Origin of the sequence: Terrabacter aerolatus, from assembly GCF_007991735.1 — a bacterium.
GTDB lineage: Bacteria > Actinomycetota > Actinomycetes > Actinomycetales > Dermatophilaceae > Terrabacter > Terrabacter aerolatus.
Genome location: NZ_BJYX01000009.1, coordinates 111,653 through 155,463, shown reverse-complemented (window position 1 = coordinate 155,463; position 43,811 = coordinate 111,653). Strand labels below are relative to the sequence as shown.

At 71.1% G+C, this 43,811-nt stretch carries 38 protein-coding genes (1 of these 38 cut by a window edge); 9 read left to right on the top strand and 29 right to left on the bottom strand.

What is annotated here, in order from left to right:
- Nucleotides 1-180: 180 nt before the first annotated feature.
- The 3 genes from glpX to TAE01_RS10640 all read left to right on the top strand — a co-directional run bounded on the left by glpX (nucleotide 181) and on the right by TAE01_RS10640 (nucleotide 3,977).
- Nucleotides 181-1,173 carry a class II fructose-bisphosphatase gene (gene glpX / locus TAE01_RS10650; protein ID WP_147066185.1) on the top strand — a complete coding sequence of 331 codons (993 nt, stop codon included), beginning with the start codon at nucleotides 181-183 and terminating at the stop codon, nucleotides 1,171-1,173.
- A 10-nt stretch (nucleotides 1,174-1,183) separates the two neighbouring features.
- Nucleotides 1,184-2,125 (top strand): carbohydrate kinase family protein, encoded by a 942-nt coding sequence (locus TAE01_RS10645; protein ID WP_147066183.1) that lies wholly within the window; start codon nucleotides 1,184-1,186, stop codon nucleotides 2,123-2,125.
- Nucleotides 2,126-2,249: 124 nt separating this feature from the next.
- Complete coding sequence (locus tag TAE01_RS10640) at nucleotides 2,250-3,977, top strand: substrate-binding and VWA domain-containing protein (RefSeq protein ID WP_147066181.1); 1,728 nt, start codon at nucleotides 2,250-2,252, stop codon at nucleotides 3,975-3,977.
- A gap of 100 nt (nucleotides 3,978-4,077) precedes the next feature.
- Here TAE01_RS10640 and TAE01_RS10635 read toward each other — a convergent pair whose 3' ends face one another.
- The 3 genes from TAE01_RS10635 to TAE01_RS10625 all read right to left on the bottom strand — a co-directional run bounded on the left by TAE01_RS10635 (nucleotide 4,078) and on the right by TAE01_RS10625 (nucleotide 7,394).
- The gene (locus TAE01_RS10635; RefSeq protein ID WP_246111260.1) at nucleotides 4,078-5,007 is read right to left on the bottom strand and encodes a carbohydrate ABC transporter permease; all 930 of its coding nucleotides are present in this window, start codon (nucleotides 5,005-5,007) and stop codon (nucleotides 4,078-4,080) included.
- A complete protein-coding gene (locus tag TAE01_RS10630; RefSeq protein ID WP_147066179.1) occupies nucleotides 5,004-5,987 on the bottom strand; it encodes a carbohydrate ABC transporter permease in 984 nt (327 codons plus the stop codon). The genes TAE01_RS10635 and TAE01_RS10630 overlap by 4 nt, the downstream gene beginning before the upstream one ends.
- A 78-nt stretch (nucleotides 5,988-6,065) precedes the next feature.
- The gene (locus tag TAE01_RS10625) at nucleotides 6,066-7,394 is read right to left on the bottom strand and encodes an ABC transporter substrate-binding protein (RefSeq protein ID WP_186815148.1); all 1,329 of its coding nucleotides are present in this window, start codon (nucleotides 7,392-7,394) and stop codon (nucleotides 6,066-6,068) included.
- Nucleotides 7,395-7,771: 377 nt separating this feature from the next.
- On the opposite strand from TAE01_RS10625, the gene TAE01_RS10620 reads away from it, so the two are divergent.
- Nucleotides 7,772-9,484 (top strand): fumarate hydratase, encoded by a 1,713-nt coding sequence (locus TAE01_RS10620; RefSeq protein ID WP_147066174.1) that lies wholly within the window; start codon nucleotides 7,772-7,774, stop codon nucleotides 9,482-9,484.
- Nucleotides 9,485-9,498: 14 nt separating this feature from the next.
- Complete coding sequence (locus TAE01_RS10615; protein WP_147066172.1) at nucleotides 9,499-10,014, top strand: beta-class carbonic anhydrase; 516 nt, start codon at nucleotides 9,499-9,501, stop codon at nucleotides 10,012-10,014.
- 70 nt (nucleotides 10,015-10,084) lie between these two features.
- On the opposite strand, the gene TAE01_RS10610 is transcribed toward TAE01_RS10615, so the two are convergent.
- The 5 genes from TAE01_RS10610 to rplM all read right to left on the bottom strand — a co-directional run bounded on the left by TAE01_RS10610 (nucleotide 10,085) and on the right by rplM (nucleotide 16,543).
- The gene (locus TAE01_RS10610; RefSeq protein WP_222594110.1) at nucleotides 10,085-11,284 is read right to left on the bottom strand and encodes a low temperature requirement protein A; all 1,200 of its coding nucleotides are present in this window, start codon (nucleotides 11,282-11,284) and stop codon (nucleotides 10,085-10,087) included.
- A gap of 96 nt (nucleotides 11,285-11,380) precedes the next feature.
- Nucleotides 11,381-12,727 carry a phosphoglucosamine mutase gene (gene glmM / locus TAE01_RS10605; RefSeq protein WP_147066169.1) on the bottom strand — a complete coding sequence of 449 codons (1,347 nt, stop codon included), beginning with the start codon at nucleotides 12,725-12,727 and terminating at the stop codon, nucleotides 11,381-11,383.
- 192 nt (nucleotides 12,728-12,919) lie between these two features.
- Nucleotides 12,920-15,337: a hypothetical protein gene (locus TAE01_RS10600; RefSeq protein ID WP_147066167.1), complete on the bottom strand. Its 2,418-nt coding sequence runs from the start codon at nucleotides 15,335-15,337 to the stop codon at nucleotides 12,920-12,922.
- Nucleotides 15,338-15,557: 220 nt separating this feature from the next.
- A complete protein-coding gene (gene rpsI, locus TAE01_RS10595; RefSeq protein WP_147066165.1) occupies nucleotides 15,558-16,064 on the bottom strand; it encodes a 30S ribosomal protein S9 in 507 nt (168 codons plus the stop codon).
- Between the two features lie 35 nt (nucleotides 16,065-16,099).
- A complete protein-coding gene (rplM, locus tag TAE01_RS10590) occupies nucleotides 16,100-16,543 on the bottom strand; it encodes a 50S ribosomal protein L13 (RefSeq protein ID WP_147066163.1) in 444 nt (147 codons plus the stop codon).
- A 260-nt stretch (nucleotides 16,544-16,803) separates the two neighbouring features.
- Here rplM and TAE01_RS10585 point away from each other — a divergent pair, with 260 nt between their 5' ends.
- Complete coding sequence (locus tag TAE01_RS10585) at nucleotides 16,804-17,457, top strand: winged helix-turn-helix domain-containing protein (protein WP_147066161.1); 654 nt, start codon at nucleotides 16,804-16,806, stop codon at nucleotides 17,455-17,457.
- Nucleotides 17,454-18,767 (top strand): MFS transporter, encoded by a 1,314-nt coding sequence (locus tag TAE01_RS10580; RefSeq protein WP_147066159.1) that lies wholly within the window; start codon nucleotides 17,454-17,456, stop codon nucleotides 18,765-18,767. Before TAE01_RS10585 ends, TAE01_RS10580 begins: the two co-directional genes overlap by 4 nt.
- Nucleotides 18,768-18,828: 61 nt before the next feature.
- On the opposite strand, the gene TAE01_RS10575 is transcribed toward TAE01_RS10580, so the two are convergent.
- The 3 genes from TAE01_RS10575 to TAE01_RS10565 all read right to left on the bottom strand — a co-directional run bounded on the left by TAE01_RS10575 (nucleotide 18,829) and on the right by TAE01_RS10565 (nucleotide 26,943).
- Nucleotides 18,829-19,770, bottom strand: a complete 942-nt coding sequence (locus tag TAE01_RS10575) for an aldo/keto reductase (RefSeq protein ID WP_147066215.1) — start codon at nucleotides 19,768-19,770, stop codon at nucleotides 18,829-18,831.
- 171 nt (nucleotides 19,771-19,941) lie between these two features.
- Nucleotides 19,942-25,752: a pullulanase-type alpha-1,6-glucosidase gene (pulA, locus tag TAE01_RS10570; RefSeq protein ID WP_147066157.1), complete on the bottom strand. Its 5,811-nt coding sequence runs from the start codon at nucleotides 25,750-25,752 to the stop codon at nucleotides 19,942-19,944.
- 144 nt (nucleotides 25,753-25,896) lie between these two features.
- Nucleotides 25,897-26,943: a MerR family transcriptional regulator gene (locus TAE01_RS10565; RefSeq protein ID WP_186815147.1), complete on the bottom strand. Its 1,047-nt coding sequence runs from the start codon at nucleotides 26,941-26,943 to the stop codon at nucleotides 25,897-25,899.
- A 198-nt stretch (nucleotides 26,944-27,141) separates the two neighbouring features.
- Here TAE01_RS10565 and TAE01_RS10560 point away from each other — a divergent pair, with 198 nt between their 5' ends.
- Nucleotides 27,142-27,423, top strand: coding sequence for a WhiB family transcriptional regulator (locus TAE01_RS10560; protein ID WP_147066153.1), 282 nt, complete (start codon nucleotides 27,142-27,144; stop codon nucleotides 27,421-27,423).
- A 56-nt stretch (nucleotides 27,424-27,479) separates the two neighbouring features.
- Here TAE01_RS10560 and TAE01_RS10555 read toward each other — a convergent pair whose 3' ends face one another.
- The 13 genes from TAE01_RS10555 to infA all read right to left on the bottom strand — a co-directional run bounded on the left by TAE01_RS10555 (nucleotide 27,480) and on the right by infA (nucleotide 37,429).
- A complete protein-coding gene (locus tag TAE01_RS10555; RefSeq protein ID WP_147066151.1) occupies nucleotides 27,480-28,010 on the bottom strand; it encodes a YbaK/EbsC family protein in 531 nt (176 codons plus the stop codon).
- 286 nt (nucleotides 28,011-28,296) lie between these two features.
- Nucleotides 28,297-29,346 carry a nitronate monooxygenase gene (locus TAE01_RS10550; RefSeq protein ID WP_147066150.1) on the bottom strand — a complete coding sequence of 350 codons (1,050 nt, stop codon included), beginning with the start codon at nucleotides 29,344-29,346 and terminating at the stop codon, nucleotides 28,297-28,299.
- A gap of 61 nt (nucleotides 29,347-29,407) precedes the next feature.
- On the bottom strand, nucleotides 29,408-31,090 hold the full coding sequence (locus TAE01_RS10545; protein ID WP_147066148.1) for an ABC-F family ATP-binding cassette domain-containing protein: 1,683 nt from the start codon (nucleotides 31,088-31,090) through the stop codon (nucleotides 29,408-29,410).
- Nucleotides 31,091-31,151: 61 nt separating this feature from the next.
- A complete protein-coding gene (locus tag TAE01_RS10540) occupies nucleotides 31,152-31,790 on the bottom strand; it encodes a hypothetical protein (RefSeq protein WP_147066146.1) in 639 nt (212 codons plus the stop codon).
- A 4-nt stretch (nucleotides 31,791-31,794) separates the two neighbouring features.
- Complete coding sequence (locus TAE01_RS10535) at nucleotides 31,795-32,145, bottom strand: hypothetical protein (protein WP_147066145.1); 351 nt, start codon at nucleotides 32,143-32,145, stop codon at nucleotides 31,795-31,797.
- 123 nt (nucleotides 32,146-32,268) lie between these two features.
- Nucleotides 32,269-33,102 carry a tRNA pseudouridine(38-40) synthase TruA gene (truA, locus tag TAE01_RS10530; RefSeq protein ID WP_147066213.1) on the bottom strand — a complete coding sequence of 278 codons (834 nt, stop codon included), beginning with the start codon at nucleotides 33,100-33,102 and terminating at the stop codon, nucleotides 32,269-32,271.
- Between the two features lie 184 nt (nucleotides 33,103-33,286).
- Complete coding sequence (gene rplQ, locus TAE01_RS10525) at nucleotides 33,287-33,985, bottom strand: 50S ribosomal protein L17, sunset domain variant (RefSeq protein ID WP_147066142.1); 699 nt, start codon at nucleotides 33,983-33,985, stop codon at nucleotides 33,287-33,289.
- A 72-nt stretch (nucleotides 33,986-34,057) separates the two neighbouring features.
- Nucleotides 34,058-35,089: a DNA-directed RNA polymerase subunit alpha gene (locus TAE01_RS10520; RefSeq protein WP_030194272.1), complete on the bottom strand. Its 1,032-nt coding sequence runs from the start codon at nucleotides 35,087-35,089 to the stop codon at nucleotides 34,058-34,060.
- Nucleotides 35,090-35,244: 155 nt separating this feature from the next.
- Nucleotides 35,245-35,853: a 30S ribosomal protein S4 gene (rpsD, locus tag TAE01_RS10515; protein WP_020143207.1), complete on the bottom strand. Its 609-nt coding sequence runs from the start codon at nucleotides 35,851-35,853 to the stop codon at nucleotides 35,245-35,247.
- A gap of 32 nt (nucleotides 35,854-35,885) precedes the next feature.
- Nucleotides 35,886-36,281: a 30S ribosomal protein S11 gene (gene rpsK, locus TAE01_RS10510; protein ID WP_020143208.1), complete on the bottom strand. Its 396-nt coding sequence runs from the start codon at nucleotides 36,279-36,281 to the stop codon at nucleotides 35,886-35,888.
- A gap of 57 nt (nucleotides 36,282-36,338) precedes the next feature.
- Nucleotides 36,339-36,713 carry a 30S ribosomal protein S13 gene (gene rpsM / locus TAE01_RS10505; protein WP_030194267.1) on the bottom strand — a complete coding sequence of 125 codons (375 nt, stop codon included), beginning with the start codon at nucleotides 36,711-36,713 and terminating at the stop codon, nucleotides 36,339-36,341.
- A gap of 225 nt (nucleotides 36,714-36,938) precedes the next feature.
- Complete coding sequence (gene rpmJ / locus TAE01_RS10500) at nucleotides 36,939-37,052, bottom strand: 50S ribosomal protein L36 (protein WP_006592630.1); 114 nt, start codon at nucleotides 37,050-37,052, stop codon at nucleotides 36,939-36,941.
- A 155-nt stretch (nucleotides 37,053-37,207) separates the two neighbouring features.
- Entirely contained in the window at nucleotides 37,208-37,429 is a 222-nt protein-coding gene (gene infA / locus TAE01_RS10495) for a translation initiation factor IF-1 (RefSeq protein WP_013493543.1), read from the bottom strand.
- 328 nt (nucleotides 37,430-37,757) lie between these two features.
- Here infA and TAE01_RS10490 point away from each other — a divergent pair, with 328 nt between their 5' ends.
- Entirely contained in the window at nucleotides 37,758-38,468 is a 711-nt protein-coding gene (locus TAE01_RS10490; RefSeq protein ID WP_147066140.1) for a hypothetical protein, read from the top strand.
- Between the two features lie 28 nt (nucleotides 38,469-38,496).
- Here TAE01_RS10490 and TAE01_RS10485 read toward each other — a convergent pair whose 3' ends face one another.
- From TAE01_RS10485 to secY, 5 genes are all read right to left on the bottom strand, one after another.
- Complete coding sequence (locus tag TAE01_RS10485) at nucleotides 38,497-39,912, bottom strand: DHA2 family efflux MFS transporter permease subunit (RefSeq protein ID WP_246111264.1); 1,416 nt, start codon at nucleotides 39,910-39,912, stop codon at nucleotides 38,497-38,499.
- A 292-nt stretch (nucleotides 39,913-40,204) separates the two neighbouring features.
- A complete protein-coding gene (locus tag TAE01_RS10480) occupies nucleotides 40,205-41,647 on the bottom strand; it encodes a serine hydrolase domain-containing protein (protein WP_147066136.1) in 1,443 nt (480 codons plus the stop codon).
- Between the two features lie 45 nt (nucleotides 41,648-41,692).
- Nucleotides 41,693-42,547, bottom strand: a complete 855-nt coding sequence (map, locus tag TAE01_RS10475) for a type I methionyl aminopeptidase (RefSeq protein ID WP_147066134.1) — start codon at nucleotides 42,545-42,547, stop codon at nucleotides 41,693-41,695.
- Nucleotides 42,548-42,586: 39 nt separating this feature from the next.
- Complete coding sequence (locus TAE01_RS10470; RefSeq protein ID WP_147066132.1) at nucleotides 42,587-43,156, bottom strand: adenylate kinase; 570 nt, start codon at nucleotides 43,154-43,156, stop codon at nucleotides 42,587-42,589.
- Nucleotides 43,157-43,811: the 3' end of a preprotein translocase subunit SecY gene (gene secY, locus TAE01_RS10465; protein ID WP_147066130.1), read on the bottom strand. 668 nt of this gene lie beyond the right edge of the window; 655 of the gene's 1,323 nt are visible here — the last part of the coding sequence; the start codon falls outside the window, past its right edge; its stop codon occupies nucleotides 43,157-43,159. It abuts the gene before it with no gap.

The following is a 43,811-nucleotide window of genomic DNA, read 5'->3' as shown; positions in this document are numbered from 1 at the left end:
CGCCGGCTCGCCGGCCGCCGGCTCGGTGGCCGGCGTCGGGATGCTCTCTGCCGAGGGTGACGACGGGGTCGTCGGGGTGCTCATGCCCCCATCGTCCCCGACGCCCGGACACGCTCCAAACCCGGGCGGCCTCACCGCTAGGCTGGCGCCGACTCGTTCTGCGCCGACGGAGGACCTTTGATGAAGCACAGCCAGCCGGATCGCAACCTCGCTCTCGAGCTGGTCCGGGTGACCGAGGCAGCAGCCATGGCCGGAGGCCGGTGGGTCGGACGCGGCGAGAAGAACAAGGCCGACGGCGCCGCGGTCGAGGCGATGCGGGCGATGATCTCGACCGTCAGCATGCGTGGCGTCGTCGTCATCGGTGAGGGCGAGAAGGACAACGCGCCGATGCTCTTCAACGGCGAGCAGGTCGGCGACGGCACGGGTCCCGAGGTCGACGTCGCCGTCGACCCCATCGACGGCACGACGCTGACGGCCAAGGGCATGAACAACGCCGTCGCCGTCATGGCGGTCGCCAACCGTGGCGCGATGTACGACCCCTCCGCCGTCTTCTACATGGACAAGATCGCCACCGGCCCCGACGCGGCGGACGTCGTCGACATCCGCCTCCCCGTCGCCGAGAACATCCGGCGCATCGCCAAGGCCAAGCGTGAGACGCCGGCCGACGTCACCGTCGTCATGCTCGACCGCCCGCGCCACGAGGGCCTCGCCGAGCAGATCCGCGCCACCGGCGCCCGCATCCGCTACATCGTCGACGGCGACGTCGCCGGCGCGGTGATGGCCGCGCGACCCGACACCGGCGTCGACCTGCTGCTCGGCATCGGCGGCACGCCCGAGGGCATCATCGCCGCGTGCGCCATCAAGTGCACGGGCGGGGTCATCCAGGGCCGCCTCTGGCCCAAGGACGACGACGAGCGCCAGAAGGCCCTCGATGCCGGGCACGACCTCGACCGGGTGCTGTCCACCGACGACCTCGTCGTCGGCGAGTGCTTCTTCGTCGCCACCGGCATCACCGACGGTGAGCTGCTTCGCGGAGTTCGCTACGGCGCCAAGTCCGCCCGCACCAACTCCCTCGTCATGCGCTCCCGCAGCGGCACCATCCGCACCATCGAGAGCGAGCACCGCTTCGACCGCCCGGGCTGGTTCGGCAGCACCGAGATGATCGAAGCCTGAGGCGCACGACGTGAGCACCCCGAGCGTCCCGGTTCGCACCCTCGTCGTCGGCGAGGCCCTCGTCGATGCCGTCACCACCCCCGCCGGCGACACCGAGGAGCACGTCGGCGGCAGCCCGGCCAACGTCGCCTTCGGCCTGGCGGCGCTCGACCACCCCGTCGACCTCGCCACGTGGATCGCGACCGACGTGCGCGGTCGGCGCATCGAGCAGGTGTGCCGCGAACGGGGCGTCGCCCTCACGGCCGGCTCCCAGGGCGCACCCTTCACCTCCGTCGCCCACGCGACGCTCGACGAGACGGGGGCCGCGAGCTACGTCTTCGACCTCGAGTGGCAGGTGGCCGCGGTCCCCGGCCTGACGGCATACGGCCACGTCCACACGGGGAGCATCGCGGCCGTGCTCGAGCCGGGAGGCAGCCAGGTGCGCGCGATCCTCGTGGCTGCCCGCGAGCTCGGCGCCACCGTCTCCTACGACCCCAACGCCCGGCCGTCGCTCATGGGCCGACCCGAGCTGGCGCGCGAGACCATCGAGGCCTCCATCGCCCTCGCCGACGTCGTGAAGCTGAGCGACGAGGACGTCGAGTGGCTCTGCCCCGGCGAGTCCCTCGACGCGGTCCTGCAGAAGTGGGGAGAGCTCGGTCCCGCCGTCGTCGTCGTGACCCGCGGGGGTGACGGCGCCGTCGTGCGCGTCACGCGGACGGGCGAGCAGCTGGCGCTGCCGGCCCCGACGGTCGACGTGGTCGACACCGTGGGCGCCGGTGACTCGTTCATGGCCGGCCTGGTGTCGGGACTCCTCGACGCCGCACTCCTCGGCGGACCCGAGGCGAGGACCCGGCTGCACGCCGCGGAGCTGTCCGACATCGTGCCCGCGGTGGAGCGCGCACTGCGCGCCGGAGCCCTCACGGTGGAGCGGGCCGGAGCGCACGCGCCGACGCGAAACGCCCTCTCCCACTGACAAATCGGACATTAGACAAGTCGAGACGGGGTCGGGCACCATTCTGCGCGAACCGCGGGTAGTTTTGGCCGGTGGTTCACCCCTGACGCCCCGGTGCTGGGGCGTCCTCATGTGAGGAAACCTCGTGTCCGACCCCACCCCTCCACAGCGCCCGATCGGTCCGTACGAACAGAGTCTTCTCGAGAGCCGCGCCAACCGGAAGGCCCTCGAAGCCCGCATCGCCGCGGCCCGTCGCAACAAGGTCATCGCGACCGTGCTCGGCGTCGTCCTGCTCGCCGGGGCCGGTGTCGGGGGCACGCTCTGGTGGACGAACAGGGACGCAGCCCCCGTGGCCGCGCTCACGTCCACGCCCGGCAAGTCCTGCCCCGACCGCACCCCCGTGTCGCTCTGGGTCTCCGAGGCGGCCCAACCGGCCGTGCTCGCGCTCGCGAAGGAGTACCAGGCCGACCCCAGCTCGCCCTGCGTCGACTACGTCGTCAAGGGCAAGGCGCCCATCGAGGCCATGATCGGACTCGGCCAGGGCCAGCCCGACCGGCCCGACGGCTGGATCCCCGACTCCCCGCGCTGGGTCGAGCGGGTCAACGAGACGGCCAAGCTCAACGCGAAGCCGGCGAGCGCCTTCGCCAAGAGCCCGCTCGTCATCGCCATGGACCCGTCCCAGGCCGCCAAGCTCGAGGGCCAGCCCAAGTGGCTCGACCTCGTCGCCTCCGACAGCCCCATCCGGATGACCGACCCGCGCTCGACGACGGCCGGAATGCTCACCCTCGCCTCCGCGCTGCCCGAGCTGTCCAAGGAGCAGGGGCGCGTCGTCATCCCCAAGCTCGCCAAGGGAGCTGCCGCCTCGGTCGACGACCTCTTCAGCGCCTACGACGCCGATCCCTCGCAGGCCTCGGCGTTCCCGGTCTCGGAGGCCGACCTCATCGACCACAACCGGCTCTACCCCGACCACCGCATGGTCTCCGTGACGCCCAGCGAGGGCACCCCTGCCTTCGAGTTCTCGCTCGTCAACGTCGCCACCGACCCGGTGCGCGACCAGGCCGTCGAGATGCTCCGCGCCTACCTCATGTCGCCCGACGCGGCCAAGGTCTTCGCCCAGTACGGCATCCGCTCGACGGCCGTCCCGGTCACGATGCCCACCCCGCAGGGGAGCGTCGGCGACGTCAGGATCGGCCCGACCCCCGATGCCGACACGGTCACCGCGGCGACCAACGTGTGGCAGTCGGCGACGACCGACTTCTCGCTCCTGTCCGTCTTCGACGTGTCCGGCTCGATGAACGACAAGGTCGGTGACACGACCCGCGTCGCCATCACGCAGGAGGCCGCCGGCATCGCCCTCGCCGCCCTGCCGAAGACGACGAAGCTCGGTCTCTGGATCTTCTCCATCGACAAGGGCGGCAAGGGCCAGGACTGGCGTGAGCTCGCCCCCATCGGGCGACTCGACGACGACTCCCACCGGGCCCTCGTCGCCACGGCGGCAAGCACGCTCGCCAAGAACGTCGGCGGCGGCACGGGTCTCTACGACACGATCTGGGCGGCATACCAGAAGGTCCAGCGCGAGTACGACCCCAACCGCGTCAACGCCGTCGTCATCCTCACGGACGGCCGCAACGACGACCCCCAGGGCATCTCGCTCGAGCAGCTCAAGGCCAACCTCCGGGCCGCGAGCGACCCGAACAAGCCGATCGCCATCACGACGATCGGCATCGGCCCCGACGTCGACCCCATGGCGCTCTCCGAGATCTCGAAGATGACGTACTCCGACTTCTACGCCGCGCCCACCCCGGCCGACATGACGACCGTCCTGGCACGGGCCCTCTTCGACCACGAGTGCAAGAACGGGCGCTGCGTCTGAGACGCACCACGACGACGGAAGGCGGTGACCTCGTCGAGGTCACCGCCTTCCGTCTCCGGCGCCACCCCGGCCACGGCCGTGGGTGGCGCCGTCCTGCTGCTCAGCCCTTGACGGCACCCGAGGTCATGCCCCTGATGAAGTAGCGCTGGAGCGCGAGGAACACGATGATCGGGACGATGATCGTGATGTAGCCCGCCGCAGGGATGAGCTCCCTGCCGGCGCCGGTTTGGCCCTGAAGGCCCTGCAGCGCCACGGTCGCGACGGTGTTGTCGCCGCGGCCGAGGAAGATCAGCGCGACGAGCAGGTCGTTCCAGACCCAGAGGAACTGGAAGATGGCGAAGGACGCGAGCGCCGGCGTCGACATCGGCATGATGAGTCGCCAGAACGTCGTGAAGTGGCTCGCGCCGTCGATCTTGGCCGACTCGATGACCGCCGTCGGCAGTCCGGACATGTAGCTGCGCAGGATGTAGACGGCGAGCGGCATGCCGAAGCCGATGTGGGCCAGCCAGACCGCGATGAACGTGCCGTTGAGACCCAGGCCGGAGTACAGCTTGACGAGGGGCACGAACGCGACCTGGTTGGGCACGACGAGCAGGCCCACGATGATGACGAAGACGACGTCCCGGCCCTTCCACTGCATGAACGTGAAGGAGTACGCCGCGAAGGCGGCGATGAGGATCGGGATGACGGTCGCCGGCAGCGCCACGATGAGGCTGTTGATGAACGCCTGCGACATGGGGATGCCGGCCGAGTCGGACGTCAGTACGGTCGTGTAGTTCGAGATCGTCCACGACGACCCGAACGGGTTGAAGAACGCCGTCCACCACCCGGAGGCGAACTGCTCGTCGCGTGGACGGAACGAGTTGACGAGCATCCCGAGCGCCGGGATCATCCACGCGACGCAGAGGACCAGGAGCCCGACCCGGACCGGCCACGTGGCCGACCCCGCACCGGTGCCCATCTTGCTCTGCTTGAGGATCTGCGGCTCTTCCGCGGGGGTACCGGTCCCCGGCTGGATCGTCGTTGTCATCGTGCTGCCTCCTCGGCCCGGAAGTGACGGACCTGGTAGATCAGGATCGGGATGACGGCGATCAGCAGGATGACGACGATCGCGGCCGCGTAGCCGTTGTTGCCCTGCGTGTAGAGCTCGTCGTAGAAGCGCCGTGCGATGACGTCGGTGTTGTAGGCGCCGTTCGTCGTCACGTAGACGACGTCGAACACCTTCATGACCCCGATGAGCACCGTGATGAAGACGGTGATCACCGTCGGCCAGATCTGCGGGATGATGATGCTGAAGAAGATCCGTCGCTCACCGGCGCCGTCGATGCGTCCGGCCTCGACCGTGTCCTCGGGGACACCCTTGATCGCCGCCGACAGCAGGACCATCGAGTACCCGACCTGCGTCCAGATCAGGATGATCATGAGCAGCAGGCTGTTGAGGTGCAGGGTGTCGGTGCCGTACCAGTAGACCGGGTCCTTGTTGAAGAGCCCGAGGAAGGCGTTGAGCACGCCGGTCTGTGGGGTCCCCTGGGGCTGGTAGTCGTAGATGGTGCGCCAGATCGTCGCCGCGCCGACCATGCTGATGGCCATGGGCAGGAAGATGAAGGTCTTCGCGGTCTTCTCACCGCGCGGCCGGAGGCGGTCGGCGAGCACCGCGACCCCGAGGCCGAGGACCACGGTGAGGGCCGGAACGATGACGATCCACAGGACGTTGTTGAAGAGCACCTGCAGGAACGTCTTGTCGGTCAGGACGTCCACGTAGTTCTTGAAGCCGACGTATGCCGTCGAGTCCTCGTTGGCGAAGCTGTACTGGATCGTGACGATGGCCGGGTAGATGAGGTAGACGGCGATCGCGAGGATCGCCGGCCCGGCGAACATCCAGGGTTTGACCCGGTCCTCCCAGCGGCCCTTGAGCGACTCGGCCAGCTTGTTGAGGATCCAGAAGATGATGATGGCGCCGCCGATGCCCCCCAGGATCGCGATCACTGCGTTGAGGATCTTGATTGCCATGGCACTTCCTCTCTTGTTGGGAGAACGCGCTGTCGACCGCGGGGGCGACCGACTGGTCACCCCCGCGGTCAGGCGGCGTCAGCTACCGGTCTTCGGGAAGCTGGCGTCGATGTTGTCGAGCGTGGTGTTGAGGTCCTGCTGGCCGGAGAGCCACTTCACCGGCTCGGTCCAGAAGGTCCCCGCGCCGACCTTGGCGGGCATGGCGTCGGATCCGTCGAAGCGGGCCGCCGTCGCCTTGTAGAGCACGTCGGCCGCGATCGTCTGGAGCGTCTTGTTCGGCAGGAGCGAGACGTCAGCGGTCTTGTGCGGCGAGAAGGCGCCGTTCTTGGCCTGCTGGGTGCCGTTCTCCTTGCTGGCGATGAAGTTGCGCAGCTTGAGGGTGTTCGGGTCGTTGTTGAACGCGGCCGCGATGTCACCACCGACGAGAACCGGGTTGTCGCTCGCGGTCTTGGACGGGAAGGCGATCGGTGCCGTCTCGGTGTCGAGCTTGGAGATCACCGAGTCGGGGAAGCCGCCCTTGTTGGCCACGAACGTCGCCTGCTTGAACAGGTAGCAGCCGGGGGGCTGGGTGAACAGCGCGTTGCCACCGGTCTGGAAGTTCGTCGCGACGATCGACTTCGTGCCGCCACGGACGTAGCCGTCGCCGAAGGCGATCTTCTGGAAGTACTCCCACGCGGGCTTGATCTCCGGGCTGTTGAACTTCAGCTGCCCCTTGACCCACTTGTCGTAGTTGTCGGCACCGGCGAAGCGCAGGACGAGGTCCTCGATCCAGTCGGTGATCGGCCAACCGGTGGCGGCGCCGGACTCGGCGGCGATGCACCACGGGGTCTTGCCGTCGGCCTTGATCTTCGCCGTGAGCGTCAGGAGGTCGTCGAGCGTCTTGGGGGCCTGGTAGCCGGCGGCCTTGAACGCCGGGGCGTCGGTCCACAGGATGCTCTTGACGCTGACCTCGTTGGGCAGGCCGTAGACCTTGCCGTCGGCGCACGTGCCGGCCTCGACGAAGCCGGGGACGAGCGTCTCCTTGTCGGTCGCGACCGTCGCGTCGTCGTAGGGGATGAGCTTCTTCTGCTTCGCGAGGTCGCACATGAGACCGGGCTGCGGGAAGAGGCCCACGTCAGGAGCGTTGCCGCCCTGGACGCGCGTGCGGATCTCGGTGTCCCACGACGCGGCCTTCGTGAACTTGATGGTGAGCTTGTTCTGCGCCGCCCACGCCGAGACGTCGGCCTTGAAACCGGGCTCGGTGTCGGCCCCGAGGCCGTACATGACCTCGATGGTCGTCTTGCCCGGGCCGCCGGCAGCGGACCCGTTGCTGGTGCTGCCACCCGAGTTCGACGACAGACACCCGGCGGCGAGACCGGCGACGCCGATCCCCACGAGCGCTGTGACGGTTGACCTGCGGTTGATCATGCTTGCTCCTCCTCGGAGGGTTGGGGGCATCGTTGGCCCCGAAGCTGACCGGTCACGCCAGATGCCGGTTTCAACAGGTGCTCGACGTCGCCGTCGGGCCGTGCTGACGAGTCGCTGCTCGTCGTGTCCGTCACTCACACCCAACACCACAAGAGTGACGTGCGCCACAGGTCTGAAAACTTTTGCAGAGTTGTTACACCGTGTGCACCGTCGCGCCCCTCCGTTGCGCCGGCCAGGTGGGGCGCGACCGCTGCGCCGACCGCCTGCCGGGGTCTCCGGCGGACCGATTAGGCTCACAGACGGCGTCGCACCACGGCGGCGCAACCCGGGCGGCACACGCCTTGGGCCCGAGCCCACCAGAGCGCAAGGAGCGTGTCGTGGCCGACTTCGCCTACGAGGACCTGCTGCCGATCGGCGCCGACGAGACGCCCTACCGGCTGCTGACCACCGACGGGGTCCGCGCCGTGGAGGGACCCGGAGGGCGCACCTTCCTCGAGGTCGACCCGGAGGCGCTGCGCGTGCTGACCGAGACGGCGATGCACGACATCGCGCACTACCTGCGCCCCGCCCACCTCCAGCAGCTGCGCAACATCCTCGAGGACGACGAGGCGAGCAACAACGACAAGTTCGTCGCCCTCGACCTGCTCAAGAACGCCAACATCGCCGCCGGTGGCGTGCTGCCGATGTGCCAGGACACGGGCACGGCGATCGTCATGGGCAAGCGCGGCCAGCACGTGCTGACCGGGGGCACCGACGAGAAGGCGATCAGCGAGGGCGTCTTCGACGCCTACACGCGACTCAACCTGCGCTACTCCCAGATGGCGCCGATCACGACGTGGGAGGAGAAGAACACCGGCTCCAACCTGCCGGCCCAGGTCGAGATCTACGCCGACACCCTTCCCGGCCACGAGGCGCAGTACAAGTTCCTCTTCATGGCCAAGGGAGGCGGCTCGGCCAACAAGAGCTACCTCTACCAGGAGACCAAGGCGATCCTCAACGAGGAGGCCATGATGCGCTTCCTCGACGAGAAGCTCCGCTCGCTCGGCACCGCCGCGTGCCCGCCCTACCACCTGGCCATCGTCATCGGCGGCACGAGCGCCGAGTTCGCCCTGAAGACAGCGAAGTACGCGTCGGCGAAGTACCTCGACACGTTGCCCAAGTCGGGCTCCCCGACGGCCCACGGCTTCCGCGACACCCAGCTCGAGGACAAGGTCCTCGAGCTGACCCGCCAGTTCGGCATCGGCGCCCAGTTCGGTGGCAAGTACTTCTGCCACGACGTCAGGGTCGTCCGGCTCCCCCGGCACGGCGCGAGCCTCCCGGTCGCCATCGCCGTCTCCTGCTCGGCCGACCGCCAGGTGCTCGGCAAGATCACCGCCGACGGCGTCTTCATCGAACAGCTCGAGACCGACCCGGCGCGCTTCCTGCCCGACGCCGGCTCGGTCGACCTCGGCGAGCACGAGGACGAGGCCGTCGGCGTCAGCTCGACGAGCCGCAACGTCGTCGTCAAGGTCGACCTCAACCAGCCGATGGACGACATCCTCGCCGAGCTGAGCAGGCACCCGGTCAAGACCCGGCTCTCGCTCACCGGCCCGCTCGTCGTGGCCCGCGACATCGCCCACGCCAAGATCAAGGAACGTCTCGACGCCGGCGAGGAGATGCCGCAGTACCTCAAGGACCACCCGGTCTACTACGCCGGCCCCGCCAAGACGCCCGAGGGTATGCCGTCCGGCTCGTTCGGACCGACCACCGCGGGTCGCATGGACTCCTACGTCGACCAGTTCCAAGCGGCCGGCGGGTCGAAGGTCATGCTGGCCAAGGGCAACCGCAGCAAGCAGGTGACCGACGCCTGCCATGACCACGGGGGCTTCTACCTCGGCTCCATCGGCGGACCCGCGGCGCGGCTCGCCCAGGACTGCATCAAGCACGTCGAGGTCCTCGAGTACGAGGAGCTCGGCATGGAGGCGGTGTGGAAGATCGACGTCGAGGACTTCCCGGCCTTCATCGTCGTCGACGACAAGGGCAACGACTTCTTCGCCGAGGTGAGCAAGCCGATGGCCTTCACCATCTCCAAGCGACCCGGGCTCCAGTGAACGAAGGGAATGTGATGAGCGAGAACGCTTCTGCTGACAAGGGATTCGACGACCTGCTCGCGGCCAACCGTGCCTACGCCGACCGGTTCGACATGGCCGGCTTCGACGGCATCGCCCAGGCCGGCGTGGCGATCGTCACGTGCATGGACTCCCGCATCGACCCGCTGGGCCTCGTCGGCCTCAAGCCGGGCGACGCCAAGATCTTCCGCAACCCGGGTGGCCGAGTCGGCTCCGACGCCCTCGAGGCGCTCGTCCTCGCCACCCACCTGCTCAACGTCGACCGCATCCTCGTGGTGCCCCACACCCGGTGCGCCATGGCGTCCAACAGCGAGGCGGAGCTGCGCGAGCGCGTCGGTGCGAGCGCCGGCGAGGACGCGTCGTGGATGACGTTCCACGCCATCGCCGACCAGGAGCGCGCGCTGCGTGAGGACCTCGCCAGGGTGCGCACCCACCCGCTCATCGCGAAGGGCGTCGAGGTCGCCGGCTTCATCTACGACGTCGACACGGGCCTGCTGCGCGCCGTCGCCTGACGACCCGGCAGACCCCCACCGACGCTCCCCGCTCCCACGCGGCGGACCCGCCGGTGGGGTGAAGGGCCCTTCACCCCACCGGCTGCGCCGTCCCTCCCGCTTCCACCCCGTCGCGCGTGGTCCAGACGTGGTGAGCCACCGCGGTCGCCAGCACGAGACCGGTGGCCAGCACGGTGACGCCCACCGAGGGCGCGGCAGCGCCGACGAGCAGGACCACGCCCCCGACGGCGACGCCGGCACCCGTCTCCCCGGCCCGGGCTCCCGCCATCGAGTGCATGACGGTCAGGCACCAGCCGTAGACCGCGACGGCGCCGGCGAGCGCGAGCCCGACGAACCGCGTCGACGCGTGAGCCTCTCCCTGCACGACGTCCACGCCTGCTGCCAGGGCGGCCCCGGTCGCAGCCACGGACGCGAAGACGAGGTAGTGCCCGTAGCCGGTGACGAAGGTGCTGGCCACCCCGCCCTCGAAGAGGCTCACGCGCTCACGCTTGAAGTAGAGCCACCACATCGAGAAGACGATGAGCAGTCCGCCGGCCACGAGGGTGAGCAGCCCCGACTCGGCCCCTTGGCGCAGCGCGCCCTGGACCGCCTGCACCGCGGCGAGGATGACCTCGCCCATGACGATGATCGTCAGCAGCGCGTAGCGCTCGGCGATGTGGTGGGGGTGGAAGGGTGTGGTGCCGCGGCGCTCGGCGACGAGGGGGACGAGCAGCTCCAGCACGACGAGCGAGAAGAACGACACGAGCAGCACGAAGTGCCCGTGCAGCGCCAGCCGGGCGATCCAGAGCACCTGCACGACGGAGATGCCCGCGGCATACGTCAGCGCCGTGCGGCGACCCTCCGGGTGGCTCGACGCGGCACGCAGCCACATGGCCACCATGGCGAACCGCATGACGGCGTACCCCCCGACGACGAGGCCGGACTGCCCACTGGCGAAGAGCTCGGGAATGCCCGCCGCGAGCATGAGCGACCCACCCATGATCGCGAACGTCAGCAGCCGGTACGGCACGTCGTCGCAGTCGTAGGACGACGCGAACCACGTGTAGTTCATCCACGCCCACCAGATGGCGAAGAAGACCATGACGAAGTTGACGAGGTCGCCCGGCTGTCCCGCGGCGATCCCGTGGTGCCACTGGGCGGCGGCACTGGAGATGGCGACGACGAAGACGAGGTCGAAGAAGAGCTCGAGCGGGGTGGCGACGCGGTGCGGCTCGTGGGGGTCGCGCGGCCGCATGCGGCGTAACAGCGGCACGACGTTGACGTGGCTCACGCACCGAGTCTGCCACCAGCCACGCGCCTCACACGGGCGTTGTCGAGCCCGCGCCTGCCCCCGGGCCGACGGACGGGCGTATGCCGTCCGGCCGGGTCAGAGCGACAGCTCGGCCTGCACGACCCCGACGAGGCGGTCGGCGAGGCTGCGGGCCTGGTCGCCGTCGGCGGCCTCGACCATGACCCGGACCACCGGCTCGGTGCCGGACTTGCGCAGCAGCACCCGCCCGGTCTCGCCGAGCTCACCCTCGGCGGCGCGGACGGCGTCGGCCACCGCGGCGTTGGCGTCGAGGGCCGACTTGTCGACGTCCTTGACGTTGACGAGCACCTGCGGGAAGTGCGTCATGATGCCGGCGAGGTCGGCGAGCGTGCGTCCGGTGGCGGCGACCCGCGAGGCCAGCATGAGTCCCGTGAGGGTCCCGTCACCCGTCGTGCCGTGGTCGAGCATGACGACGTGCCCCGACTGCTCACCGCCGAGGGAGTAGCCGCCGTCCTTCATCCCCTCGAGGACGTAGCGGTCGCCGACGGCGGTCTGCAGCACCGTGATGCCGGCGCCGCCGAGGGCCTGGATCATCCCCAGGTTGGACATGACGGTCGCCACGAGCGTGTCGCCGCGCAGCACGCCCTGCTCCTTCATGGCGAGCGCGAGGATCGCCATGATCTGGTCGCCGTCGACCTCGCGCCCGTCGGCGTCCACGGCGAGGCACCGGTCCGCGTCGCCGTCGAGGGCGATGCCGAAGTCGGCACCGGTCGCGACGACCGTCTCCTTGAGGTGCTCGGTGTGGGTCGAGCCGTAGCCGTCGTTGATGTTGAGGCCGTCGGGCTCGCCACCGATGACGGTGACCCGGGCCCCCGCCTCGCGGAACGCGCGGGGCGCGACCTCCGAGGCGGCCCCGTGCGCGGCGTCGACGACGACGTGCAGCCCCTCGAGCCGGTGCGGAAGGGTGGCCAGCAGGTGGGAGACGTAGCGGTCGGCGCCGTCGGCGAGCGGCGTGATGCGGCCGACGTCTCCGCCGGTGGGCCGCTGCCAGTCGTCGCGCAGCCGGGCCTCGATGCGGTCCTCGAGGTCGTCGGCCAGCTTGTGGCCGCCGCGGGCGAAGAACTTGATGCCGTTGTCGGGCATCGGGTTGTGCGACGCCGAGAGCATGGCTCCGAGGTCGGCGTCCTGCTCGGCCACGAGGTAGGCGATGGCGGGCGTGGGCAGCACGCCGGCGTCGCGCACGTCGATGCCCGCCGACGCGAGGCCGGCCACCGTCGCGGCGGCGAGGAACTCACCGGAGGCGCGCGGGTCGCGCCCGACGACGGCCACGGGACGGTGCCCGTTGAAGGCACCCACCTCGCCGAGCACGTGAGCGGCCGCCACGGAGAGGTCGAGCGCGAGCTCTGCGGTGATGTCCTTGTTCGCCACACCACGGACGCCGTCCGTGCCGAAGAGTCGAGCCACGCGTGTTCTGCCTTCCCGAGGGGTGCGACCGAGGGTGCCGGGTCGCAGATCTGCTCGCACGACCATACCGCCCGAGCCGCGGACCGGCGCCTCGGCGGGCCTCCGGCCGGGCCTCAGGACGGCGCCGGAGGGGTTGTCAGGACGGGCTCGGTCGCGTCGTCGACGGGCTCGGGACGGGCTCGGGACGCGTCGTCAGGGCGCCGGCGTCCGGAGTCGCGCGAGCCAGACGCCGTCCTGGTGCATCACGACGTCGGTGAGCGTCGCGAGCGACGGGGAGACGGCGCCCGACCGCTCGTCGGCCACGATCCAGCGGATCCCGCGCTCTCGGTAGGCCGCGTCGAGCATCGCCCGGGTGGGAGAGGTGACGAGCGCCAGCTCGGCGTCGAGGCGTGGCTGGTCCCAGAAGGGCGCGTAGAAGTAGGGCACGCCGACCTCCGAGGCCGTCTGGAGCATCCGGGGTGCGTACCCGTAGCCGGAGACGTCGGTGCGCAGGCCCGAGAGCGCGACGACCGAGAAGTCGCGGTTGTCGCGGTAGCCGGCCGGGGTCCGCCCGTTCCAGATGCGGTTGGTCGCGACGACGTCGTCGGGATCGGCGTGCTGGCGGAGGTACTGACCTGCCGCATAGAGCGAGGGGCTGACCGCCGGCCTCGGCTCGGCCTTGCCCTTCATCGGGCCCGGCGCCGCCGAGACGGGCGCTCCGGGCGTGACGCCGATCTTGAGGGCCGGGACCAGGGCGAGCAGGCCGATGGCCAGTGCGGCCAGCGCCAGCAGCCCACCCCACGAGCCGGCCCGCGGCTGCTCGCGCCGAAGGGTTCGCGCTCCCCATGCGAGCGTGACGACGACCAGGAGCACCCCGACGAGGAGCAGCGTCGGCGAGGCCCACTGCCACGCCAGCGTCCGCGCGCCGGGCGCACCCGGCGCGCCGACGGCCGGGGACACCCGCGGCGCCGCGCCAGGCTGACGCATCGCCTGCCACACGAGTCCACCGACGACCGTGGTGACGACGAGCACGACCGGGACGAGCAGGCCCCGGCCGCGGGCGAGCAGGCCCTGCCCCCCGGGAAGGCCGTCGGCCCCGGCGAGCGCCTCGTGGACGAAGAGGCCGGCGCCGGCGCCGGAGAGGGCCAGACCGATCGGGAGGGCGGCCGCCGCGAAGTAGTACTGGCTGGCGCTGGGGTGGGTGAGGCTCAGCACTGCGACGAGGCCGCCGACGAGCACGCCCAGGCCGATCCAGCCGGCAGGCTCCGACGGCCGTCGCCTCAGCAGGACGAGCAGGCCGGCGCACGGGAGCAGCATGGGCAGCCAGCGGCGGACGAAGGTGACGCCGGCCGCGACGGCCTCGGCGCTGTTGCCGACGGCCCGGGTGCCGTAGACCTGCTTCGCCGAGTCGCCGGGCCAGGCGAGCAGGTCGAGGCGCAGACCGTAGGAACCGGGGTAGATGAAGGCCAGGGCCAGCGCGACGACGACGAGCAGGCCGACGATCGAGCCGCCGTGGAGCAGCAGGGTGCGCCCCCGGCCGGCACGACCGCGACCGGCCACGAGGTACGCAAGACCGGCGAGGCCGACGCCGCAGACGATGACGGGGACCTGGGCGGACTTCGCCCCGGCGGCCCCGGCGGCGAAGAACGGCAGCAGCCACAGCGGGACGGCCCGGTCGAGCGGGCTGCGACGCAGCAGCGCGACGAGGCCGCCGGTCAGGGCGAGGCCCAGCACCCAGCCGAGCGTCGCCGTGGGGCTCAGCTGCCAGTAGTTGCCGAGCACGGCCAGCGGCCCCTGGGCCCACGGGTCGGCGGAGAACGGCCGGACGAGCGAGACCGCGACGGCGGCCCCGAGACCGCCCGTCCAGTGCCCGGTCACCTGCGCACCCACAGCCGCCGCGAGCAGCGCCAGCAGGACGACGAGCGTCGACGGGAGCAGCCGGCTCACGACGTCGAGGTCGTGCAGCCCCGAACCGCCGAGCTGGGCGGCGAGGGCGTGGAAGAACCAGTGGTACCCGAGGGGCTCACCGGCGACCATGGGGTAGCTCGGGTCGAGGCTGCGACGCGCCTCTCCGGTGAGCGCAGTCTGGTACAGCAGGTCCTGGTGGAAGGCCTGGAACCGCGCCGTCGGCTCCGGCGCGTTGACCGCGAGCCCGTAGACCCACATCCAGCGCACCGTCAGCAGGGTGGTGGCGGCGAGAGCGACCCACGCCCCGAGGGGCCACCGCGTGCCCTCCCCCGGCACCCCGACGAGACGTCGCCGCGTGGCGGGCACCGCGAGGAGCACCACGGCCACCGCCGGCCCGACCACGAGGCTGGGCATCGAGACCCCGACGAGGTGTCCGACGAGCCAGGTCAGCAGCGCGACCACGATCCCGGCGGGACCGGCCCAGCCGAGGTCGGTCGCGTTCGAGCCGGCGCCGTGCACGCACCGCACCAGCGCCCAGCCGGGGAGGAGCACTCCGGCCCCGACCACGGCCAGCCACCAGGTCACGACGCCGGGGTCGCTGCTCGTGGTGGTCCACGCGACGGCCAGCCCGCCGGCGGACAGCAGGAGCACGAGGAGGGGGCCGAGGAACGCCGTCAGGCCGCCCGTCCCCCGCCGCGCGGCCGCCCCCGTCGTCACCTGCATGCCGTCAAGGGTGCCACGAGGACCTGCGGATCCGTCCCTCCGGTCCGGTCGCGTCCCGGTCGCGTCCCGTCGCGTCCCGTCGCGTCCCGTCGCGTCCGGTCGCGGCCGCCCACGACGGCGAGCGCCCGGGACCCGGCCACCCGGCATACGCCCCCCGAGGACGGCGAAGGCCCCCGAGCAGTGCTCGGGGGCCTTCGCGTGTCCGGCTGGGGCAGCCAGGTCAGCGCTTGCTGTACTGGGGAGCCTTGCGGGCCTTCTTGAGACCGGCCTTCTTGCGCTCCGGGACGCGGGGGTCACGGGTGAGGAAGCCGGCCTTCTTGAGGGCGGGACGGTTGAGCTCCTCGTCGATCCCGTTGAGGGAGCGGGCGACGCCGAGGCGCACCGCGCCGGCCTGGCCGGAGGGGCCACCGCCGTGCACGCGGACGAGCACGTCGTACGAGCCGTCGAGCTCGAGGAGCGTCAGCGGCTCCTTGACGATCTGCTGGTGCACCTTGTTGGGGAAGTACGCGTCGAGCGTGCGGCCGTTGATCTTCCACTCGCCGGTGCCGGGGACGATGCGCACGCGGGCGATGGCCTGCTTGCGACGGCCGGTGGCGGCGCCGGGGGTCGAGACCTCGCGGGCGCGCTTGGGCTCGCCGAGGGCGGAGTCGGACGAGGACTCGCTGGTGTACTCGGTCAGCTCGGGCTCGTCGGTGTCGAGGACGTCCTCGTTCACGATGTCAGTCACGTGTCTTGTCGCTTTCTACGCAGCAGCCGCGGGGCTTACTGCGCCACCTGGGTGATCTCGAAGGGGACGGGCTGCTGGGCCGAGTGCGGGTGCTCGGCACCGCGGTAGACCTTGAGCTTGGAGAGCTGCTGGCGGGCCAGCGAGTTCTTCGGCAGCATGCCGCGGATGGCCTTCTCGACGGCCTTCTCGGGGCTCTGCGCGAGCAGCTCGGTGTAGGAGGTCGACCGCAGACCGCCCGGGAAGCCCGAGTGGCGGTAGGCCCGCTTCTGCTCGAGCTTGGCGCCGGTGAGGGCGACCTTCTCGGCGTTGATGATGATGACGAAGTCACCGGTGTCGACGTGGGGCGCGAACTGCGGCTTGTGCTTGCCCCGGAGCAGGACAGCGGCCTGGCTCGCGAGACGGCCGAGCACGACGTCGGTCGCGTCGATGACGTGCCACGTGCGAGTGACCTCGCCGGGCTTCGGGGTGTACGTGCGCAATGGAGTCTGCCTTCGCTTGGTGAAGATGGTGGAGCCGTGAATGCCGCTGGGCTCGGTCCGCGTCGCCCGACCCCGTGGGGGGTTGATGGGTTCGCCTGACGGCCCGGTGCACAACTTCATCCATGTTACGGGGTGGGCGTCCGGCGCCCAAATCCCGCTTCGAGGACCCCGAAAGTGCCTCTGACCTGCGGTGACACCGCTTCGTGGCTGCCGTGCAGAAGTCTTGTGCACATGAAGTATGCAAAGGTAATGTGCACACTATGGCTGCATCCGACACCTCCCCCACCTCCGCGTCGCCCTCGGGGAGCGCCCCCGCCGACGACCACGAGAACGTCTGGCTCACCCCCGAGAGCCTGCGCGTGCTGGCCCACCCGCTGCGCTCGCGCCTGCTCGGGGCCCTGCGGCGTGGCGGGCCGGCCACGGCCACCGATCTCGCCGCCGCGCTCGGCACCAACTCCGGTGCGACGAGCTACCACCTGCGCAAGCTCGAGTCCGTCGGGCTCGTGCACGACACCGAGGAGGGTGAGGGCAAGCGCCGGCTGTGGCGCGCCAGCTCGGAGTACCACTCCTGGCACCCGAGCGACTTCGAGGGCGACGAGGACTCCGAGACCGCGCTCAACTGGCTGACCCGCGACTACGCCCGCCACTTCAGCGAGCAGTACGACAAGTGGCTCGACGTCTCCACGACGTGGCCCACGACCTGGCAGGACGCGTGCGGCTCGAGCGACGCCTCGGTGCTCGTGACGGCCGAGTCGCTCGAGGCGATGCGCGAGGAGATGTGGGACCTCATCGAGCGCTACCGCCGGGTCGGGCAGGGCAACCCGCAGGCCCGCCGGATCGCGGTCTACGCCTTCGCCTACCCACTGGACCTCGACCGTCCGCCGACCGACACCTCCCGGGGGTCGTCCCGATGACCGGCACGCGGTCGCCTGCCGTCGTGACACCCCGCGCCGCGCGCCGCGTCTTCCTCACCCTGACCTTCACCCGATGGTTCCCGGTCGGGCTCGTCGTCGGGCTGCTCACGCTGTGGCAGCTCGAGCGCGGCCTGTCGGTCGCCCAGGCCATGACCATCTCGTCGGCCTCGGGGCTGACGATCTTCGTGCTCGAGCTGCCGACGAGCGGCTTCGCCGACGCCTTCGGGCGCCGGCCGGTCTTCGTCGTCTCGGCGGTCGTCAACGTCGTGGCGAGCGGCATCCTGCTCGTCGCCCACTCGTTCTGGGCGTTCCTCACGGCGGCCGTGCTCACGGGGATCTTCAGGGCTCTCGACTCCGGGCCGCTCGAGGCGTGGTTCGTCGACACCGTCCATGCGACCGCCCCCGGTGCCGACGTGGACGGCTCGCTCGCCGCCCAGGGCACCGTGCTCGGAGTCGGCATCGCCGCCGGAGCCCTGGTCTCCGGCGGCCTCGTGTGGTGGCACCCCTTCTCCGGCACCTCGGCACTCGTGCTGCCCGTCGCCGTCTTCGTCACCCTCAACGTGGTGCACCTGCTGGCCGTGCTGGCGCTGCTGCGCGAGCCTCGCTCGACCGAGCACCTCGACACCTCGGGAGCGCGGCGAGCACTGACCTCGGCCAAGGAGTCCCCGACCGTCGTGCGCGAGGGGCTCGGCATGCTCCGCGACAACGCGGTGCTGCGCGGCCTCGTCACCGTCGAGCTGTTCTGGTCGGTCGCGATGATCGTCTTCGAGACGTTCCAGCCGATCCGGCTCGCCGAGCTCGTCGGCGGTGAGGAGCGGGCCGGGGCCATCATGGGCCCGGTCGCCGCGGCGGGATGGGCGGTCTTCGCGGTCGGCGCGGCCCTCGCCGGGTGGTCGAGCCGCCGCATCGGCGTGGCCCGGACCGCGATCGTGGCCCGCGTCCTCAACGGGGCCGGTGCCGTCGTCATGGGGCTCGTGGCCGGACCGGCAGCCCTCGTCGCCGCCTACGGCGTGACCTACCTGCTGCACGGGTCGGCCGGGCCGATGCACTCGGCGCTGCTGCACCGCGAGGCCCGGTCCCGCAACCGGGCCACCGTGCTGTCGATGAACTCCATGGTGGCCTCGGTCGCCTTCGGCGTGGCCGCTCCCCTGCTCGGGCTGCTCGCCGAGCGCACCTCGACGCAGGTCGCCATGGTGACGGCCGGTGGCTTCAGCATCGCGGGAGCCTGGTTCTACCGCCGCGCCCTGCGCGCCGAGAGGCGGCACGCCACCCTCCCCCGGACCAACGCCCCGGTCGTCCCCGTCGAGTGAGCGTCCCCGCCGGGCCGGCGCGCGTAGCGTCCAGCCCGGCGCCGGGGTCGTCAGCCGCTAGCTAGCGGGCGGGGGTCGTGACCTCGTCGAGCGCCGCGAGGTCCGAGACGCTCGGCTGCCACGACCCGGCCCGCACGTTGTCGAGCACCTGCTCGGGCGTGGTGGCACCGGCGATGACGGACGCCACGGCCGGCTGGGCTGCCAGGCCGCCGATCGCCACGTCGACGAGTCGCAGGTCGCGCTCGGCGGCATACCCCTCGAGGCGCTCGATGGTGTCCCAGTCCGCCGCGTCGAGGCGGTCCGCCATCGAGGCGAGGCGCGTGCCGTGGGGCGCGTCCTGCCCGCGACGGTACTTGCCCGTCAGCAGCCCCGAGGCGAGTGGGAAGAACGGCAGCAGACCCACCCCGACGTGCTCACAGGCCGGGACGAGCTCCTCCTCGACGTCGCGCTCGAGGAGGGAGTACTCGTTCTGGGCCGACACGAAGCGCTCGGTGCCGGCCCCGCGGGCCGTCCAGTCGGCGTCGACGACCTGCCAGCCGGTGAGGTTGCTGCTGCCGATGTAGCGCACCTTGCCCTCGCGGACGAGCTCGTCGAGCGCTGAGAGGGTCTCGCCGATCGGGGTGTGCGGGTCGGGACGGTGCAGCTGGTACAGGTCGATCCAGTCCGTGCCCAGGCGCCGGAGGCTCGCCTCGACCGCGGTGCGCACGTAGCGACGTGAGCCACGAACTCCCCAGTCGGGCCCGTTGGCACCCTGCATGTCCATGCCGAACTTCGTTGCCACCACGACGTGCTCGCGTCGCTTGCCGAGTGCCGCGCCGAGCAGCTCCTCGCTCGCGCCGAGGCCGTAGATGTCGGCCGTGTCGAAGAGCGTCACTCCCGCGTCGATCGCCGCGTTGACGACGGCCGTCGTCCCCTCCTGGTCGAGGCGGCGCCCGAAGTTGTTGCAGCCGAGGCCGACCGTCGAGACGGTCAGGCCGCTGTCGCCGAGCTGCCGATAGGTCATGTCGTCCGTCGCACGTGTCGTCACCGGACCAACGTATGCCGCGAGGCGGCCTCGCGACAGGTCGGGCCGGTTCGTGCGGGCGCCCCGGGGCGGACCGGGCGCGCAGACGCCCTCGGCGGCCCGGGGATCTCCGGGCGCCGAGGGCGTCTGCGGGACGGTGCGCGCCGGCCGTCAGTTCGGCTGGACGAAGACCGCGACGGTGCGAGCCGGGACCGAGAAGGACCCGCCTGCCGCGTCGTAGGCGGCCTGCTTGACGATGCTGTCGGCGCCGTTCGCCTGGACCGGGCTCAGGGTGACCGGACCGGTGAGCCCCGGCACCTTCTGCGACACGGCGTTCGGCGTCGCGTTGAAGACGACGACGACGCCGCGCAGGGCGGGATCGACGTCCGTGCCCTTGGTGTCGTCGATCCGCATGACGATGACACCCTGCTTGGCATCGGCCGTCCCCGAGACGGGGAACGACACCTTGGCGTCGATGGCGGCCGCGTTGCCCAGGCGGAACAGCTTGGTGCTGAAGCGCAGTCGCAGCAGGTCCTGCGACATCGCGTCCGCGGTGCGCACGTCGGCCGCCGTCGGCTTGAGCGCCGGGTTGGCGAGCAGCGGCTTCATGAACGGCCACTTGGCGGAGTTCTGCGCCTCGGGCGGCAGGCCGTGGCCGAAGCCGTTGTCGGCACCGGTCCAGTCGAGGCGGTTGAACCAGTCGCCACTGTCGTAGGAGTCCCGGTTCATCGACTTGCTGCGGAGCAGGTCGGCGCCCGCGTGCCAGAACGACGGCGTCTGCGCCAGTGCGGTCGTCGCCAGCGACAGGGTGTTCATGCGCACCCGGTCCTGCATCGACGTCGCGACGGGCAGCTTGTAGGTCAGCGAGTCGAAGAGCGTCTCGTTGTCGTGCGCGTCGACGTAGCTGACGACCTCGTCGGGCTGGTCGGCGTAGCCCGCCGGCGACCCGTTGTAGTCGACCTGGGTCCCGTTGACGACCGTGCCGGACTTCTGGCTGCGGAACGTGAACGACTTGAGGTTTCCGGCCAGCCCCAGCTGGACGAGGTCGGTGTCGCTGCCGAGACGCGTGGCCGCGTCGGCGTTGACGGCCGCACCGTTCGGGTCGGTGGCCTCGCCGGAGCCGAAGCCCTGGACGCGCGGGTCCTCGTCGAACGGTCCGCCGCCCCGCACCGCGTCGCGCAGGCGGTCGGAGAAGGTGCCGATGCCGGTGCCCCCGAGCTGGCCCTGGGTCGCCTGGACGAAGAGCTTGTTGTTCGCGACCTCGCCGAAGTTCCACCCCTCGCCGTAGAGGTACATCGACGCACCGTCGACACCGTCCTTCTGCAGCGTCAGCGCGTCGAGGGCCGACCGCACCGCCAGCATGTTGGCGCGACTGGCGTGGCCCATGAGATCGAAGCGGAAGCCGTCCACGTGGTAGTTGCGCGCCCACGACACGACCGAGTCGACCATGAGCTTCTCGGCCATGGCGTGCTCGGTGGCGACGTTCTGGCAGCACGTGGAGGTCTCGACCGCACCGTTCGCGTCGAGACGCTGGTAGTAGCCGGGCACGACCTTGTCGAGGACCGACTTGTCGGCCTGTCCCGACGCGGCGGTGTGGTTGAACACCTGGTCGAGCACGACCCGCAGGCCGTCCTGGTGCAGGACCCCGACCATGGTGCGGAACTCGGCCACGCGGGAGCCGCCGTCGGCGGCCTTGGCGCTGGAGGCGTAGGCCCCGTCGGGCGCGCTGTAGTGGTAGGGGTCGTAGCCCCAGTTGAAGGCGTCCTTCGCGGCGACGGCGCCGACGCACTTCTGCTGCTCCGCGCTGTCCGGCGCGTAGGAGGCCAGGTCGCACTGGGGCGTCGCCTGCTTGGCCGGGTCCTCCTCGATGGAGGCGATGTCGAAGCTCGGCAGCAGGTGCACGGTGTTGAGGCCGGCCTTGGCCAGAGCCTTGAGGTGCGCCCGACCGTCACCGTCGGCGGCGAAGGCGAGGTAGCTTCCGCGCTGGGCAGCCGGGACCTTGGAGTCGGACATCGAGTAGTCGCGGATGTGCAGCTCGTAGATCGTCGAGTCGACGTCCTGCGCCAGCTTCGGCGACGGAGTGGTGCGCCACGTCGTGGGCATGAAGGCCGGGTCCCTCAGGTCGACGGCCACCGAACGGGTCGAGTTGAGCGTCAGGGCCACCGAGCTGGGGTCGGTGACGACGTTCGTCTCCACCTTGCCGGTCGTCGGCGCCCAGACCTTGACCTCGTAGAGGTAGCGCGCGTTGCGGGCCGAGGCCCCGAGCGACGCGGTCCACGCACCCGACGCCCGGTCCCGTGACATGACGGTCCGCGTGGCCGTGGCGACCGGCTGGTCGGCGCTGCCGGCGGGCCACGTCAGCAGCGTCACCTGCTGGGCGGTCGGCGCCCACAGCGAGAAGCCGACGCGACCCGAGCCCGAGAAGCTGACGCCGTAGGAGCGGGTGCGGGCCGACGCGGCATACAGCGCGTCGAGCGCGATGGCCGTCTGGGCGCCTGTGGCATCGAGCAGCGACCCGTTCGAGTCGTACATGGCCACGGCGACCTGGCCCTGGAGGATCTGCGGCATCTGACGCGCGGTCGCCTTGTCGGTGCGCAGCGCGACGTAGCCCTTGAGCTCCGGGTGGGCCGCCACGAGCGAGGCCGGCAGACCGGCCGGGTCACGGGTCAGGGTCGCGACCGACCCTCCCGTCACCGCCTCGGCGTCGACGGCGAGTCCACCGTCGGCCGACCAGTGCAGGCGCCAGCCCAGCGTCGCGGGGTCGGCGCCCGCGGGCAGGGCGGAGGCCGGCCAGGCGACGAGTCCGTCACCGACGACGTACGCCTTCGACTTCGTCAGGTCGGGGGCAGCCCCGGCCTTGGACGTCTTGACGGAGACCTCGTGGGTCGATGCCTTGTAGCTGATGGTCGTCAGCACGCCGTCGGACGGCACCGAGAAGGCGACGTTGTTCGACGGGTACGACTCGTTCCAGCTCAGGCCGACCGCGACCTTGAACTCGTAGCTGCCGGCAGGGATCTGGTCGGTCGTGAACGTGTAGGTGCCGTCACCGTCGGGGTCCTGCAGCCACGAGCGCATGCAGTCCGGAGCCCAGTCCCCGGGGCAGCCGAGCTTGCTCTGGAAGCTGCCGGGCGCGGTGATGATCGGCCCCTGGGCGTCGCTCGTCACCCAGTGCGTGCGGTGGTCGTAGTAGAAGCTGACGGGCTTGCCGGCAGGTGCGGTGTAGGCGATGTTGCCGGCCCCCTTGCCGCCTCCGACGCCGTAGTTCTCGTCCCACGACTTGTTGATCGCGGCCTTGTACTCGTAGTCGCCGGCCGGGATGGAGCTGTAGGTGCCCTTCCAGATCTCGTCCTTGGGGTCGAAGGTGAGCTGGGCCTGGGAGCAGTCCGGCTGCCAGTCGCCCGAGCAGCCCATCTCGGAGTTGTGGCTGCCGGGGACGCTGACGTTGGCGGGCTGCGTGACCGGGCCGACCCCGCCACCGGAGCCACCACCACCAGCCGTCGTCGGTTCGCCGACGATGCCGTAGGTGGAGGTCGCGGACACGTGGCCGGCGATGTCCCTGGCCACCATGCGGTACTCGACGAGGGTGCCCTTGGCGAGGCCCGACACGTCGTGGAAGACGCGGTAGGGGGCGTTGTCGTCGGTGCCGATCGGGGTCCAGGTGGTCGTGCCGACCGGGCGCTGGAGGAAGCTTACCTCGGCGAACGAGTTGCCGGGCAGGGCCGCGCCGATCTCCGCACGGCCGCCCACGACACCCCCCGCACTCGGGGACGTCGGGAAGATCGCGGGAGCCGACTTCGGCTGTGCCATCGTGGAGTTCGCGCGGTAGACCGCGACGGACAGGGGCGGGACGGTGACCGTGACCCGGCCGTCGGCAGCCGCTCGGAGGTCGGACGTCGCGCCGAGCAACGGGACGAACTTCGAGCCCGCCGAGTAGGTGGAGAACGTCGCGCTCTTGGCCGTCGTCGCATTGTTGGCCACGACGACGTACTCGCGCTTGGCCGCCTTGTCGATGCGGCTGATGGCGTAGATGCCGGCCGCGTCGGAGGCGTAGCGGTGCACCTGGGCGCCGTCGGCGAGGGCCGGGTTGTCGGCGCGGAGCGCGGAGAGCTGCTTGATCGCGCGGTAGAGCGGGGCCGAGGTGTCGTAGTGGGCGTCGGTCCCGGCGAGCTTGTCGCTGCCGACGATGACGTCGTCCTTGTAGATGGGGGTCTGGGTGGCGAACATGTCCTGGCGGGCACGCTTGTCGCCGAAGTCGCTCGTCGGCCCGGTGAAGCCCTGCTCGTCGCCGTAGTAGACCACCGGCTGGCCGCGGGTGAGGAACATCAGCGACGTGGCGAGGCGGTCGCGCGAGAGCAGGTCGTCGCCCTTCGCGCCGCCCGCGAGGAGCATCGCGCCGACGCGGCCCATGTCGTGGTTGCCGAGGAAGGTCGGCAGCTCGTAGGCGTTGGAGTCGGTGTCGGTGTAGTAGTCGTCGCCGGCGAAGAGGTCGCGGATCCCCGTTGTCGCCTTGCCCTGCGCGAAGCCGAGGGCCGCGCCCTGGAAGCCGAAGTCGAGCGTGGCGGGCAGCTTGCCCTGGGTCGTGAACTGGCTCGTGTAGCTCGGGTTGCCGTCGTAGACCTCGCCGAACATGAAGAAGTTCTTCTTGCCGGTCGCGGCGGCGTGGTCGAGGATCGCCGGCGAGAACGCCTGCCAGAACTGCATGTTGACGTGCTTGACCGTGTCGATGCGGAAGCCGTCGACGCCGAAGTCGACCCACGACCTGTAGATGTCCTCCATGCCCGAGACGACCTCGGGGTTCTCGGTGAAGAGGTCGTCGAGACCGGAGAAGTCGCCGTACGTGGCCGACTCGCCGGCATACGTCGAGTCACCGCGGTTGTGGTAGAGCGTCGGGTCGTTGAGCCACGCCGGGACCTTGACGTCCTTGTCGGCGTCGGCGACCTTCGGCACGTAGGGGAACGAGCTCGCCGCCGACATCGCGGGGAAGCAGTCGGGCACGGTCGCGCCGCCCGTGCAGGCAGGCTTGCCCGCGACGGCGGCATCGTCGAACACGTGGCCCTGGGCGTCCTTGTAGGGGCTCGTCGCCTTGCTGACGTAGGAGTACTTGCCGCCCTCGTAGGAGATGACGTCGGCGGTGTGGTTGGTGATGATGTCGAAGTAGACCTTCATCCCCTTGGCGTGGGCGGCCGCGATGAGGGTCTTCATGTCGGCGTTCGTGCCCAGGTGCGGGTCGATCTGCGTGAAGTCCGTGATCCAGTAGCCGTGGTAGCCCGCGCTCGCGTCGGACCCGCTCCCCTGGACCGCGCGGTTCTTGAACGACGGCGTGAGCCAGATGGCGGTCGTGCCGAGGCCCTTGATGTAGTCGAGCTTGTTGGTCAGGCCCTTGAGGTCACCACCGTGGTAGAAACCCTCGTTCGTGGGGTCGAAGCCCGTCGAGAGGGGGCCTCCGGTCAGGCCGCCCCTGTCGTTGGCCGTGTCGCCGTTGGCGAAACGGTCGGCCATGACGAAGTAGAAGCGCTCCTTCGTCGCGAGGCGGCGCAGCGAGGGGGTCGCGAGGGCACTGTCGGCCGGGGTCGCGGCGCCGGGCAGGTCGGTGGGGGCGACCCCGACGGCGTGCGTCGTGTCGTCGTAGGTGAAGTGCAACGTGGCCGGACCGGCCAGCACGAGCGGGATGTTGCCGCTCCCCTGGCCGTAGCTCTCGCCCCACGAGTGGTTGATGGCGACCTTGAGCTCGTAGCTGCCCGCCGGGAGCCGGAAGTCCGCGGCATACGTCGTCGTGCCCGGCTGGAGCGCGAGGTCGGTCTTCGTGCAGTCGGGCTGCCAGTCGGCGCTGCAGCCGAGCTCGTCCTGCAGGGACCCGACGAGGGTCGCCGTGCGCGGGGCCTCGGCCGCCCGGGCGGTCGGGGCCCCTGCCAGCGGGACGGCCACACCGGCCAGGACGAGGGCCGAGATACTGGCGACGGACAGGGCCGGGCGACGGCGCATGCGCACTCCTTTGTGGGCTCGGTCGCTCACGCCCGTGTCTGGACGCTCGACCACCGGGGGAGAACCTAGCGTCCATATCGGACACCACGCCAGACCTGCGCTGCAAAATCTTGCATTCGTGCTCAGGATGTTGCGAGATCTTGCTCAGCGCGTCAAGCCACCCGGGGACGACGTCAGGGCCCGCACCGCGCTGCCGAAGTCCTCGACCCGGGTCAGCACCACGGGTCCGTCCGGGACGGTGATGCCCTCGGCCCACCCGGGACCGCCGATGACGACCTCGAGGTCCCAGTCGACGGCGCCGAGATCACGCCACAGCGGCTCGACCGCTGGGCGGGCCAGCGAGGCCCAGAGGAAGACGGCGCGAGGTCGTGACTCGCGCAGCGCCGAGACGAGCGCCTCGGACGGCACTCGCGGGCCGAGGAAGAGACTCGCGACGCCGTTGCGGGCGAGCTCGGCCTCGAGGGCGAGCAGCGGCAGGTGGTGCTGCTCGTCGTCGGCGCCGGCGAGGACGACGGGTCGGCCGGCGATGCGCAAGCGGTTGGCGCGGACCACGGCACGCAGCTCGGACTGGAGCAGCTCGCTCGTCAGGTGCTCCGCCGAGACGCCGAGGCGGCCCTCGCGCCAGAGATCACCGACCCGGCGCAGGGCGGGCGCGAACACCTCGATCCATGCCCGACCCACGTCACGCCGACGCAGCACCTGCCGGTAGAGCAGCGACAGGGTCCTCGGGTCCAGGGCCCGCGCGGCGGCGACGATCGACTCGACGAGGTCGGCCGCGTCGACGTCGATCGCCTCGGGGTCCTGGCGCCCGCTCCCCGGGAGCAGCTCGTCGTCGGCGCCGGTCGCGCTGTTGACGGTGAGACGGTCGGCGATCGAGCGCGCATCCATGGCGAGCACGGAGTCGGCAGCGCTCTGGGCCGGCACGCCCTGGGCCGTCAGTCGCGACATGAGCTCGACCCGACGCATGTCGAGCTCGGTGTAGCGCCGGTGGTTGCCGCTCGTGCGCAGGCTCGGCCCCACACCGTGCCGGCGGTCCCAGGACCGGAGCGTCGGGGCGGCAATCCCGAGGCGCTCGGACACGACCCCGACGGGCCAGCCGATCTCGGGCACCGTCGTCCCCAACTCGGGGTCGTCGTGCTCCGGCTGGCCGGCCCCGTTCGAGGCCGCCGGATGCGCGTTCATCAGGGTCATCACCGTCCAGGTTGGTGGCCCGCGTCGGGCGGAGCGGTCCGAGATTCCCGTCATGGACCGCTCCCGCACCGATCGGGCTCCCCGAACTATAAACCTATGCACGGGCCTTGTGCAACGCGTAAGTTCTGCGTAAGTTCTGCATCAGATCACTCGACCTGACGTTCGCCCCGCTGCTCGGCCCGAGACCTGGAGGAAGCCATGACCGTCACCCGCCTACCGCGCCCCACCTACTCCTCCTACGAGTGGCAGGAGCAGGGCCGCTGCCGGACCAAGGCCGTCGAGCAGTTCTTCACCGACGACCAGGAGATCGACCAGCGCGAGCGCCGCGAGAAGACCGAGGCCGCCCGCATGGTCTGTGGCGGATGCCCCGTGCGGGCCCAGTGTCTCGACCACGCCCTCCGGGTCCCGGAGACGTTCGGCATCTGGGGCGGCACGACGCCGACCGAGCGGGCCCAGATGCTCTGGGACGTCGCGGGCTGACCCCGCACGACCAGCGCACGAAGCCCACTCGTCGGCCCGGCCGGAGCCGGCCCCGTTCAGCGCACCGCGAGGGCGATGACCTGGGCCGCGGGCAGCGCCGCGAGCGCCGCCCCGTCGAGGAGCAGCTTGGCTCCGCGCAGGCCGGCACCGATGACGACGAGACCCGCGGTGGCGACGGCCTCGTCCACGAGAACGGGCCAGTCCCCCGGCAGCCCGACCGGCGTGATGCCACCCTGCTGCATGCCGGTGAGGTCCTGGGCCTTCGTCTGGCCGGCGAACGAGATCTTGCGCGCGCCCAGGTGCTTGCGCACGACGCGGTTGATGTCCGCACGGTCGGTCGCGAGCACCATGACCGCTGCCAGGGTCGTCTCCTCGCCGCGCCTGGCCTCGACGACCACGCAGTTGGCCGACGCCTCCGGCGCCACGTCGTAGGCCTCGCAGAAGGCGGCCGTGTCGGCGAGCGCCGCGTCGATGGGAGCCACGCGCGCCCCCGGAACGTGCTCGAGCGCGGCCGCGACGGGCGGGGCGAGCAGGTCGGGTCGCTCCTCGGCGGCCACCCACGTCAGGTTTCCTTCAGCGCTGGGCATGCCCTGAGCGTATGCCGCCCGCACCCGCCCGCACGTCGGCGCCACGACGCTGCCGAGCCCGCCTGACGGCATACGTGCTCGGCAACGGCCTGCGACACGATGGTCAGGGCCCTACCGGACGCCACGCGTCGTCGGGCGCCACCGTGCCCGCGGGGTCCTTGCGGAGGTACTCGTCCTGCACGACGGCGCCGGGAGGCAGGGCGACGGTCCGGCGCCACAGGGGGTAGGTGGCCGGGTCCAGCGTGAGCGCCGCGTGGTGCGGCGCGCAACCTGGACCGGGGTCCGGTCAGCGCGCCAGCTCGGCGACGACGGTGGCGGCGGGCACCGCCCGGGCCGACCGCCATCCGGTGCCCGCCCAGAGGGCGAGCAGGTCGGGGCGCTCCGCCGCGGCCGATGCCCGCCTCAACGGGACCGTGAGGTGGTGCACCTCGGGGTAGGCGGCCGGCGCCTCGGCCTGGTGCCGGCGCAGGAAGTCCGTCTCGAGCGCGCGCGCCAGTCGACCCGAGTAGGCGCGCGTGACCGCCGTGCGTTCGAAGGCGGGGTCGGCGAGCGCCCGGCGGTAGGCCAGGCCGGTGCCCGCCTCGGGGCTGAGCAGCAGCGCCGTGCCCACCTGGACCGCGTCGGCGCCGGCGGCGCGGACCTGCGCGGCGCGCTCGGCGGTGGAGATGCCGCCGGCAGCCACCACCGGCAGGTCGGTCTGCGAACGCACGGCTGCGACGAGGTCGAGCAGGTCGGCGCCGGACGGCTCCTTGACCGGGTCGAGGGTGCCGCGGTGGCCGCCGCCGTCGGCGCCCTGGACGCAGAGGGCGTCGACGCCCGCACGGACCGCTGCCGCCGCCTCCACGGCGTCGCTGACCGTGGCCACGGTCTCGATGCCGGCGCGCCGGAGCTCGCCGAGGACGGCGCTGCTGGGGAGCCCGAACGTGAACGACACCAAGGGAACCCGCTCGCGGACGACGAGGTCGAGCTTGCGCTCCCAGTCGTCGTCGTCGCCGGGCCGCGCCTCTCCGGGGTGCACGCCCAGCGCGCCGGCGTCGTCCTCGAGGGCTGCGCGGTAGGCCGCGACCGCAGCGGCGCGGTCGGCCCCGGCGAGCTCACCGGGCCCCACGGCATACGCGTTCGCCTGGGCGGGCACGAAGAGGTTGACGCCGAAGGGTCGCGAGCTCGCATCCCACACCTCGGCGATCGCCGCTGCGAGCTGAGGCGCCGTCAGGTAGCCCGCGGCGAGGAAGCCCAGACCGCCGGCCTCGCCGACGGCGGCGACGAGCTCGGGGGTCGTCGGCCCCCCGGCCATGGGCGCGCCGACGACACCGGTCTCCAGCGTTCGCAGCAGCATGCCCCGACGCTACTCCGCCCGCACGACGGGGCACAGGAGGGCGTCCGCGACCGCGACGGGGTCACCGCGGCCGGACGACCCGCCCCTCGTCCCACACCGGCTCGGACGACTCGTAGACCCGCCCGTCGGCCCCGAAGACGAGGAAACGGTCGAAGCCGCGCGCGAACCACCGGTCGTGGGTGACGGCGACGACGGTCCCCTCGAAGCGGTCGAGCCCCTCCTCCAGGGCCTCGGCCGACTGCAGGTCGAGGTTGTCGGTGGGCTCGTCGAGCAGCAGCATCGTCGCCCCCGACAGCTCGAGCAGCAGGATCTGGAAACGCGCCTGCTGACCGCCCGACAGCGACTCGAACCGCTGCTCGCCGGACCGGGCCAGCTCGTAGCGGTCGAGGGCGCCGGCGGCCTGTTCGCGCGGGCGACCCTCACGGTGCTCGTCCCCGCGGTGCAGGATCTCGAGCAGCGTGCGCCCCATGAGCGAGGGGTGCTCGTGCGTCTGGGCGAACCATCCCGGGCGCACGCGCGAGCCGAGCCGCACGACGCCGGAGTGCTCGACGGGGACGGGGCGCACGTCGCCGACGGGCTGGTGCTCGCGCTCGGGGTCGGTGCCCCCGCACGCGAGCAGCCGCAGGAAGTGGGACTTGCCCGAGCCGTTGCTGCCGAGGATCGCGACGCGCTCGCCGTACCAGACCTCGAGGTCGAACGGCTTCATGAGGCCGGTCAGCTCGAGGCCCGTCGCGACGATGGCGCGCTTGGCCGTTCGTCCGCCGGTGAGGCGCATCTTGACCGACTGGGTCATCGGCGTCTCCTCGGGCGGCCCCGCCTGCTCGAACTTCGCGAGGCGGGTCTGGGCGGCCTGGTAGCGCGAGGCCATGCCGTCGTTGAACTTGGCCTTGACCTTGAGGGTCTGCACGAGCGTCTTGAGCTTGACGTGCTCCTCGTCCCAGCGCCGCCGCAGCTCCTCGAGCCGGTCGTTGCGGTCGCTGCGGGCCTGGGCATAGGTCGCGAAGCGTCCCGGGTGCACCCACAGGGTGGCGCCCGCGCCGCCCGGCTCGAGGGTTGCGACGCGGGTGGCGACGCGGTCGAGCAGCTCACGGTCGTGGCTGATGAAGAGCACCGTCTTGGGCGAGGCGACGAGGGCCTCCTCGAGCCACCGCTTGGTCGGCACGTCGAGGTAGTTGTCCGGCTCGTCGAGCAGCAGGACCTCCTCGGGTCCACGCAGCAGCGCCTCGAGGACGAGGCGCTTCTGCTCACCGCCGGAGAGCGTCGTGACCTTGCGCCACTGCGCCTGCTCGTACGCGATGCCGAGGGCCGCGACGGTGCACTTGTCCCACAGGGTCTCCTGCTCGTAGCCGCCCGCCTCCCCCCACTCCACGAGCGCGTGGGCGTAGGCCATCTGGTCGTCCTCGGAGTCGCGCTCCATCATGAGCAGCTCGGTGCGGTCGACCTCCTCGGCGGCGTGGCGGATCCGGTCGGGGGCGACCGACACGAGCAGGTCGCGCACGGTCGTGTCGTCGCGGACCTTGCCGATGAACTGGCGCATGACGCCGAGCCCACCCGAGCGCGTCACGGCACCCTCGTGGGCTGCGAGGTCGCCGGCGATGATGCGGGTCAGCGTCGTCTTGCCCGTGCCGTTGGGTCCGATGAGCGCCACCTTGGCGCCCTCACCGACCCGCACCGAGACGTCGTTGAGGAGCGGCCTGCCGTCGGGCAGGCTGAAGGAGATGGAGTTGACGTCGACGTGGCCCACGACGTCAAGCCTGTCGTATGCCGTGTGGCCGCGTCACGCGGTTAAGTCCCGGGGGCACGCGTCACCCCCACGACCAGGAGTCGAGCACGGCGCGGAAGACGCCGAGGGCCTCCGGGTGGGAGGGGTCGTAGGTCAGGCGGATCGCGTGGACCTGCTCGGTGTAGGCGACGACGTAGTAGACGTCGCGGACCTGGTCCGACTGGTCGACGACGATGCCCATGGCGTGGTAGCCGGCGACGTCGCGCTCGGTCGCGGCCAGGGGGCGCAGGCCCTTGGCCTCGAACCCGCTGCGGAGGCCGTCGACGACCTCGGAGAGGGAGTGCGAGCCGATCGCGATGGGTCGCTCCACGGCGATGAACGCCCGGACGCCGTCGTCGTCGGGTTGCACGAGGGTGTCGGGCTTCGGGCTGAGGTCGCGGTCGGCCTTGCTCCACCCGACGGGCTTGGCGAAGCTGTAGTCGAGGCCACGGATGCGCTCCTGGCTCATCGCCACGGCCGCGCCGGGGACGGGCAGCGGCTCGATGCGATGGCCGGCGCTGTCGGTCGTCGGGGGCACGGACGTCGGCAGGTGCACGACTCCGGTGTCCGCAGGCGGCGGAGGCGTCGGGGTGGGGTCGCCGGAGCACCCGGCCAGCCCGGCGGTCGCCGCGAGGGCGAGCGCCGGGAGCAGGAGCGTCGACGACTTCGCCCGCCCGGTCATGCCGCTACGTCCGCGCCCAGGTCGAGAGCAGCGTGTCGAGCTCGGTCACCGCGGACGTCGCATCGGGCCGCGACGAGGTCAGGGTGGGCAGGTGGACCCGGTCGGCGGCCCCGACCCACCCCTCCCGGGGCACGACGGTGAAACCACGGGAGCGAATCGTCACCTCGTCGCCCGACCCCGAAGAGCTCGAACCGGCGGGGTGCGTGATCGAGGCGGACGTCGGGTGCGCGGGACCGCGGGACGCCGACGGCCCCGGAGCGGCCGCGTCCGTGGAGGCGTCCGTGGAGCAGCCCGCGAGCACGAAGGCGCAGGTCAGCACACCGACCGAGACGGCGCGGGTCGGACGGGCCTTCATGCGCACGATCCAACCACAGGGACGGCCTGCTGCCCCGGTCGGGTCTCGGGACCGAGACACAGCCCGAGCAGACCGGGGCGGGCGCACGCCGACGCGCGCGGGTCCGGGCACCGCCCCGGCAGCTCAGGCCGGAGGACGGCGGGCGCGGGTGACGACGGCCCGGTCGGCGAGCTGCGCGTCGGCAGGGTAGACGACCTCCTCCAGGCTGAGCCCGTGAGGCGGCATGACGTGGATCCCGGCCGCGCGGTCACGCCGGTCCTGCAGGGCCCGCGGCCAGTCCGCGGGCCGTCGCCCCTCCCCCACGGGCACGACGGCCCCGACGAGCGCGCGGACCATCGAGTGGCAGAACGCGTCGGCCCGGACGGTCGCGGCCAGGACCCCGTCCGGCAGCCGGGACCACGAGAAGTCGAGCAGCGTGCGCACGGTCGTGGCGCCCTCGCGCTGCTTGCAGAAGGCGGCGAAGTCTCGGAGCCCGACCAGTGAACGGGCCGCCTCGTCCATCGCCTCGACGTCGAGCGGCCGGCGCCACCAGACCGTGTCGTGCCGTCGCAGCGGGTCACGCACGGCCTCCACGTCGGCGATCCGGTAGAGGTAGCGACGCTCGGTCGCCGAGAACCGGGCGTCGAAGCCGGGCGGCGCCGGCTGCGCGCGGTGCACGACGACGTCGTGGGGCAGGATGCCGCCCAGCCGGCTGACGAGAGCCACGCCGGGGTCGCGGTCCGACCGGCCGGGCAGCGCGGCCCAGGCCTCGAGGTCGAGGTCGACGTGCGCCACCTGTCCCCGCGCGTGGACCCCCGCGTCGGTGCGACCGGCCACGGTCACCCTCACCGGCGCGGCGCTGCGCAGGATCGTGGTCAACGCTGCCGTCAGCTCACCCTGGACCGTCCGCAGGGCAGGCTGGGCGGCCCATCCCGAGAAGGCCGTGCCGTCATAGGCGAGGTCGAGCCGCACCCGCAGCGCGGACGTCGTCACAGGGTTCGCGCCGCGCGCAGCACTCGCCTCGGCGGCGCCACCCGCGTCGCCCGACCCGTTCGATCCGTCCACGGCGACCGAGCCTAACGGGGGCCTGTGCCGGGCGGAAAACGAGGTGGCCACCCCCGCCGTGCGGGGGTGGCCACCTCGATGGTGCTGTGGACGCGGCTCAGGAGCCGGCACCGGCCTTCGTGAAGCCGGCAGCCTCGGCGTCCTCGGCCGACTTGAACCAGAACTCGGCGATCGTCTGGTCGTACCACTGGCCGTCGGGCTCGTGGTACTTGCCGGAGTCGGCGTTGCCCTTGACGGTGTAGCCGTCCTCGGGCGACGAGCCGTCCTCGTTCGCGGCGACGGCGCCCTTGGGCAGCTCGGCAGCAGCCTCGCTGGCCTCGGCCTTCTCGGCGTCCTCGGCGGCCTTGGTCTCGGCAGCAGCCTGCTTCGACTCGCTCTGCTTGGCAGCGCGCTTCGTGGCGGCCTCGGCCTCCTTGACGGTCGCCTTCTTGGCCGAGAGCGGCTCGCGGACGAGCTCGATGACGACCATGGGGGCGTTGTCACCCTTGCGGGCGCCGATCTTCGTGATGCGGGTGTAGCCACCCTCGCGAGCCGCCATGTCGGGGGCGATCTCGGCGAAGAGGCGGTGGACGACACCCTTGTCGCGCACGACCGTGAGGACGCGGCGACGGGCGTGCAGATCGCCACGCTTGGCGAACGTGATGAGACGCTCGGCGAGCGGGCGCAGGCGCTTGGCCTTGGCCTCGGTCGTCGTGATCTTGTCGTGCTCGAAGAGCGACGTCGCGAGGTTGGCCAGGATCAGCCGCTCGTGGGCGGGGCCGCCACCGACGCGGGGACCCTTGGTGGGGGTGGGCATTTCGTTTCTCCTAGAAGTCCGACCAGGCCGTTCTCGAGCGGTGTGCCGAGGGCTCGGTCAAGAAGCGGTTGGTCAGAGACGCTCGTCCTCGACGAACGACTGGTCGTCGTCGTCGCTGTAGTCATCGTCGCCGTAGCCGTCGACCAGGGCCGACGGGTCGAACCCGGGCGGGCTGTCCTTGAGGGCCAGACCCATGCCGACGAGCTTGGCCTTGACCTCGTCGATCGACTTCGCACCGAAGTTGCGGATGTCGAGCAGGTCGGCCTCGCTGCGGCCCACGAGCTCACCCACGGTGTGGATGCCCTCGCGCTTGAGGCAGTTGTAGGAACGAACGGTGAGGTCGAGGTCCTCGATCGGCAGGGCGAGGTCCGCGGCGAGCGCGGCATCCGTCGGCGACGGGCCCATGTCGATGCCCTCGGCCTCGACGTTGAGCTCACGGGCCAGGCCGAAGAGCTCCACCAGCGTCTTGCCGGCCGAGGCCATGGCGTCACGCGGGGTCATCGAGTTCTTCGTCTCGACGTCGACGATGAGCTTGTCGAAGTCGGTGCGCTGCTCGACTCGGGTCGCCTCGACCTTGTAGGTCACGGTGAGCACCGGGCTGTAGATCGAGTCGACCGGGATGCGGCCGATCTCCTGGTCACCGGACTTGTTCTGCTGCGCCGAGACGTAGCCGCGGCCACGCTCCACGGTCAGCTCCATCTCGAGCTTGCCCTTGTCGTTCAGCGTCGCGATGTGCAGGTCGGGGTTGTGCACCTCGACACCAGCCGGAGGCGTGATGTCGGCGGCGGTGACCGCACCCGGGCCCTGCTTGCGCAGGTACATGACGACCGGCTCGTCGTGCTCCGAGGAGACGACGAGGCCCTTGATGTTGAGGATCATCTCGGTGACGTCCTCCTTCACGCCCGGAACGGTCGTGAACTCGTGGAGCACGCCGTCGATGCGGATGGAGGTGACCGCCGCGCCCGGGATGCTCGAGAGCAGGGTGCGACGGAGGGAGTTGCCGAGCGTGTAGCCGAAGCCGGGCTCGAGCGGCTCGATGGTGAAGCGGCTGCGGTTCTCGACCACGACCTCTTCGGAGAGCACGGGACGCTGTGCGATGAGCACTGTTCATTTCCTTCCCACGGGCGACCGCCATATGACGCCTCGTGAAACTGCCCGGTCGTGATCCGGGCGGGCCGGCTCGGCTCTGTCTGCGAGCGCGACCCCACGCAAGGATTCGGTATGCCGTGAAGCGGGCTTCACGGCATACCGAACCTTGATCAGTTCTTCGAGTAGAGCTCGACGATCAGCTGCTCGGTGAGCTGCGAGTCGATCTGAGCACGCACCGGGAGCTGGTGGATGAGGATCTGGAGCGAGCCGTCGACGACCTGCATCCAGGCCGGGACGGGACGCTCGCCGAACGTCTGGCGAGCCAGCTCGAACGGGAAGGTCTCGACCGACTGCTTGCGGACCGTGATGATGTCGTACTGCTCGACGCGGTAGCTCGGGACGTCGACGCGCACGCCGTTGACCTCGAAGTGACCGTGCGTCACGAGCTGACGCGCGTGGCGGCGGGTGCGGGCCAGGCCCGCACGGTAGACCACGTTGTCGAGACGCGACTCGAGGATCTGGAGAAGGTTCTCACCGGTCTTGCCGGGGCGCTTCGCCGCTTCCTTGTAGTAGCGGACGAACTGCTTCTCCATGACGCCGTACTGGAAGCGAGCGCGCTGCTTCTCCTGCAGCTGCGTCAGGTACTCCTTCTCCTGGATCCGGCGACGGCCGTGCTGGCCGGGCGGGAACGGGCGGAGCTCGAAGTTCTTGTCGCCGCCGACGAGGTCCATCTTCAGGCGGCGGGACTTCTTGGTGATCGGGCCGGTGTAACGAGCCATGTTCCTAGTTCTCTCTCTCGCTCAGTGCCGGATCAGACGCGACGGCGCTTGGGCGGGCGGACACCGTTGTGCGGCGTGGGCGTGACGTCGCTGATCGCGCCGACCTCCAGGCCGGTGGCGGTGAGCGAACGGATCGCCGTCTCGCGACCCGAGCCCGGGCCCTTCACGAAGACGTCGACCTTGCGCATGCCGTGCTCCATGGCGCGGCGGGCAGCAGCCTCGGCGGCCATCTGGGCAGCGAACGGGGTGGACTTGCGCGAGCCCTTGAAGCCGACCTGGCCGGCGGAGGCCCAGGCGATCACGGCGCCGGTGGGGTCCGTGATCGAGATGATCGTGTTGTTGAACGTGCTCTTGATGTGAGCGTGCCCGTGGGCGACGTTCTTCTTCTCCTTGCGACGAACCTTCGTCACGCGAGCCTTGGGAGGCATTTTTCTCCTACGTCAGAACTGAATGTCGGTGAGACGCGATCGCGGGGGCGATCAGCGTCAGCGGGCCTTCTTCTTGCCGGCCACGGTGCGCTTCGGACCCTTGCGGGTGCGCGCGTTGGTCTTGGTGCGCTGACCGCGCACGGGCAGACCACGACGGTGACGCAGACCTTCGTAGGAGCCGATCTCGACCTTGCGGCGGATGTCGGCCTGCACCTCACGGCGAAGGTCACCCTCGAGGCGGTAGTTGCCCTCGAGGAAGTCACGAAGCGCAACGAGCTCGGTCTCACCGAGGTCCTTGACGCGGGTGTTGGGGTCGACGCCGGTGGCAACCAGCGCCTGCTTGGAACGGGTACGACCGACACCGAAGATGTAGGTCAGTGCGACCTCGACGCGCTTCTCGCGCGGAAGGTCGACTCCAACAAGACGAGCCATGTTGGGTTGTCTCCTGATTTCTGTTTCGCGGAGGTCTGGAGCAGGGCACCGATCCGGGGTCACGGCCCGTCACACAGAAGGACGGGCCACCGGTCCCCGGCCTCCGTGCCGGGGGTGACGTCCTGCGCCGACACGACGGTCGGTCATCAGGGGCCGGGTGCTGCTTTCATTCACTTGTCTTGCGTGCTGTCGAAAGTCTGTCGACGGCGAGGGTGGTGGGTCTGCTCAGCCCTGGCGCTGCTTGTGGCGCAGGTTCTCGCAGATCACCATGACCCGACCGTTGCGGCGGATCACCTTGCACTTGTCGCAGATCTTCTTGACGCTCGGCTGAACCTTCATCTGCCTGCTGTCTTCAGATCGCGCACCCGGCCCACTCGCGCCCCGGAGGGCGCGCGACGGTCAGGTGCTTGGTTGTGTAATCGGGAGTTGGTGCCGTGCACTCGTCCCGGCCGGGCACCCCGCTCGCGCGGGCTGGTCCTGGCCGGCCTTCGTGCTCAGCGGTAGCGGAAGACGATCCGACCGCGGGTCAGGTCATAGGGCGAGAGCTCCACCACCACGCGGTCCTCAGGGAGGATCCGGATGTAGTGCTGTCGCATCTTGCCCGAGATGTGTGCGAGCACCTTGTGACCGTTGGAGAGCTCAACCCGGAACATCGCGTTCGGGAGAGCCTCGACGATCGTGCCCTCGATCTCGATGACACCGTCCTTCTTGGCCATATCCTCCGTCTATCTGTAGCTGGCCGACTCGGACTGAGCCGGCCTTGGGGCGTGCCTGGTTGCCGTGCCCCAGTCGTTCTCGGGGCACAGGCGCGACTCGGGCGTCGAGGCACACGACACCCAACGCACAAGAATACGCCAGATGCCGCCGTTCCTGAAATCGGTGCCGGCCCCCGGGTCCTAGCGCAAGCCGCCGCGCCGCGCCGGTGACGGCACGGGTCCTGCCCTCACCTCGGCTCGGGTCTCCAGCTCCGTGTCGGGGCGGCGGGTGGACCCACCCGGATCGCATCACCGGGCTCACGACGCGTGACGGCGGCATACTGGCGTGGTGACCGAGCCCGGCGACGACGCCTCTCCCCCGCCCGCACCCGCCGACGAGACGGACGCCGTGAGCGCTCCGCCGGCTGAGGCCGAGGAGGTCGAGGACTACTACGCGCGGATCGCGGCCGCCGCAGGTCCCGACGGACGCCTGCCGGTGGCCGTCGAGGAGATGCCCGGCTGGGACATCTACCCCTACGAGACCGAGGGCCTTCGGCTCAAGCCGGTGGGGCCGCCGGCGGACGAGGAGCCACCGCGTCGCGGCGAGCGCCCCGAGGACTGCTGGTGCGCGGGCGACTCCACCCCCGGCGAGGACCGGCTCGTGTGGTCCAACGAGCGCTGGCGGCTCACGTTCTCGGACGACACCGGTCTGCCCGTGATGCTCATGCTCATGCCGCTGGAGCACCACGACCTGCCCTCCCTCCCGGGTGGTCTCGCCGCCGAGATGGGCCAGCTCGTCGTCGCGATCTCCGACGCGGTCGAGCACGTGCCGAGCGTCGGCCGGGTCCAGCTCGCGAAGTACGGGGACGGCGGTGCCCACCTGCACCTGTTCTTCTTCGGCCGGCCCGCCCGGATGCTGCAGTTCCGCGGGTCGCCGCTCATCGACTGGGAGGAGAACCTCCCCCGGGTGCCGCTCCACGTGCTGCGGGCGAACGCCCGGGTCGTCGCCGAGCGCATGGTCGTCCACGTGGGAGGCAGTCCCGGAGAGCTCGGCCGCTAGCTGTAGCCGTGCGGTCCGCGTCGACGCCTCAGTGGGGGTGGCTGGCGGGTCGCTCGAAGAAGAGGACCGCGACGACGCCGATGACGAGCACGGCGGCCGGAAGCATCATCGACTCCGACATCGCCGTCGCGAAGGCCTCGGCGACCCGGGCCGGCATCGCGGCGCCGGAGGCCTGCAGACCGCCGAGGTCTCCGGGGATGCCCGGCAGGTCGGCGGACAGGCGGGCCTGGATGACGGCCGCGATGGCCGCGCTGCCGAGGACCGCTCCGACCTGGCGCGTCGTGTTGTAGACACCGGAGCCGGCCCCGGCGGACGACAGCGGCAGGTTGCGGGTGGCGGTGGCCCCGAGCGGGCCCCACATGAACGCGTTGCCCACGCCCATGAGGGCCATGGGCAGCAGGAGCAGCCACGTCTGGGTCTCGGGGTGCATGACGAGGGCCAGCCAGAGCAGGGACGCCGAGGTCAGGCCGATGCCGACCGCCGTGATGCCGCGCGGGTGCACCCGGTCCGCGAGCCGGCCGGCCACCGGCGCCAAGCCACCTGAGATGACCGCCATCGGGGCGAGGAGCAGGGCCGCGGACGTCGGTGACAGGCCCCGGACGGCCTGGGCGTAGAGCATGAACGGGAAGGCCATCGCCGTGATCGAGAAGCCGATGCTCGTGATCGCGATGTTGGCCAGGGAGAAGTTGCGGTCGCCGAAGAGCCGGAGCGGCAGCAGCGGCTCACTCGTGTTGCGGGCCTGCCACCAGACGAAGACGCCGAGCACGAGCAGGCCCGCCCCGATGAGCAGCGGCACGGACACGAAGCCGGTGATCGTGCCCCAGTCGTAGGTCTCCCCCTCCTGGACGCCGAAGACGAGCAGGAACATCCCGACCGCCGAGAGCGCCACGCCGAGCCAGTCGAAGCGGTGGCTGTGGGTCTCGAGCCGTGGCACGAGCCGGGCGGCGAGCACGAACGCGATGACGCCCACCGGGACGTTGATGAAGAAGATCCACTCCCACCCGGGACCGTCGACGAGCAGGCCACCGACGACGGGGCCGACGAGGATCGCGACGCCCGCGGTCGCCCCCCAGAGCGCCATCGCCTGTCCGCGGGAGGCGGCCGGGAAGGTGCGGGTGATGACGGCCATCGTCTGCGGCGTCAGCATCGACGCGCCGAGGCCCTGCACGACGCGGGCGACGATGAGGCCGGTGATCGTGCCGGTGAGGCCGCACCACAGCGAGGCGACCGTGAAGACGGTGAGCCCGACGAGGTAGAGGTTCTTCGGGCCGAAGCGGTCGCCGAGCCGGCCGGTGATGAGCAGGGGGGTGGCGTAGGCCAGCAGGTAGGCGCTCGTGACCCAGATGACGCTGTTGACGTCGGTGCGCAGGCCCCGCAGGATCGCGGGTGTCGCCACCGACACGATGGTCGAGTCGACGAGGATCATGAAGAAGCCGATGACCATCGCCCAGAGGGCGGGCCACGGGTTGTGCCCCTCGGGCACCCCCGCCCGGTAGGGCGCGCCGGCGGAGGCCTGAGGCCCTGCCGATCCCCCAGGTCCGACCGGTCCGACCGGGCCGACCGGGCCGACCGGTTCGACCGGTTCGACCGGTCCGGCCGGCGCCGTCACTCCGGTGGTGCTCTCCTCCGCGGCCATCGTGGCCCCCTTCCGCCGCCTCGCGCGGCACCACCGATTGTCCACCCGGACACCGACAGCGGTCACGGCCTGGTGCGCAGAGGCTCGGCAGGCCGACCGGTCAGTCCCGCGCCCAGCGCGTCGCGAGCCAGAGCGGGTCGTAGCCGGTGAGCGGCACCATCCGCCAGGTCAGGTCGGCGTCCGAGCTGCGCAGGCGCGCCTCGAGACGGAACCGGTGCGGGGACTCGATGGCGATGACCTCGGCCCGGAAGGTGTCCTCGTCGACCCAGCCGCCGCTCGAGACGACCGGGAGGGTCGCTCCCCCGGCCACGAGCCGGCCCTCGCTCCACGCACCGCGACCGACGGGCACCCGCAGCCACTCGCCGCGTCGCAGGAGCCCGAGCACGTGGTCGGCCCCGTCGCGGGTCACGGAGACGGCCGTGTAGTCGGCGGCGAGGTCCGAGGCGTCTGATCGGTTGAACTCGGCGTACTCCGGCCCGAGGGCGTCGCCCGACATGGCGGGGATCTCGAGGGCGGCGAGCCGCTCGGCCAGCTCGCGGTCGGAGTCGCCCGAGCCCGCCGCGCCCATCGCCGGCACCACGTGCTCCCAGAGGCCGTCCAGCGTCGACTGCATGCGGGCCTGCTCGGCCGTGATCGCCACGACGGCGTCGTGCTCCGGAAGGACGACGAGGAACTGACCGTAGGCGCCGTCGCCGCGGTAGCCGTGGCGCTGCATCCAGAACGAGTAGCCGTAGCCGCGGCTCCAGTCCTCGTCGGCCCCGGGGTCCTCGTTGAGCGGACCGAAGGCCCGCGTCGCCTCCTCGACCCACGCCTCGGAGAGCAGCTGCCGTCCCTGCCACCGCCCACGGTCGAGGTAGAGCTGGGCGATCGAGGCGATGGCCTCGGTCGTCAGGTGCGAGCCGGTGAACCCGAGCTCGCGACCGAGCGGGTCGCGGTGCCACGGGATGTCGGGCAGCCCCATCGGCTCGAGCAGCCTCGGGCGCAGCATCTCGGGCACCCCGGCCCCGGCGACCCGGCCGACGACGAGCGAGAGCAGGTAGGTCGCGACCTGGTTGTAGGCGAACACCGTGCCGGGCGGACGGGTGGGGTTCGTCGCGAAGACCCGCGGCACCCAGTCGCTCGGGTGGGCGGCGTCCCCGAAGTCGCTGCCGCTCATCCGGTCGAAGACGTGGGGCCACGCGTCCTCCTCGTGACCGACGGTCATGGAGAGGCAGTGCCGCAGGCGCACGTCGGCCCAGCCCTCGGCGACGGCACTGCGGTCGACCTCGGGGAAGTGGTCGAGCACGCGGTCGTCGAGCGAGAGGCGCCCCTCCTGCACGAGGAAGCCCACGGCGGTGGCCGTCACCGTCTTCGAGAGGGAGTAGGCGAGGTGGACGCGGCTCGCGGCATACGGCCTCCACCACCCCTCGGCGACGACGTGGCCGTGGCGCACGACCATGAGGCTGTGCAGGCCGAGGCGGTCGCGCTCGGCCGCGTCGACGAAGGCGATGAGGCCGGAGGCGTCGACGTCCTGCGCCGACGGGGTGCTGCGGGGAAGGCTCACGAGCGCGAGGCTACGCTGCCCCGCCGTCGTCGTGGGCGTGCGGGCTCACGCAGTCGCGTCGAGGGGGGCGTATGCCGCGCCCGCGGCCTCGAGGGCAGCCTTGCCGCCGTCGACGGCCGTGAGGATCCACAGGCCGTCCTGTCGCACGGCGACCGAGTGCTCCCAGTGGGCGGCACGGGTGCCGTCGAGGGTCACCACCGTCCAGTCGTCCGCAAGCACCTTGGTGTCGATCCCGCCGAGCGTCACCATCGGCTCGATGGCCCCGGTGAAACCGTCGACGAGCTTCGGGCCCGTCTCGCGCACGGCGTAGTTCGGGATCTGCGGGTCCATGTGCATCTCGGTGCCGATGCCGTGGCCGACGTACTCGTCGATGACGCCGTAGGTGTGGCCGTCACGCTCGGCCGCGGCCTCGATGCTCGCCTCGACCGCGTCACCGACGGCGAAGAGGCGGCCGCCCACCTGCATCGCGGCGATGCCGGCGTAGAGGCTCGCCTCGGTCGCGTCGATGAGCGCGAGGTCCTCCGGCCGGCCCGCCTCGCGGCCGCCGACGACGGCGGTGAACGCGGCGTCGCCGTTCCAGCCCTTGACCTCGGCGCCGCAGTCGACCGAGACGATGTCGCCGGCCTCGAGCACCCGCGGCCCCGGGATGCCGTGGACGACCTCGTCGTTGACGCTCGTGCAGAGCGTGTGGCGGTAGCCGGGCACGAGCTGGAAGTTCGGGATGCCGCCGTTGCTGCGGATGAACTCCTCGGCGAGGCGGTCGAGCTCGAGCGTCGTCATGCCCGGTCGCACCTCGGCGGCGAGCAGCTCGAGGGTGCGACCCACGAGCAGCCCCGCCTCACGCATGAGGAGGAGCTGCTCGTCGGTGCGACCCTGGAGCCGGTTACGGCGTCCGAACATTCGTGGTCCTTCGTGGTGGCTGCGCTGGAGCGGTCGCGCTCAGCCGTGCTGCGGCAGGGCCGCGATGACACGGTCGGTGACCTCGTCGACGGCACCCATGCCGTCGACCTTGACGAGGAGACCGACGAGCTCGTAGTGCTGCGCGAGCGGCGCGGTCTCCTTGCGGTAGATCGCCTGGCGCTGGCGGATGACGTCCTCGGTGTCGTCGGCGCGACCCTCGGTCTCGGCGCGCTTGAGCAGCCGCTGGACGATCGCGTCCTCGTCGACCTCGAGCTCGAGCACGGCGTCGAGGGCGTGCCCGTGGCGCGACAGCATCGCGTCGAGCGCGTCGACCTGGCCGGCCGTGCGCGGGTAGCCGTCGAGCAGGAAGCCGCCCTCGGCGTCGTCCCAGGTCAGCCGGTCCTCGACGATCTCGTTGGTGATGTCGTCGGAGACGTAGCCACCGGACTTGATGATCTCGTCGACCTTGACCCCGAGCGGGGTCTGGTCCTTGATGTTGGCGCGGAAGATGTCGCCGGTCGAGATGGCCGGGATGCCGAGGCGCTCGGCGATCCGGGCGGCCTGCGTGCCCTTACCGGCGCCGGGCGGGCCGAGGATGATCAGTCGCATTTAACGGAGGAACCCTTCGTAGTGACGCTGCTGAAGCTGCGCCTCGATCTGCTTGACCGTCTCGAGACCCACACCCACGACGATGAGGATCGAGGTACCACCGAACGGGAAGTTCTGGTTGGCACCGACGAGCACGAGGGCCACGAGCGGGATGAGCGAGACGATGGCGAGGTAGATGGCACCCGGCACGGTGATTCGGGTCAGGACGTAGTTGAGGTACTCGGCCGTGGGTCGCCCGGCCCGGATACCCGGGATGAAACCGCCGTACTTCTTCATGTTCTCCGCGACCTCGGTCGGGTTGAACGTGATCGAGACGTAGAAGAACGTGAAGAAGAGGATGAGGGCGACGTAGGTCGCCATGTAGATCGGGTGGTCACCCTTGACGAGGTTCTCCTGGACCCACTGGACCCAGGCCGGGTTGTTGCCGTCGGCGTGGGTGTTGAACTGCGCGACGAGCCCCGGCAGGGCGAGCAGCGAGCTCGCGAAGATGACGGGGATGACGCCCGCCATGTTGACCTTGAGCGGGATGTAGGTGGACGTGCCGCCGTACATGCGCCGGCCGACCATCCGCTTGGCGTACTGCACCGGGATGCGGCGCTGGGACTGCTCGACGAAGACGACCGCCGCGATGACGAAGATGCCGAGGAGCAGGATG

Coding starts and splice junctions, on each gene's coding strand:
- glpX (WP_147066185.1), top strand. CDS start 181: ATGAAGCACAGCCAGCCGGATCGCAACCTCGCTCTCGAGCTGGTCCGG.
- TAE01_RS10635 (WP_246111260.1), bottom strand. CDS start 5,007: ATGACAACGACGATCCAGCCGGGGACCGGTACCCCCGCGGAAGAGCCG.
- TAE01_RS10630 (WP_147066179.1), bottom strand. CDS start 5,987: ATGGCAATCAAGATCCTCAACGCAGTGATCGCGATCCTGGGGGGCATC.
- TAE01_RS10625 (WP_186815148.1), bottom strand. CDS start 7,394: ATGATCAACCGCAGGTCAACCGTCACAGCGCTCGTGGGGATCGGCGTC.
- TAE01_RS10615 (WP_147066172.1), top strand. CDS start 9,499: ATGAGCGAGAACGCTTCTGCTGACAAGGGATTCGACGACCTGCTCGCG.
- TAE01_RS10600 (WP_147066167.1), bottom strand. CDS start 15,337: ATGCAGGTGACGACGGGGGCGGCCGCGCGGCGGGGGACGGGCGGCCTG.
- TAE01_RS10585 (WP_147066161.1), top strand. CDS start 16,804: ATGGCTGCATCCGACACCTCCCCCACCTCCGCGTCGCCCTCGGGGAGC.
- TAE01_RS10580 (WP_147066159.1), top strand. CDS start 17,454: ATGACCGGCACGCGGTCGCCTGCCGTCGTGACACCCCGCGCCGCGCGC.
- TAE01_RS10575 (WP_147066215.1), bottom strand. CDS start 19,770: ATGACCTATCGGCAGCTCGGCGACAGCGGCCTGACCGTCTCGACGGTC.
- pulA (WP_147066157.1), bottom strand. CDS start 25,752: ATGCGCCGTCGCCCGGCCCTGTCCGTCGCCAGTATCTCGGCCCTCGTC.
- TAE01_RS10565 (WP_186815147.1), bottom strand. CDS start 26,943: ATGACCCTGATGAACGCGCATCCGGCGGCCTCGAACGGGGCCGGCCAG.
- TAE01_RS10560 (WP_147066153.1), top strand. CDS start 27,142: ATGACCGTCACCCGCCTACCGCGCCCCACCTACTCCTCCTACGAGTGG.
- TAE01_RS10555 (WP_147066151.1), bottom strand. CDS start 28,010: ATGCCCAGCGCTGAAGGAAACCTGACGTGGGTGGCCGCCGAGGAGCGA.
- TAE01_RS10550 (WP_147066150.1), bottom strand. CDS start 29,346: ATGCTGCTGCGAACGCTGGAGACCGGTGTCGTCGGCGCGCCCATGGCC.
- TAE01_RS10540 (WP_147066146.1), bottom strand. CDS start 31,790: ATGACCGGGCGGGCGAAGTCGTCGACGCTCCTGCTCCCGGCGCTCGCC.
- TAE01_RS10535 (WP_147066145.1), bottom strand. CDS start 32,145: ATGAAGGCCCGTCCGACCCGCGCCGTCTCGGTCGGTGTGCTGACCTGC.
- rplQ (WP_147066142.1), bottom strand. CDS start 33,985: ATGCCCACCCCCACCAAGGGTCCCCGCGTCGGTGGCGGCCCCGCCCAC.
- rpsD (WP_020143207.1), bottom strand. CDS start 35,853: ATGGCTCGTTACACCGGCCCGATCACCAAGAAGTCCCGCCGCCTGAAG.
- rpsK (WP_020143208.1), bottom strand. CDS start 36,281: ATGCCTCCCAAGGCTCGCGTGACGAAGGTTCGTCGCAAGGAGAAGAAG.
- rpsM (WP_030194267.1), bottom strand. CDS start 36,713: ATGGCTCGTCTTGTTGGAGTCGACCTTCCGCGCGAGAAGCGCGTCGAG.
- rpmJ (WP_006592630.1), bottom strand. CDS start 37,052: ATGAAGGTTCAGCCGAGCGTCAAGAAGATCTGCGACAAGTGCAAGGTG.
- infA (WP_013493543.1), bottom strand. CDS start 37,429: ATGGCCAAGAAGGACGGTGTCATCGAGATCGAGGGCACGATCGTCGAG.
- TAE01_RS10485 (WP_246111264.1), bottom strand. CDS start 39,912: ATGGTCATCGGCTTCTTCATGATCCTCGTCGACTCGACCATCGTGTCG.
- map (WP_147066134.1), bottom strand. CDS start 42,547: ATGTTCGGACGCCGTAACCGGCTCCAGGGTCGCACCGACGAGCAGCTC.
- TAE01_RS10470 (WP_147066132.1), bottom strand. CDS start 43,156: ATGCGACTGATCATCCTCGGCCCGCCCGGCGCCGGTAAGGGCACGCAG.